The organism is Mesobacillus subterraneus (assembly GCF_003937825.1).
Taxonomy (GTDB): Bacteria; Bacillota; Bacilli; order Bacillales; family Cytobacillaceae; genus Mesobacillus; species Mesobacillus subterraneus.
Window position 1 is genome coordinate 53,483 of the sequence record NZ_RSFW01000007.1, and the last position, 57,671, is coordinate 111,153.

General features: G+C 40.2%; 57 protein-coding genes and 3 pseudogenes (2 of these 60 running past the window's edge). 35 read left to right on the plus strand and 25 right to left on the minus strand.

Features of this window, described 5'->3' with window-relative positions; all coding sequences use genetic code 11:
- Nucleotides 1-1,042 carry the 5' portion of a YibE/F family protein gene (locus EJA10_RS05015; RefSeq protein WP_125478998.1) on the minus strand. 68 nt of this gene lie to the left of the window's left edge, so 1,042 of the gene's 1,110 nt are visible here — the first part of the coding sequence; it begins with the start codon at nucleotides 1,040-1,042; its stop codon lies off the left edge, out of view.
- A 494-nt stretch (nucleotides 1,043-1,536) separates the two neighbouring features.
- Between EJA10_RS05015 and EJA10_RS05020 the strand changes: the two genes are divergently transcribed.
- Together EJA10_RS05020 and EJA10_RS05025 are read left to right on the plus strand one after the other, a co-directional pair.
- Complete coding sequence (locus tag EJA10_RS05020; protein ID WP_246017691.1) at nucleotides 1,537-1,929, plus strand: hypothetical protein; 393 nt, start codon at nucleotides 1,537-1,539, stop codon at nucleotides 1,927-1,929.
- 172 nt (nucleotides 1,930-2,101) lie between these two features.
- Nucleotides 2,102-2,320 (plus strand): hypothetical protein, encoded by a 219-nt coding sequence (locus EJA10_RS05025; RefSeq protein WP_125478922.1) that lies wholly within the window; start codon nucleotides 2,102-2,104, stop codon nucleotides 2,318-2,320.
- A 67-nt stretch (nucleotides 2,321-2,387) separates the two neighbouring features.
- On the opposite strand, the gene EJA10_RS05030 is transcribed toward EJA10_RS05025, so the two are convergent.
- The 5 genes from EJA10_RS05030 to EJA10_RS05050 all read right to left on the minus strand — a co-directional run bounded on the left by EJA10_RS05030 (nucleotide 2,388) and on the right by EJA10_RS05050 (nucleotide 7,095).
- Nucleotides 2,388-3,122, minus strand: a complete 735-nt coding sequence (locus tag EJA10_RS05030) for a TspO/MBR family protein (RefSeq protein ID WP_125478923.1) — start codon at nucleotides 3,120-3,122, stop codon at nucleotides 2,388-2,390.
- A 292-nt stretch (nucleotides 3,123-3,414) separates the two neighbouring features.
- On the minus strand, nucleotides 3,415-3,717 hold the full coding sequence (locus tag EJA10_RS05035; RefSeq protein ID WP_125478924.1) for an ArsR/SmtB family transcription factor: 303 nt from the start codon (nucleotides 3,715-3,717) through the stop codon (nucleotides 3,415-3,417).
- A gap of 45 nt (nucleotides 3,718-3,762) precedes the next feature.
- Nucleotides 3,763-4,530 (minus strand): SDR family NAD(P)-dependent oxidoreductase, encoded by a 768-nt coding sequence (locus EJA10_RS05040; protein WP_125478925.1) that lies wholly within the window; start codon nucleotides 4,528-4,530, stop codon nucleotides 3,763-3,765.
- A 270-nt stretch (nucleotides 4,531-4,800) separates the two neighbouring features.
- Entirely contained in the window at nucleotides 4,801-5,739 is a 939-nt protein-coding gene (locus tag EJA10_RS05045; protein WP_125478926.1) for a 3-oxoacyl-ACP synthase III family protein, read from the minus strand.
- A gap of 330 nt (nucleotides 5,740-6,069) precedes the next feature.
- Nucleotides 6,070-7,095, minus strand: coding sequence for a serine hydrolase domain-containing protein (locus EJA10_RS05050; protein ID WP_125478927.1), 1,026 nt, complete (start codon nucleotides 7,093-7,095; stop codon nucleotides 6,070-6,072).
- Between the two features lie 214 nt (nucleotides 7,096-7,309).
- On the opposite strand from EJA10_RS05050, the gene EJA10_RS05055 reads away from it, so the two are divergent.
- The 3 genes from EJA10_RS05055 to EJA10_RS05065 are packed head-to-tail and all read left to right on the plus strand — an operon-like array spanning nucleotide 7,310 to nucleotide 9,721.
- Nucleotides 7,310-8,164, plus strand: coding sequence for a DUF2262 domain-containing protein (locus EJA10_RS05055; RefSeq protein ID WP_125478928.1), 855 nt, complete (start codon nucleotides 7,310-7,312; stop codon nucleotides 8,162-8,164).
- A gap of 55 nt (nucleotides 8,165-8,219) precedes the next feature.
- The gene (locus EJA10_RS05060) at nucleotides 8,220-8,789 is read left to right on the plus strand and encodes a DMP19 family protein (protein WP_125478929.1); all 570 of its coding nucleotides are present in this window, start codon (nucleotides 8,220-8,222) and stop codon (nucleotides 8,787-8,789) included.
- A gap of 56 nt (nucleotides 8,790-8,845) precedes the next feature.
- Complete coding sequence (locus tag EJA10_RS05065) at nucleotides 8,846-9,721, plus strand: hypothetical protein (protein WP_125478930.1); 876 nt, start codon at nucleotides 8,846-8,848, stop codon at nucleotides 9,719-9,721.
- Between the two features lie 87 nt (nucleotides 9,722-9,808).
- On the opposite strand, the gene EJA10_RS05070 is transcribed toward EJA10_RS05065, so the two are convergent.
- From EJA10_RS05070 to EJA10_RS05085, 4 genes are all read right to left on the minus strand, one after another.
- Nucleotides 9,809-11,113 carry a chloride channel protein gene (locus tag EJA10_RS05070; RefSeq protein ID WP_125478931.1) on the minus strand — a complete coding sequence of 435 codons (1,305 nt, stop codon included), beginning with the start codon at nucleotides 11,111-11,113 and terminating at the stop codon, nucleotides 9,809-9,811.
- Between the two features lie 12 nt (nucleotides 11,114-11,125).
- A complete protein-coding gene (locus tag EJA10_RS05075) occupies nucleotides 11,126-11,737 on the minus strand; it encodes a DUF421 domain-containing protein (protein ID WP_125478932.1) in 612 nt (203 codons plus the stop codon).
- Between the two features lie 231 nt (nucleotides 11,738-11,968).
- Nucleotides 11,969-12,220: a hypothetical protein gene (locus tag EJA10_RS05080; protein ID WP_125478933.1), complete on the minus strand. Its 252-nt coding sequence runs from the start codon at nucleotides 12,218-12,220 to the stop codon at nucleotides 11,969-11,971.
- A complete protein-coding gene (locus EJA10_RS05085) occupies nucleotides 12,217-12,387 on the minus strand; it encodes an NUDIX hydrolase (RefSeq protein WP_125478934.1) in 171 nt (56 codons plus the stop codon). Before EJA10_RS05085 ends, EJA10_RS05080 begins: the two co-directional genes overlap by 4 nt.
- Before the next feature lie 280 nt (nucleotides 12,388-12,667).
- On the opposite strand from EJA10_RS05085, the gene EJA10_RS05090 reads away from it, so the two are divergent.
- Nucleotides 12,668-13,366 (plus strand): SurA N-terminal domain-containing protein, encoded by a 699-nt coding sequence (locus EJA10_RS05090; protein ID WP_125478935.1) that lies wholly within the window; start codon nucleotides 12,668-12,670, stop codon nucleotides 13,364-13,366.
- 62 nt (nucleotides 13,367-13,428) lie between these two features.
- On the opposite strand, the gene EJA10_RS05095 is transcribed toward EJA10_RS05090, so the two are convergent.
- The 3 genes from EJA10_RS05095 to EJA10_RS05105 all read right to left on the minus strand — a co-directional run bounded on the left by EJA10_RS05095 (nucleotide 13,429) and on the right by EJA10_RS05105 (nucleotide 15,330).
- Entirely contained in the window at nucleotides 13,429-14,208 is a 780-nt protein-coding gene (locus EJA10_RS05095; RefSeq protein ID WP_125478936.1) for a GTP pyrophosphokinase, read from the minus strand.
- A 66-nt stretch (nucleotides 14,209-14,274) separates the two neighbouring features.
- Nucleotides 14,275-14,685, minus strand: coding sequence for a Spx/MgsR family RNA polymerase-binding regulatory protein (locus tag EJA10_RS05100; protein WP_125478937.1), 411 nt, complete (start codon nucleotides 14,683-14,685; stop codon nucleotides 14,275-14,277).
- Between the two features lie 18 nt (nucleotides 14,686-14,703).
- On the minus strand, nucleotides 14,704-15,330 hold the full coding sequence (locus EJA10_RS05105) for a TetR/AcrR family transcriptional regulator (protein ID WP_125478938.1): 627 nt from the start codon (nucleotides 15,328-15,330) through the stop codon (nucleotides 14,704-14,706).
- A 773-nt stretch (nucleotides 15,331-16,103) separates the two neighbouring features.
- Between EJA10_RS05105 and EJA10_RS05110 the strand changes: the two genes are divergently transcribed.
- A complete protein-coding gene (locus EJA10_RS05110; protein WP_125478939.1) occupies nucleotides 16,104-17,024 on the plus strand; it encodes an AraC family transcriptional regulator in 921 nt (306 codons plus the stop codon).
- Here EJA10_RS05110 and EJA10_RS05115 read toward each other — a convergent pair.
- A complete protein-coding gene (locus EJA10_RS05115; RefSeq protein WP_170169073.1) occupies nucleotides 17,005-18,237 on the minus strand; it encodes an MFS transporter in 1,233 nt (410 codons plus the stop codon). The two genes, EJA10_RS05110 and EJA10_RS05115, sit on opposite strands and share 20 nt — an antisense overlap.
- 123 nt (nucleotides 18,238-18,360) lie before the next feature.
- The gene (locus EJA10_RS05120; RefSeq protein ID WP_170169074.1) at nucleotides 18,361-19,257 is read right to left on the minus strand and encodes a carbohydrate kinase family protein; all 897 of its coding nucleotides are present in this window, start codon (nucleotides 19,255-19,257) and stop codon (nucleotides 18,361-18,363) included.
- 280 nt (nucleotides 19,258-19,537) lie between these two features.
- Between EJA10_RS05120 and EJA10_RS05125 the strand changes: the two genes are divergently transcribed.
- A complete protein-coding gene (locus EJA10_RS05125) occupies nucleotides 19,538-22,753 on the plus strand; it encodes a M36 family metallopeptidase (protein WP_125478942.1) in 3,216 nt (1,071 codons plus the stop codon).
- A 153-nt stretch (nucleotides 22,754-22,906) separates the two neighbouring features.
- On the opposite strand, the gene EJA10_RS05130 is transcribed toward EJA10_RS05125, so the two are convergent.
- The gene (locus tag EJA10_RS05130) at nucleotides 22,907-24,181 is read right to left on the minus strand and encodes an MFS transporter (RefSeq protein ID WP_125478943.1); all 1,275 of its coding nucleotides are present in this window, start codon (nucleotides 24,179-24,181) and stop codon (nucleotides 22,907-22,909) included.
- Nucleotides 24,182-24,295: 114 nt separating this feature from the next.
- On the opposite strand from EJA10_RS05130, the pseudogene EJA10_RS05135 reads away from it, so the two are divergent.
- The 8 genes and pseudogenes from EJA10_RS05135 to EJA10_RS05170 form a co-directional block, all read left to right on the plus strand.
- Nucleotides 24,296-24,442, plus strand: a pseudogene (locus tag EJA10_RS05135) (family 1 glycosylhydrolase); the annotation flags it as partial.
- 233 nt (nucleotides 24,443-24,675) lie between these two features.
- The gene (locus tag EJA10_RS05140) at nucleotides 24,676-25,233 is read left to right on the plus strand and encodes a thioredoxin family protein (RefSeq protein WP_125478944.1); all 558 of its coding nucleotides are present in this window, start codon (nucleotides 24,676-24,678) and stop codon (nucleotides 25,231-25,233) included.
- A gap of 220 nt (nucleotides 25,234-25,453) precedes the next feature.
- The gene (locus EJA10_RS05145; protein ID WP_125478945.1) at nucleotides 25,454-25,696 is read left to right on the plus strand and encodes a DUF896 domain-containing protein; all 243 of its coding nucleotides are present in this window, start codon (nucleotides 25,454-25,456) and stop codon (nucleotides 25,694-25,696) included.
- 143 nt (nucleotides 25,697-25,839) lie between these two features.
- The gene (locus tag EJA10_RS05150; RefSeq protein ID WP_125478946.1) at nucleotides 25,840-26,238 is read left to right on the plus strand and encodes a DoxX family protein; all 399 of its coding nucleotides are present in this window, start codon (nucleotides 25,840-25,842) and stop codon (nucleotides 26,236-26,238) included.
- Between the two features lie 39 nt (nucleotides 26,239-26,277).
- Nucleotides 26,278-27,216 (plus strand): ring-cleaving dioxygenase, encoded by a 939-nt coding sequence (locus tag EJA10_RS05155; protein WP_125478947.1) that lies wholly within the window; start codon nucleotides 26,278-26,280, stop codon nucleotides 27,214-27,216.
- Between the two features lie 23 nt (nucleotides 27,217-27,239).
- Nucleotides 27,240-27,848, plus strand: coding sequence for a flavin reductase family protein (locus EJA10_RS05160; protein WP_125478999.1), 609 nt, complete (start codon nucleotides 27,240-27,242; stop codon nucleotides 27,846-27,848).
- Between the two features lie 27 nt (nucleotides 27,849-27,875).
- A complete protein-coding gene (locus tag EJA10_RS05165; RefSeq protein WP_125478948.1) occupies nucleotides 27,876-28,823 on the plus strand; it encodes a ring-cleaving dioxygenase in 948 nt (315 codons plus the stop codon).
- The gene (locus tag EJA10_RS05170) at nucleotides 28,820-29,428 is read left to right on the plus strand and encodes an alpha/beta hydrolase (protein WP_125478949.1); all 609 of its coding nucleotides are present in this window, start codon (nucleotides 28,820-28,822) and stop codon (nucleotides 29,426-29,428) included. Before EJA10_RS05165 ends, EJA10_RS05170 begins: the two co-directional genes overlap by 4 nt.
- A 51-nt stretch (nucleotides 29,429-29,479) precedes the next feature.
- Here the strand turns inward: EJA10_RS05170 and EJA10_RS05175 are convergent, their stop codons facing one another.
- From EJA10_RS05175 to EJA10_RS23265, 3 genes are all read right to left on the minus strand, one after another.
- Nucleotides 29,480-29,944, minus strand: a complete 465-nt coding sequence (locus EJA10_RS05175) for a DUF2383 domain-containing protein (protein ID WP_125478950.1) — start codon at nucleotides 29,942-29,944, stop codon at nucleotides 29,480-29,482.
- A gap of 314 nt (nucleotides 29,945-30,258) precedes the next feature.
- The gene (locus EJA10_RS05180; RefSeq protein WP_125478951.1) at nucleotides 30,259-31,080 is read right to left on the minus strand and encodes an STAS domain-containing protein; all 822 of its coding nucleotides are present in this window, start codon (nucleotides 31,078-31,080) and stop codon (nucleotides 30,259-30,261) included.
- A 226-nt stretch (nucleotides 31,081-31,306) separates the two neighbouring features.
- Nucleotides 31,307-31,450: a hypothetical protein gene (locus EJA10_RS23265; protein ID WP_170169075.1), complete on the minus strand. Its 144-nt coding sequence runs from the start codon at nucleotides 31,448-31,450 to the stop codon at nucleotides 31,307-31,309.
- 310 nt (nucleotides 31,451-31,760) lie between these two features.
- On the opposite strand from EJA10_RS23265, the gene EJA10_RS05185 reads away from it, so the two are divergent.
- The 4 genes from EJA10_RS05185 (at nucleotide 31,761) to EJA10_RS05200 (ending at nucleotide 34,303) form a co-directional block, all read left to right on the plus strand.
- Nucleotides 31,761-32,591: an MBL fold metallo-hydrolase gene (locus tag EJA10_RS05185; protein ID WP_125478952.1), complete on the plus strand. Its 831-nt coding sequence runs from the start codon at nucleotides 31,761-31,763 to the stop codon at nucleotides 32,589-32,591.
- A 238-nt stretch (nucleotides 32,592-32,829) separates the two neighbouring features.
- Nucleotides 32,830-33,030, plus strand: a complete 201-nt coding sequence (locus EJA10_RS05190; RefSeq protein ID WP_026694123.1) for a cold-shock protein — start codon at nucleotides 32,830-32,832, stop codon at nucleotides 33,028-33,030.
- Between the two features lie 226 nt (nucleotides 33,031-33,256).
- On the plus strand, nucleotides 33,257-33,580 hold the full coding sequence (locus EJA10_RS05195) for a ribonuclease E inhibitor RraB (protein ID WP_246017692.1): 324 nt from the start codon (nucleotides 33,257-33,259) through the stop codon (nucleotides 33,578-33,580).
- 15 nt (nucleotides 33,581-33,595) lie between these two features.
- A complete protein-coding gene (locus EJA10_RS05200; protein WP_125478953.1) occupies nucleotides 33,596-34,303 on the plus strand; it encodes a M48 family metallopeptidase in 708 nt (235 codons plus the stop codon).
- A gap of 259 nt (nucleotides 34,304-34,562) precedes the next feature.
- Here the strand turns inward: EJA10_RS05200 and EJA10_RS05205 are convergent, their stop codons facing one another.
- On the minus strand, nucleotides 34,563-35,075 hold the full coding sequence (locus EJA10_RS05205) for a GNAT family N-acetyltransferase (RefSeq protein ID WP_125478954.1): 513 nt from the start codon (nucleotides 35,073-35,075) through the stop codon (nucleotides 34,563-34,565).
- Nucleotides 35,076-35,419: 344 nt separating this feature from the next.
- Between EJA10_RS05205 and EJA10_RS05210 the strand changes: the two genes are divergently transcribed.
- Nucleotides 35,420-35,896: a CarD family transcriptional regulator gene (locus tag EJA10_RS05210; RefSeq protein ID WP_125478955.1), complete on the plus strand. Its 477-nt coding sequence runs from the start codon at nucleotides 35,420-35,422 to the stop codon at nucleotides 35,894-35,896.
- A gap of 565 nt (nucleotides 35,897-36,461) precedes the next feature.
- On the opposite strand, the gene EJA10_RS05215 is transcribed toward EJA10_RS05210, so the two are convergent.
- The gene (locus tag EJA10_RS05215) at nucleotides 36,462-36,950 is read right to left on the minus strand and encodes a helix-turn-helix domain-containing protein (protein ID WP_125478956.1); all 489 of its coding nucleotides are present in this window, start codon (nucleotides 36,948-36,950) and stop codon (nucleotides 36,462-36,464) included.
- Between the two features lie 133 nt (nucleotides 36,951-37,083).
- Here EJA10_RS05215 and EJA10_RS05220 point away from each other — a divergent pair, with 133 nt between their 5' ends.
- From EJA10_RS05220 to EJA10_RS05245, 6 genes and pseudogenes are all read left to right on the plus strand, one after another.
- Entirely contained in the window at nucleotides 37,084-38,394 is a 1,311-nt protein-coding gene (locus tag EJA10_RS05220) for an MFS transporter (protein ID WP_425462067.1), read from the plus strand.
- A gap of 264 nt (nucleotides 38,395-38,658) precedes the next feature.
- The gene (locus EJA10_RS05225; RefSeq protein WP_125478957.1) at nucleotides 38,659-39,633 is read left to right on the plus strand and encodes an ornithine cyclodeaminase family protein; all 975 of its coding nucleotides are present in this window, start codon (nucleotides 38,659-38,661) and stop codon (nucleotides 39,631-39,633) included.
- Nucleotides 39,634-40,002: 369 nt separating this feature from the next.
- Nucleotides 40,003-42,183, plus strand: coding sequence for an ATP-dependent nuclease (locus tag EJA10_RS05230; protein ID WP_125478958.1), 2,181 nt, complete (start codon nucleotides 40,003-40,005; stop codon nucleotides 42,181-42,183).
- Nucleotides 42,168-44,117: a UvrD-helicase domain-containing protein gene (locus EJA10_RS05235; RefSeq protein WP_125478959.1), complete on the plus strand. Its 1,950-nt coding sequence runs from the start codon at nucleotides 42,168-42,170 to the stop codon at nucleotides 44,115-44,117. Before EJA10_RS05230 ends, EJA10_RS05235 begins: the two co-directional genes overlap by 16 nt.
- A gap of 208 nt (nucleotides 44,118-44,325) precedes the next feature.
- Nucleotides 44,326-44,628: pseudogene (locus EJA10_RS05240) on the plus strand (nucleotide pyrophosphohydrolase); the annotation flags it as partial.
- Nucleotides 44,629-44,767: 139 nt separating this feature from the next.
- A complete protein-coding gene (locus EJA10_RS05245) occupies nucleotides 44,768-45,214 on the plus strand; it encodes a DUF3908 family protein (protein ID WP_125478960.1) in 447 nt (148 codons plus the stop codon).
- Between the two features lie 244 nt (nucleotides 45,215-45,458).
- Here EJA10_RS05245 and EJA10_RS05250 read toward each other — a convergent pair whose 3' ends face one another.
- Entirely contained in the window at nucleotides 45,459-45,704 is a 246-nt protein-coding gene (locus tag EJA10_RS05250) for a hypothetical protein (RefSeq protein WP_125478961.1), read from the minus strand.
- Between the two features lie 12 nt (nucleotides 45,705-45,716).
- A complete protein-coding gene (locus EJA10_RS05255) occupies nucleotides 45,717-45,950 on the minus strand; it encodes a helix-turn-helix domain-containing protein (RefSeq protein ID WP_125478962.1) in 234 nt (77 codons plus the stop codon).
- A 449-nt stretch (nucleotides 45,951-46,399) separates the two neighbouring features.
- Between EJA10_RS05255 and EJA10_RS05260 the strand changes: the two genes are divergently transcribed.
- From EJA10_RS05260 to imm47, 7 genes and pseudogenes are all read left to right on the plus strand, one after another.
- A complete protein-coding gene (locus EJA10_RS05260) occupies nucleotides 46,400-47,227 on the plus strand; it encodes a histone-like transcription factor family protein (RefSeq protein ID WP_125478963.1) in 828 nt (275 codons plus the stop codon).
- 256 nt (nucleotides 47,228-47,483) lie between these two features.
- A complete protein-coding gene (locus EJA10_RS05265) occupies nucleotides 47,484-49,283 on the plus strand; it encodes a DUF262 domain-containing protein (RefSeq protein WP_125478964.1) in 1,800 nt (599 codons plus the stop codon).
- Nucleotides 49,284-49,595: 312 nt separating this feature from the next.
- Nucleotides 49,596-50,423 (plus strand): hypothetical protein, encoded by an 828-nt coding sequence (locus EJA10_RS05270; protein ID WP_125478965.1) that lies wholly within the window; start codon nucleotides 49,596-49,598, stop codon nucleotides 50,421-50,423.
- A gap of 107 nt (nucleotides 50,424-50,530) precedes the next feature.
- The gene (locus tag EJA10_RS05275; RefSeq protein WP_170169076.1) at nucleotides 50,531-51,268 is read left to right on the plus strand and encodes an enhanced serine sensitivity protein SseB C-terminal domain-containing protein; all 738 of its coding nucleotides are present in this window, start codon (nucleotides 50,531-50,533) and stop codon (nucleotides 51,266-51,268) included.
- 11 nt (nucleotides 51,269-51,279) lie between these two features.
- On the plus strand, nucleotides 51,280-52,524 hold the full coding sequence (locus EJA10_RS23650) for a hypothetical protein (RefSeq protein WP_211340533.1): 1,245 nt from the start codon (nucleotides 51,280-51,282) through the stop codon (nucleotides 52,522-52,524).
- Nucleotides 52,525-52,541: 17 nt separating this feature from the next.
- Complete coding sequence (locus tag EJA10_RS05285; protein ID WP_125478967.1) at nucleotides 52,542-52,943, plus strand: hypothetical protein; 402 nt, start codon at nucleotides 52,542-52,544, stop codon at nucleotides 52,941-52,943.
- A gap of 167 nt (nucleotides 52,944-53,110) precedes the next feature.
- Nucleotides 53,111-53,447: pseudogene (gene imm47, locus EJA10_RS05290) on the plus strand (Imm47 family immunity protein); the annotation flags it as partial.
- Between the two features lie 75 nt (nucleotides 53,448-53,522).
- Here the strand turns inward: imm47 and EJA10_RS05295 are convergent.
- Together EJA10_RS05295 and EJA10_RS05300 are read right to left on the minus strand one after the other, a co-directional pair.
- Entirely contained in the window at nucleotides 53,523-53,906 is a 384-nt protein-coding gene (locus EJA10_RS05295; RefSeq protein WP_125478968.1) for a DUF805 domain-containing protein, read from the minus strand.
- Between the two features lie 941 nt (nucleotides 53,907-54,847).
- Nucleotides 54,848-56,854, minus strand: coding sequence for a methyl-accepting chemotaxis protein (locus tag EJA10_RS05300; protein ID WP_125478969.1), 2,007 nt, complete (start codon nucleotides 56,852-56,854; stop codon nucleotides 54,848-54,850).
- A gap of 266 nt (nucleotides 56,855-57,120) precedes the next feature.
- On the opposite strand from EJA10_RS05300, the gene EJA10_RS05305 reads away from it, so the two are divergent.
- Nucleotides 57,121-57,671 carry the 5' portion of a YczE/YyaS/YitT family protein gene (locus EJA10_RS05305; protein WP_125478970.1) on the plus strand. It continues 85 nt past the right edge of the window, so the window shows 551 of its 636 coding nt (coding positions 1-551); the start codon lies at nucleotides 57,121-57,123; its stop codon lies off the right edge, out of view.

Below are 57,671 nucleotides of genomic sequence, written 5' to 3' on the forward strand. Positions count from 1 at the left end.
CAATTCCGATCCCGCCCGCCAACGCCCGCGCCAGTTCGAGAGACAGGTTCATGGATAGAGCAAAGCCTAATGGAGATCCATTTTTAAAATAAAGAATCAGGATGGGAATCGAACCGCTGATATAGACAAAGAACAGGATGTTCGTCATCGTCCCCATGATGTCCTTCCCGATTTCCATGCCGGATTTGATCAGTGCTTTAACTGGTATTTTGGGATTTTTTTCAATCATATTGAAAATTGAAGAAGACATGGTGATGGCAATGTCCATGACAGCTCCGAGCGATCCGAGAAACAGGCCGGTGAGGAACACCACCTGGTATGGCCGGGTGATAAACTGCAGCTCCTCGTAACGGAGCCCTTTTTCCGTAGTCAGCCAGAGCACCAGCCAGGCGATGAACAACGAAGCGAAAGTGCCCAGGAGCGTCGCGATAATCGCAGCATACGTTTTTTCATTCAGCCCATTCACGAGCAATAAGGAAATGACCGTAAAAAGGACAACGGCAAAGCTGCTGATCAGCAGCAGGCTCCAATGAGGGTTGCTCAGATAAATATCGAGAGCATAGGAAAGCAAAATAGCGTTGATTACCAGGCTTATGATTGAGAACAGCCCCTGTTTCCTGCCGACAATCAATAAGACAAGCACAAACACCCAGGCAACGTACAACAGGTATGTATCGCGTTTGACATCCTGAATCGATCCATGTATATCCCCATTTTCAGCATTTTCCGAGTCAATGGAAACGAACAGTTCATCGCCAGCCTCGAATTCATGATCGTAGGCTTTAGAAACCGAAAATTCGTTAACAAGATGAATGAGCCGGCCCTTCTCTTCACCATTTTTTATCTCTGCAATCAACCGCTGAGTAAAAAGAGCATCCTTATGGCCGAATGGATTCTCGGTGGCTGTTTTGTCCACCAATTCAGTTTCCAAAACCTTCGCAATCGGACGTTCATACAGGAAATGATTGTGCTGAACAAACACAATGGACGCCACGATAAAAAGGACAAACAGGGATAAAGAAATAATTCGCTTATAAGACATATTTTTAAAAAGATTAATGAAAGAATTCAAGATTAACCTCCAGTGGAACTAAGGTAAAATCAGGCTGCAGTTGGGACAAGGAACGAAGTGTATTCATCAGTATAGTCCTATCCAGGTAAAAGCAGAGCCAAATCCCGCGTTGTCCTCATTTTCTTCTAAAACAAGGTACTAAGATTCTTAAAAATAAAAAAACACCTTCTATGAGTGAAGATGTACATACCAATACCCCGTGAAATCCCTCCAGTCGTCAAATTCGACCAAAAGGAGAATAATCAAAGCAATCGTAACAGTTATGATTTTGGTAAGTCAAATAACAGAGGGAAGGTTCTTGTAACAGAGGGACGGTTCTCCTGTTTTTGGAAAAACAGAGGGAAATACAGAGGGACGGTTCTTGTGTTTTTTCTTTAGTTTCCTGAAAATTGAAACTATTCAAATGGTCCTTCGTATAATTAAGAAACGCATTCAGCAAGGGGGCGTGTGAGCTGAAGAGGTTTTTGTTTTATTTCGTTTCTACTGTTGTGATTGGATTTGTTTTTTATCTTGGATTGAATTATCAAGTTCGGTTACAGGAAGAATCGGCTGCGAATTTTAATATGAAGCTTTTTATCCTATTTACGACTGCATTTCCTATATTTATTGGAGGACTCCTCCGGCTGCCGAAATTAATAATGGAGATAGGAGAGGAAAAGCATTGGACTTTTGATTGGATTAAGGCAGGTGCAATTGGAATACCTGCGCTTTATGTAGCGCTGGTTCCGATGATATCGATCGCCTTTGGGGTCAATCTTTTGTTTGCAAAAGAGTTATGGTTACTCGGGGATTCTACATTATCAACTAGTGCTGGAATCGTGTTCGGTTATATATTATTAGACAGTGTTAAAAAGTAAACCCGTGCTGGGGTGCGAAACAGGTGGACCCTGAGGAAGAGAGGGTAGGAACAACCGTCCATATTACGATTTTCCAAAATCAGGAGAACCGTCCCCCTGTTTCCCCCTGTTTCAACAGCTTGTCATGATTCTTTCACAAGCTTCATACACTCTACCAAAAGGGGGTGTAGTGGTGAGCCAGGCTTCTAACAGAGTCGATTTTTATTTGAAGGAGAAATGCCTCTTGAGTGCCAACATAAAAAATTGGGAGCATTATATTTCTGCTTTGCGGGCGAGTAATACGGTGACGATTTACCGGAAAGAGTATGTGGTGGACAAGATCAATATGGTTCATGATCCTGCGAACATTGTCTTAAAAGTCAACATCGAACCACTTCGGGTTTATACATGAGTATCCTTCGGGGTACTTTTAATTTTTTCTCTGTAAAAAATTAAAACAGGAGAATCGTCCCCGTGTTTCAGGAAACACGAGAACCGTCCCTCTGTTTCAAGAAAACCATCATTATTAGGATTAGTGCGGAGAGTACATAGGAAGCTGTGCTGACTGTCGGGTGGGACGCAGCGTTTTTGATACCGATTCCGATGAAGGCCCAGATGAAGACAAGGGGATAAATACGGTCTTCATTTTTATTGGTAAAATAAATAGCCAGGAGTGTGGCGATCGAGAGCATGATGAGAGTCCAGGCGACGTCTGATAGGTCGAATCCATTCCAGCGGATATACTTCAAGTAATAGCTGATATTGGCAATGGTAGCGACACTGATCCACCCGAGATACACGGAAAAGGGCAGGAGATCCCAAAAAGTATGCTCCTCATTTTTAATGAGATGATAAAGTCGAATTAAAGTCAGCAGCAAACCAATCATCACAACCACCGTCAGCAGGAAAAACTCGTAATGCCATAAAAGAATCCAGGTGGTATTCAGGACTGAGCTCAGCACATACAGCGGCGTAGCCTTCTGGTAGACCGTCAAATTCCTTCTTGAAGCAGGAAACTGCCGTAACGTCCAAATGAACAATAAAAAATAAATCAATCCCCAGATCCCAAAAACATAACCAGCCGGAGTAAACAACACATCCAGCCTGTTAGAAATTTCCCCAGTGTTCTGCCCGTTGATCGGCAGAATATTCGCAAGCGCATTGACCAGCACCACAAGCACCGTCGCAACCAGATTCAAAATAAAATGTCCCATCCCCATCCCCGCTTTCCTATCAGCACTCTGTTCATACTATTCCACCTCAGACAAGTACATAACCTCAGATAGCACATCGAAAACAGAGGGACGGTTCTACTGTTTTAATCCAGCGATGCAGATTTGTTAAAACAGTAGAACCGTCCCCGTGTTTCAAAAAAAAATCCCCATTTACTAGAAGTTGTCTAGGAATGGGGATTTTTTATATAGATGGCATTTCTTTTACGGTTGTGGTGGCCGTTGTATAGGAAAATGTGTATTTGCTGACAGGAGATCTGTCTCTCTTCCCGGGTTATAGGCATTCATTCTCCACGGTGTTGATGAGCTTTTTTAATAGTTCAACCGAATGATCCAGGGTGAGCGAATAATACCGCTGTGTTCCCTTTTGGTCAATTTCGACTAAGTTGTGCTCACGGAGTATTTTTAAATGATGGGAAATGGCTGGCCGTGACAGGGTTGCGTGCTCTGTGATTTCATTCACGCTTAAGCGTTCATGCTCAGCTAGCAATAAGATGATATCTTGCCTTGCAGGGTCACTTAAAGCTGTAAAAAGCGGGATACATGATCGGAAAACTTCAATTGCTTTTTCCACCACTGAATGCTCTCCTTTGTTGAGTCGTTACCTTTTATTAAATCGCAGTTATGCTTCTTTCGCAACATATTTAGCTATTTTGGCTGCAAGGGACCTTGGAAGGAATTTGGCTGCGTATGCACCTGCTTTATTCCCACTCCCAGTTATAACTACGCGTTTGCCAGCCATTGCTGCTTGATAGCCTTGTTTCGCCACTTCGTGTGATGACATGGCACCACTGAACATCTTTGATTTTTCAACCTTCGCTACAGAAGCAAAGTTGGTCTTTGTCGCTCCGGGGCATAGGGTGGTGACTGTAACATTCGTGCCAGCCAGTTCTTCAGCCAGCGCTTCTGAAAAGGATAACACATATGCTTTCGTGGCATAGTAAACGGCCATCATAGGCCCTGGCTGGAAGGCCGCTGTACTGGCAACATTAAGGATCCTCGAATCAGTAGTGTTTCCTTTCATATCCGGCAAAAAGTAATGAGTTAATTCAGTCAGTGCAGTGATATTCAATTGGATCATTTCAGATTGCTTATGGAGATCGAGATCGTCAAAATTGCCCATCAAGCCAAAACCTGCATTGTTCACCAATGTATTGATAGTGATACCTGCTGCTTTTACTTCCTCGTATACCTCTTTTGCAGCGTTTGGCTTGCTTAGATCCTTGGTGATCACGGTAACGTTCAAGTGAGGATATTGACTCCTGATATCCTCCAATTTTGCCTGGTTTCGTGCCACAACAACTAAATCAAAACCATCTTGTGCAAACATGTTTACAAACTCATATCCTAAACCGCTAGTTGCTCCAGTAATTAGTGCTGTACCTTTCATTGAGTAGTCCTCCTAGATAAGTTTAAATGTTTAAACGTTTAAACATATAATAATATCTTTTCACCTAAACTTCAAGTGTTTTATTACATCCTGTGATAGTTGAACAGTGGTCTATTCAAGAAAAGTCAGCAAAGAACAAATGTAAGCTGTCCGGTGTAACGGTTTGGAAAAAGGAAGAAAAACAGAGGGACGGTTCTTGTGTTTTAATCCAGCGGTGCAGAATTGTTAAAACAGTAGAACCGTCCCCGTGTTTTCATTCTATCCTAGCACTCACACTCCCCAGCGAAGTGCAATGGCTCCCCAGCCTAGGCCTGCACCATAGCCTACAAGCACAACTAAATCTCCGTCTTTGATCTTGCCTGCTTTCACTTCCTCATGTAGGCCGATTGCTACTGTTGGTGCTGAGGAGTTTCCGTAGTATTGTATGGTTTTTGTGTGTACTTTTTCCATTGGAAATCCCAGATTCTCGGCCCCTTTTTCAATAATTCGCAGATTGGATTGGTGCGGGACGATAAAATCGACATCCGACAGATTCAGGCTCGATACTTCCAGCACTTTATGTACTGCTTTCGGGAATTTGTCGACAGCGAATTCAAAAACGGCCCTTCCGTCCATTTTGATATTCTTGTTTTCGTCTAGGTGAAGGTATTTTCCTCCGCTTCCGTCCATTTGCATAATGATACCAAGAATTCCTTTGTCTTCTCCGACCCTTCCTACCACAACAGCTGCAGCTCCGTCAGAAAAAAGCAAGGCGGTCTTTTTGTCCATCGGATTCAAGAGGGAAGAACATTTGTCGACAGCAATGACCAACACATTTTTGTATAATCCGGTTTGGACAAACTGTGCCCCTGTCGCCAAAGCCGTAATGAAGCTCGAACATCCAGAGTGAAGGTCCAGTCCTGCACATTGGGTGGCCCCCATTCTGTCTTGGACTAGCGCAGCCGTGATGTGGGTGTCATGGGTGTTTGTCCCGATAATGACCATATCGATTTCGTTTGAATCCAGACCGGCGTCTTCAATTGCCCGCTTACCGGCGATTACACACATGTCGGCAAGTGACGCATCGGTAAATTCATATCGTCTCTCTATAATGCCTGTCTTTCTATGAATCTCTTCTTCCGTAATGCCGAACCGTTCTGCGATTACTTTATTTGTAATGACTGTTTCTGGAATGTTTACTCCAGTACCTAGTATGCCTGAATTGAACATTTTCACATCTCCCAACAAGTTAATATCTTCCATTACATTTTATCTCAAAATTAGATATTTTTTGCAATTTTAATATTAACTTAGTATAGAGGCTTTATAGAGATGCTCATAAGGGTAGAGGCTAAGTGTCTTCAGTTGGGAAGTTAATGAGGAGGGGAACGATAGAAGTTTTGTTTATTTAAATCGCTATTTGTCGACTATAACGAAAATTTTATATGCTGAAAAATTAATGACTTTGCTAAATAAGAAAGAAGCAAAGGATAATCCCTTGCTCCTAACAACCCTGTTCAAAGGAATTCAATTAGAAAACAGCAGAACCGTCCCTGTGTTTCACAAAATAGCAGAACCGTCCCTGTGTTCTATTGCTTGCATAATGTCGTAGGCGCCTTCGGATTTGTTGGAGCAGACTACGGCGATGGTTTGGGTGCCTGGGTAGTAGGCGGAGTGGAAGCTGACTCCTGGGTCGTAGCCCATCACGTGGTATTTGGATACTTGCGCGGCTTCTTTTTTGATCCACACGCCGTAGCCGTAATAGCCTGTTTCATTAACTTGTGCATGGGGTGTGAGTAGTATAGCCAATGTATCCTCTTTTAGTAAAAGCTGTCCAAACAGTGCTTTCCACAGCATGGCCATGTCGTTGACGGTGATGTATGCTCCGCCGTCGGAACCGCCTTTTACCGGCAGGGAGTAAATATTGGTCTTCCATGTTCCGTCGGGCAAATCGATATAGCCGGTCGCTGTATTGGTGGGCAATTGATCGAATGAAAAATAACCCGAATTCGTCATCCCCGCTCTTTTAAAAATATGCTCCTCAACATAATCAGTGAATTCCATCCTGGATGCTTGCTCGACGATCAGCCCCAGTAAAATATAGCCGGCGTTATTGTAATGGAAGTTTTCACCCGGAGATGCTTTCATCTGTTCGTTCTGGAACATCGGCAAAAAATCGCGAAGACTCCTAATGTGGTACATCGGCCTCTCCATCCACAGCTCCTCGAAATCATCCATAACCTCCTCATCAAAATAATCAGGAATCCCCGATGTATGCGTCAGCAGATGGTGAATCGTAATCTCTTCGCTGAAACTTGGAAACTCCACATCAAGACAGTCTCTCAATCTCGTGTCAAACGTCAGCTTACTATCCTCCACAAGCTGGCAAATGGCAATCGCCGTGAACAGTTTGCAGCCAGAAGCAATTCCAAACCGTGTCTCAGCATTGTTTTTAACCTGATCAACCCGATTGGAAAAACCAAAGCTGGCAGTTGATGCCGGACTATTTCCATCCTGAACCAACACTGCTCCTGAAAAATTGATGGCAGTTTGAACATCCGAAATAACCTGACTCAAATTCTTCATTTCTATTCTCCTAATCTATATTGTGACTTGCTTTCATGTTACCATAAATATACAAAATACAGATTTTATGGGTATAGGAATGCACAGCTGAGTAACGTCAATTTGTAGATAGCAGCATAAGGAAATGGAAAGGGAATCCTTGGTTGAGATCCTATTTAGCTTGCCGATAGAAGAAGTGATTCATATAAATAGTTATATAGAAGGGTGAGTTAATATGAATAATAAGATAAGTATATTAGCAAAAGAATTACTTGCTAAGTTGAATAAATCTAGTGAGAAAAATAGATTTGAGAATGCTTTTCCCAAAAACGTTGTTGAAATTGCGGCTGTTACAGGGGCTTCAGGGGTTGCTGCCAGTAAAATAGGTGAGGAAACTATGTGGACAGCTTCGATTGATTTGATTGCCTGGAAAAACCTAAAAAATGATTCGGTTGTTAAAGAGCATGTCCGACTCCAATGGCTGGTCGACGATAATAACTTAGAAGAATCTAGTGAGCGACTAGCAGAAAATTCAATTGTCAAACTGCAGGTACGTAAGGCAGAAGAGTCAATGATGCTTCTTAGGGTTCTGGATACCGATTATAAAGACCGTGATTTAGATAATATTTTACAAGATTCCCTAAAACCAGTTTACTTCAATGATAATCAATTGGGTCAGTTTGAATTAGATAAAAGCATTAAAGTCTTTGAAAAGAAAACGACCTGGGCTGGTGAAGAATGCAGTTTGTATTTTGACTGGGATGTGAATGAGGAGGTTATAGCATCCGCATTGGGAACAGCGCATGTACTATTTCGGGATCAGGAAGAATGGAATGAAAAAATCAGAAAATTTGCTGCCGACAAACTCTTAGATACGGCGAATGATTGGCTACAGGATAATGATGAGGCGGAGCTTAAAGAGATTACTAAGGAAATGTTTATTGATTTTATGAGTGTAGACAGCATAAGTGTGTACCCAGGAGGGGAGTTCGAAATTTTCTTTTTCGACGGTGATATGTTTTGGGGACATTCAATTATTGTAAGTGGAAAGAACAACGGGGAACTCACATCGGCTGAGATTGCTGGATAGGCAGGATAACACTAATCTATCTTATTGGTTAAATAAATGTTGTAGGGAGGATGTAATGGAGGATTTACTTAAAACCATAGAAAGGCTAATCCCATTAAATGATCTTAAAACAAAATCTCCCGAAGAAATAGTGGAGATAATCGCAATAAATTTATATAACAAAGAGAACGTAAATATCACAGATACGGATACATTCTACAAACTACCTGAAATCATCAGGGATATTATCCTCATCATTAACTTTGACACGGAAGTTTCGATGCAGGGGATATTAGGTTATTTAGAAAATACCACGGGTTTATACTTTAAGGATACAATTCACACCTTTGAAAAAGTGCAGGCAGTTGAGGATTATCAAATCCTAGCCAACATAGAAGCTGTACTTGAGAAATATAGGATAACAACATCTGCCTTAAGAAAAAACGTAAATAATCAGGCACTGCATCAGATTACTGATTTTGCTAAACTTCATGGACACGAATACCTAAAATTGGCTGAAGAAATATCAGTTCTTGCAGATAATCTATACGTTTACCATACAGAAAGAAATGTTTTTGATTTTCTTAACGGCTATATCAGCCGAAAAAGGGATTCATTTATAGATGAGTTAAAATTCAAATTCTGAGGCGGCAGCGGATTTAAACCAAAACAATGTTACTAAAAAAGCAAGGAAGGAACTCAATGAACACAAAAAGAGCATTATGGTTTTTAGCTAGCGTGGACTTGTTGCTGCTGGTCATGCATATGGCGGGGTACTTCATTCTGTTCTTGAAGCCGACGGGTTATCTGATTCCCTTGGCGGTGAATTTGATGGTTTTGGCAGTCGTCGCGTACCGTTCCACTCGGTATAGGAAGTGGAGTACGATTGTCGGTATGCTGGTAATCCTGCCGATTATGCTGATTCACGGCTTCATGCTTTTGCTAATGGATTATCACTTCACGAAAATTGAATCACCCTTGTCCAAACATTCCGTCGTCATTGAATACCGCTACTTTTCACTAGGCGAGACGACGTACGAATACCATTTTTACAAAACAAGGTTTGGTTTAATAGGGAAGCGCCTGGACGACCAATCGATCAATATGGTGATTCGAGGGACGGAGCATCCGGGGCTGGATGCAGAAGGAATCCTTGGTGTGGGCAGAGCTGAATGGATTACGGAAAGCACGATTCGCTTTCCTGCGTGGAAAGGGACGAAAGAGGTGCATCTTAGTGCTGATCAATCGGATCCATCAAGGAGCCAAGAGGAGAATTCTGGTTCCTCGGAACCGTCTAGGAGCAAAAATGAGACCATCGCTGAGATTGAGGCTTTCATTGAAAAAGCAAAGCAGAATGAGAACGGCTACACGATTGAGGTAAACGGAACGCAATTGACATCGCGCTTTGACGAAACAGCCGATGAAAGCTGGATTGACGTCATAAGCGAAGGCGACAGCGGGTCGATTCCAAGACAGCAGTGCTCGCGCATCGTGGCCAATGAAGAACACGGGTATTATCTGCTGGAAGAGTGTACCCACAGGTGGGAATATCCTTTGTTTCCGTTGGGTGGAGAGTGAATGATGGTAAAACCGCTTGGAGATCAACCAAGCGGTTTCGTATCCATACCTGGTTTAATAGATTTTCTAAAAAATCTGGTGGAGAATCTACTGCTTTTTCTTCTTTTCAATATTCTTAATGGTTTCGCCGTTATAGAGACCATATAGTTTGCTTTTGGGTTCATATATTTGCTGGGATGGCCACAGTCCATGATGTCCTGAGAAAATATAACTGACCATACAGGCGACAAAAAAGAATTCCACTCCATTTCCATCAAAAAATTCCAAAGCCAGCAGGAACGCTGCGATTGGGGTGTTAGCGGCACCGCAAAAAGTAGCGATTAGTCCTAAAGCGGCCACGAAGGACATCGGCAAATCGATGTATGAGTGCAAGGCGTTCCCTAATGTCGCTCCCATGAAAAATAAAGGGATGGCTTCTCCGCCCACAAAGCCTGTCCCAATGGTGATTGCAGTAAAAATCAGCTTGGCTAGAAACGCAAACGGAGGAACATCTTCTGTAAAAGCGTGTTCTAACATGGTTAAGCTCCGGCCGTTATAATCTTGTGTACCTACAACTAGCGTTAGTATGACAATGATTATTCCTCCGAAAAAAGCTCTTTTCATATGGTTCTTCTTAAATATTCTATCGGTCGTATTTTCAATCCAATGCCTTAACTGACTGTAAGAAACGCTTAGAAGACTAAAAATGATGCCCAATAGGATGACTTTTACAAACAGGATGATCGAAATTTCAGGGACATTTTTTATAACGAAATGTTCATGTGTGTGTCCCCAAACTGCCGTTGTGGTGTAGTGGCCAACAAAGCTGGCGACAAGGCAAGGAACCAGTGCCTCAAATTTCAACCTCCCTAACACAGCCATTTCCATACCAAATACAGCTCCTGTTATAGGTGCTCCGAATGCGGAGCCAAAACCGGCACTTATACCACTCATGATAATGATTTTTTTATCTAATATAGGTATGTTGAAAAATTTATTTACAGCTTCAGCGACACTTGCTCCCATTTGTACAGCTGCTCCTTCTCTGCCCGTTGAACCGCCAAAAATGACTGTAATAAAGGTTCCCAAGTAAACGATGGGACCCATTCTTCGCAGAACCTGCTTTTCCCCATGAACAGCGTCAATCACCAAATTATTTAGTTTAGCCGCATCGTTCAGCGTGTTATTTTTAACTACCTTGCCGTAGTTCATGTATATATAGCCAATGATGATGCCGCCGATTGGCAAAAGGGCGATAAGCCAGCCGTTTTTTTCACGTGCGTTTCCTAAATAATCATTAGTTTCCAGAAGGAGAGTCGTTGCCGAGCCCACGATGAAACCAATGAGCAAGCCAAAAAATACCCATTGACCAAGAATCCAGAAAAATCTTCTGTATTTTTGTATTAAATCCATACCATGAATCCCTCATTTCAACCTTTCAGGATGGTCTTTTATATGCCTTTGACTTTTTACTTCATAGAAAATATTATCTGAGCTGCTTGTTGTCAGGGGTGGGGGTTCAGGGCCCTGCCTGGATTGGCTACCCTCGATCAGGGATCTAAGTATTTGAATATCCTCTTTTGTCGCATATTGTTTTTCGGGCTTTAGCATATATCCTAATTGCCCGTTCGATTCGATCGTTGCCCATTGTAAATCACTAATCCTTTGGATATTTTGCTGCCTAAGCCTGACCTCAAGCATATCGACTGTTAGGCGCATTTTTTTCAAATTCTCTTCATTTAGCTGGCCGTTCTCTACTACCAAGCGAGATTTCCCATAGATAAAAGTCTCTGCAAAATCAAATTTCAAAGTGATATATTCTATAAAAATAAGAGTAAGGACCATCAAAAAAGTAATGATCAAGGTAACCCATATGTTTCTCTCGCTGACAGGCTGAATAATTAAAGAGCCAACCGCCACCATCATGACAGTCTGCGCAACCGTCAGCTGTGAAATGGTTTTTCTACCAGCCAGCCGCAGAATAAGAACTCCACCAATAACAATGACAACAGCTTTCCAAATAAAATGTAAATCCAAAATGAATCCCCCTTATCAACAGTCAGTATGTATGTTGCTAAAAAATGTAAAAATCTATACACCTAACTAATTCTGGGGAAAGGATCATTTGGCAGGAAGAGGGTGATGTTGTTTGAAAGGGATTTGAGTATGGATCCCGTAACTCTTATTTTGTGGTATGGACACAAGGGGATGGATTGAAGTGATAATTTCCACTGGATGGAGAGTGAATAATAATAAAACCGCTTGGCATCAACCAAGCGGTTTCGCTTCCATATTAATCTTTAATAGGTTCTCTAAGAACTCCACGTCCTCAGGATAAACGTGTTCAATCAGTTCTAGATCCGAAAGCGACTTCCAACCAACGTCCTCGATGATCTGATGCGGGTCATTGATGCCCAGACTTTCGCCAACTATCTCTACTTTAAAATAATGGATCTTAACTTTTATACCCTTTAATGGTCGTTTCCTTGACCAAGAGGGGCTCGGTAATGACCTCTTCATACCCGGTCTCTTCCATCAACTTCTCGCACACAACATTCTTTCGGCGTTTCATACTCTTCGATGCCGCCAGACGGAACCGTCCAGGCGTTAGAGTTTTGACCTTTTACCATTAGGACTTTGTTGTTTTCGTCGATACATACTGCAGCTGCTCCATGCCATTCTTTCATAAAAAATATCCCCCGGTCATAGGATTTTGTTATTAACATTCTCCATCTATGTAAAAATCAACTTCACTCCTATAAAAACACGGGGACGGTTCTAGTGTTTTAATCCAGCGATTCAGATTTGTTAAAACAGTAGAACCGTCCCTCTGTTTTACCTCTGTTTTAGATGTTCAATTTTTCACTCAATATATTACATTCTGATAACAATTTTCTTAAAACTCTCCTATTCACTCGTGGAATATGATAGTATGACGGACATGTTGGGTGAAAGGGGAGTTTGTTTATGATGAAGCGTATTTTTACAGGAGTTCTTTTATTGAGCATTGCTGTGCTTGTGCTTGGCGCATGCAGCAAGGATAGCTCGAAGGGGAATGCTGAGAAAGCTAATAAAGAAGATTTGGTTGCCACAGTTGATGGTGAAGGCATTACGAAACAGGAATATAACAAAGAGCTGGATGCCATGAAGGCAAATTACGAGCAGCAGGGCATGCCGGCAGATGAGATGGACAGCGAAATGAAGGAACAGCTTGAGAAGTCTGTTTTGGATCAAATGATCAACGCGGAGCTGCTTCTCCAGACAGCTGACAAAGACGGTATTTCCGTTGAACAAAAAGAAGTCGATGCAGAGCTGGAAAACATCAAATCCAACTTCGAAGATGAAAAACAGTTCGAAGAAGCCTTGAAAAAGAACGAGTTGACCGAGGATGATCTAAAAGCCCAGCTGAAAAAGCAAATGACGGTCACAAAATATCTGGACAGCAAGATTGGCAAGGTAGAAGCAAGCGACGAGGAAGTTCAGGCCTTGTATGATCAATACAAGCAGCATGCTGCAAGCCAGGAGCAAGAGCCGGAAGAACTTGAAAAAATCAAGCCACAGCTTGAGCAGCAAATTCTTTCTCAAAAGAAAGATGAACAAATCAGCAAGTTCGTGGAAGATATCCGTAAAAAGAATGAAGATAAAATTAAAATCCACGGAGCATAAAGCTTGGGATTTTTCCATGGAGGATAGACAGCTGTCTATCCTCTTTTTCATGTCCTAAAGGATCAATCCGTTCCGATGTCATTCCTTTTCACCTTGGGAACATCGACAAAAAAACGCTGAAGGATCGACTGGAAATTTGTCTTTTGTAAATTTAGTAATTCATTGAAAAGAAGTAGGTCTTCATCCGGATCATCTTGCCCTTTTAAATGGGCTACTTCATTATTAATACGTTCCATTTTTGAATCCAGCTCAGCAGCGGAAATCGCTGCATCCTTGAGATCTTTTTTAATCCTCTCTGGTATTTCTTTATCATATTTATAGTATATTTTATGTTCCAGACTGGCCCAGAAATCCATGGCGATTGTTCGTAGCTGCAATTCCACAAATACCATTTCTACTCGGTCGGACATGAAAACCGGGATTTTAATGATAAGATGAAGGCTTTGATAACCGTTGGGTTTTGGATTCTTGATATAATCCTTTCTTTCAACCAACTCGATATCCTGTTGTTTCTCAATCATCTGACTGATTTTATAAACATCCGTGATAAATGGACAAATGATTCGGATCCCGGCAATGTCTTTGATGTTCTCCCTGATCGATTCAATGGAAAAATCAAGATTCTTCCTGTGCAGCTTTTTCATGATACTCTCTGGCGACTTTATCCTTGAATTACAATGTTCAATTGGATTGTATTCATGAATATGAATGAATTCTTCTTTTAAAATATTGATCTTTGTATTCATTTCATCCAGTGCAAATTTATAAATCAAAGAAAACCTCTTTAGTTCGTTCTTCATTTTCTTTGGATTGATCGTATACTGCTGCGTCAATTCTTCCATTTGTAGGCTTCTCCCATTGGTTAAAGTACATCCTTCCCCTGAAATGGAGGGAAATGATGGAGTCGATTAATACTCTAGAGGCTGTAAATGCTCTATCTTCCATTGCAGCCACTGAAACTTGCGAACCTTTCTCGGAAGAAATTGCCGGATTTCCTCCTCGTTATACCCAACTTGGAGCTTCTTGTTTTCTACGATAAGAGGGCTTTTAAGTAACCGGGGATGTCTATGGACAATCTCCAATAATTCATGTAAAGAAAGGGTATCAAGATCTAGATTCATGGTTCGATAAGGAAGGGACCTCTTAGAGATAATGTCATCAGTACCATCGGTTGTCAGTTTTAATAGTTCCTGGAGTTCAAGAACGGTTAAAGGATCCTCCACCAAATTCCTCTCTACGAAAGGGATTTGGTTGTTTACCATCCATTGCCTTGCTTTCTTTGTTGATCTGCATCCTAATCCATATATCGTTACAGTCATTTCCCCTGCACCTCTGTATCAGTCTTTATTGGTTTGCTTGTATATACCTTGTTTTAATAAACTCATACTAAGTCTAAAGGAGTCCATTGCCTCTTCATCTGACAGACCCTTTACCGTTTTTTCGATCAGGTTGTTAAAGGCCAGTGCAGAGACTATTTTGAAGACATGTAACAACTCCTTTTCAGCTGCTATATTCAGGTATTCCCTATTGATTAATTCCCCGACCTTCTTGAATTCCTGGTGATCCAGATAGGTATCCCAAACGCTTGTAAATGAGCTTTCTACCCGATGCGTAGTATAGAGCAGGGCGTTTTTTAAAAATTGCTTCTCTTCCTCATCTGATAAAGCATGCAAAAAGTAATGTTGAAGTTCGATAAGAGCTTCAATTAAATCCCCTTGATGTTTTTCCAGGAATCCGCTGAAATATATTTTGGCCTTTTTTAATTTAACTTCTAATAAATAGAAATATAAATCATCCTTGTCCTGGAAATATTGATAAAAGCTCCCCCTCGATATACCAGCTGTTTTAACAATATTCGCTATGGAAGCCTCAAAAAAGGGAACCCTTGTGAACTCGATCTCCGCGGATTCAATGAGCGTTTTCCTTTTCTGCTCTGACAAATTAAAAAATGTTTGCTTTGGCAAAGTAACACCTCAGTTCAGTGTGATGTGACACCGTGTCATAATTTAATTCAATCATAATATGACACGGTGTCACTTGTCAATCTGGAAATGTGACACTGTGTCACATTCGATGAAATAATTTGGGTTGGACTTGAGGAACGTAGCTTCATCGCAGTGTTTTACAAAGGTTCACATCACCCTCTGTGCCTGAAGACCTGCACCATTGAATGTAAGGCGAATAGGATATTGGGCGAATGATTTTTGGGAGGTGCAGAATGGAGAGCTATTATTCCCAAAGTTTAATTGTTCTTGGTACAGGAATTCTGGTAATTGGTGCATTTTTGGTCTTTGTTGGAGAGTATAGAAAACTCGGGGAAATAGCAGCAGGTGACTAGGGCGGTCATTGTGTGCCATCGGAAAATGAAAGGGCATTGCAGGGGGAACTCAAGGATTGATGGGTCAATCTATTTTCTGTCTAATAATAGGAGGGAAACAGGGGCGGCTGTAGTGGCGTGTGAATAGTGACAATATGAATCTGCGGTCACAACACTGGCCCTGTTTCTCTTCTGGAAGGTGGCTGACCAATAGTTTGAGTTTAACCCGTTTCCCTTTACAGTAAATGCCTTCAAGATGTTCCTCGTTCTTGCCCCAAGTTTTTAACCTGCTACTCCCGCGAAACACAAGAACCGTCCCTCTGTATCACAAAAACAGTAGAACCGTCCCCCTGTTTCGTCTAAAATTGTAGGGGAGAAGGCAATGGTTTGTGCCGTAATAATGGTGAAGTGGTGAGGGTGATGGAACGGTTAGTATTTCTTCAGCGTGTGATTGATTATATTGAGGATCATATTAAAGAGGAGCTTAGTGCGGAGGAACTGGCGGGGATGGTTGGGTATTCTCCTTATCATTTTTCGCGGATTTTTTATAAGCAAACGGGTTATACCTTGATGGATTATGTGGTGAAAAGGAAGCTCCAGTTTGCGCTGTATGAACTGGTGAATGGGAAAAAGATCATTGAAATTGCCATGGATTATGGGTTTGAGACACATGCTGGGTTCACCAAAGCGTTCAAGAAGTGTTTTGGAAGTCCGCCGAGTCTTTACAAGGAGCATGGTCCAACGTCATTGCCGCAAAAACTGGATTTAATGAGTCTTCACGAAAAGAACACGGGCGGCATTGTCTTGCAGCCGCAGATTGTCCTTCGGGACGCGTTCAATGTTGCCGGGAAAATTTTCAGTATCGAGAATTTCCCCGCTGACCGAAATGTGCCGGCTTTTTGGGACCAGGAAGGTTTGACAGACGGTTCGATTGAAAGGTACCTGTACAAGGAGTTGTCGCCGAAAAAGCATGGAGAGTATTGCATCAACTTAAGCCGCAGCCTTGATGAAAACATGTGCCGTTATTTATTTGCTGTAAACTATGACGATGAAAAAGTCTTACCGGATGGGATAACTGCTACCCAAATTCCCGAGGCTGTCTATGCGATTTTCCGAACACCTTTGGTTGAGGTTAGTCAATTCGCAACGGCGATCAAAGGAACGTGGAGGTACATACTGGAGGAGTGGTTTCCGCATTCATCCTATGAAGTGGATGAAGAGGGCTTTGACTTCGAGTTTTATGACGAGCATTGCCATTACTGGGATTTTAAAAGAGTCTATATGGAAATTCATATTCCGATCAAAGAAAAATCTCGAGAGATCACCCTCGAGATTTTTTAATAGCCAACTGATACAAATAGATTACCGGCGTTAAAAGAAGGGCACTGGCAATCATCGCGATTTTAATCGAAAAACTGGCGGCAATCAATCCAATGGCCGGTCCTCCGCTGATTTGGCCAATCGCATCAACCTGGCCTTTTACCGAAAAGAAAGTCGCGCGTGTCGAGGAATCAGGAATGATTTTATTCAGCCATGTGTCTTCAAGCGGTGCCATGACAGACCTTGTTCCTTGGATGATCAGGTAAAAGCTAAGCAAACCTATGATGCCAGTAGAAAGGGCAAAACCGGTCAGCGACGTGATAATCAGAACACATCCGATCAACAGGGATACATAGATGGTGTTTAACTGATGATGGAGAGAACTCCGGCTGATAAAATGAAGCCCGACAAATGATAGGAGCATCACGACAAAATTAATGCTTCCAATAAGGATGACCAAATTCCCCTCTGTCATGTTTGCGAGTCCAGTTTCTCCGATAAAATGAGAAAGCCATAGGCGGTCAAAGCCTTCACTGTATAGCCCGAAAAACAAGGCAATAAGGAAAAGAATCCGCATCAGATAACTCGCCTTTGTATAATGCACCATCTCGTTCATATTACTTTTCAACGTCTTCCAAGTGGATGTATTTTCATGTTGTGCAGGTTTGAAATTCTCTTCCTTCATAAAAAAGAGCAGGAAAACAGCCAATCCCACCATGGATAATCCGCCAATGATGATGGGCAGATTGACCATGAAATAGTACCCGATCAGCATACTTAAAGGAATCGCGATGACCTCACCGAGTTTGCCAGCCTTGGCACCATTCACAAACGCTATGGAAGCACGATCTTCTCCAATTTCATCGGCAATCCAAGCTTGATGCGCACCGCTCGTAAACGTGTAGCCAATTCCCCAGAGAACCTGAGATACTAACACCGCCACGAAATACGGAAAACTGCCCTCGATAAGGAACCCGGCCCCAATCAAAAAATACCCGATAATCACAGAAAGCCTGCGACTCTTCAAATCCGCCACAAACCCAGTCGGGATTTCGAACAGGAACACAACTGCCTCAAGAACAGTGCCGACCAGAACCAGCTGCAACGGATCCAGCCCCACGACCTTCACATGGTACAGCAAGTTAACCGTAAAGATAAATGTAAAAAAGAACTGAGACCAAAAACGTGTATAAATATAGACACGATACGAATCCATTTTCTTGATAAATGTCAATTTCATCTCCCCCTAACCAGAATTATAGAGAGGGAGGAAGACGATTTCTTTTCCAAAATTGCGGTTTTTGGGGGCGTGGACCTTGATTATTTGAAATGATAACAACCAAGTCCCTTTTCCTCTTTATAAAGAACCCAATTTAGTGGCAGCCAGTGCTCCGGCTTTATTGGCAAACTCAGTATACTCCCTTAATTCAGCTTCGCTATGAGGATTCCCATTGTCATGGAAACGGGATAGGAGGGCAGCCATAAACGCATCTCCGGCACCTGTTGTGTCAATCGCCTTAACCGGAATTCCAGGGACATGCACGATTCTATTACTATGGATGGCGGATGCTCCGTCCTTTCCTTTCGTGACAAATAGGAAAGGGATCTTCAAATTGGCAATGTACTCTACTCCAGTTTCTAGAGTGTCTGTTTTTGTTAAAAATTGCAATTCATCTTCCGTCATTTTTACGATATCGGCATTCTGCACAAAGGAGAGAATCGTTTCTCTGCACTGGTTCTCACTTTCCCATCGTTTCAGACGGATATTGGTATCGAATGCTATTTTCATATTCTCTTCTCGAGCATATTGGATAGCCTGTTCCGTTGTTTTTCTTGCAATTGGGTGAAAAAGAGTGCCAGATCCAAAGTAAAACATCTTGCTTCTAAGAAACGGGCGACGATCAAGCTCCTCCGCAGTAATCCACTCATCAGGCGCTTCGTTTACATACGAATGGAAATAACGTTCTCCCAGCTCATTTAAGTGGATATAAACCGAGCAGATTTTTTTATTCGAATGATAAGAACAAAAAGAAAGATCAACCTTTTCCTTCGTTAATTGTCCCTCCACAAATTTACTGCTTTCATCCCTTCCCAATTTGCATAAATAATTCGATGGAATGCCATGTCTGCTAACCCCGACTGCCACATTAACAGTGGCTCCCCCCAATAATCGCTGAAACGTGGTATTGGAGAAATCCGTTGCTATAAAATCAACGATTACCTCGCCCAATGATGTAATTCCATGTTTTTTCAATCTGTTACTCCTTCCGTTCATAAAAGACCTCAAAATTTATGTATAGTTTAACAGCTAATTCAGCTGCTTGGAAAGTCTGTGAGACATAGGGACCTGAGACTGTCCCAGTGTCCCGCCGAAAACCGTTTCGCAACCTATCCACAAGTCCTATCCTCCATAGTGTCTTAGTAGTATTTTGATGACCTATAGTATGTATTTTGCACTTGCAGGAGAGGTAAAACGAAGTAGGCTAACGTATTCTTTCCTTGAAATAAGATTTTTCAAGGAGGGTTTTGCGTAGATGAAAAAACGAAAGCTCGTGACGGCTGTATGTTCGACGCTGCTGGCTGGTCAGGTTTTGTTAACAAGCGGAATCAGTGCTAACAAGGTAACAGGCCCTGTGACTGCAGAGGGAATCCATGATGATCATGAGTCTCATCTGTATGATGTCCGAAATGTTGTAACCAGTGTTCTGCCGACCCAGAAACAGCTTGATGCCGCTAACACACTGGTACAATCTGTGGGAGCGGGAACGAAGATAAAATGGAACACCTTGTTTGGTACCCCATCGACGATTATCAAGGAACAGGGATATTTAACAGCTCCTTCTAAGGAAAGCGCTGAAACGATTGCTCGCAACTGGTTAAAGCAAAATGCGGCGCTTTATGGACTCCAGGCCTCAGACATCGACTCATTTGTCGTAAGCAAAAATTTCGAAATGCCGGGAACAGGGCTGCGTCCTGTAACCCTTCAGCAGACATTTGATGGCATCGAGTCTGTTTACGGAGGACGGGTGATTATTGCCGTGAACAAAGATGGCCAAATCCTGTCTGCGGCAGGAAATCTAAGCCGCGCAAAAGGCCTGGTTGCTGACTTTCAGCTATCGGAGGCAGATGCTCTGAACAAAGCTGTTGCGCTTGAATTGCCGGACGTAAGCTATATTCCAAAGCTGCTAACCGGTGAAAAAGGCTGGACGGTTTTTGACAGAGGAAAAGTGCTGCCGACTAAGCAGCGGGTGAAAAAAGCAACATTTATAACGGAAAATGGTGTCCGGCCTGCGTACCGTGTTCTTTTTATAAAGGAGCTGAATGAGGGCTTTGAAATGGTGATCGATGCAGCGAATGGCGAGCTTTTATACAAACGTTCTCTCGTTGATTATTTACTAGAAACAGAGGGTCTTATTTTTGAGAACTACCCTGGTGCGCCAGCTGGGGGAACACAGGTGGTAAAGTCATTTAAAGGAGATCCAAAGGCGTCACCAAAGGGCTGGCTCATTCAGGGCACAAGCCTGGGATTGACGACATTTGGAAACAACGCCAACTCGTATGCGAACTGGAGCAACTTTTTAGTGCCGGCTGATCAGGCCACTCGTCCAATTTCGTTAGATGGCGATTTCAGCTTCTTATTTAAGAACGCGTGGCAAAAAACAAACGGTCAAACAACACCTCCATCATATGCTGAGGATCTAAACAGTGCTGCGACGAACTTGTTTTACCATCATAACCTATCCCATGACTATTTCTACAATCTGGGATGGACAGAAGCAGCAGGGAACCTTCAGCTTTCAAACTTTGGAAAAGGCGGGATGGACGGCGATGCCATCTTAGGTCTTGTTCAGGCAGGAGCGCTGTCAGGCGGGGCGCCGACGTATACGGGACGTGACAATGCTTACATGTTGACGCTTCCAGACGGGATTCCGGCGTGGAGCGGAATGTTCCTTTGGGAACCAATACCGGGGGCATTTGAGGGACAGTATGCAGATGGCGATTTCGATGCTGGTATTATATATCATGAATATGCCCATGCGCTGACGAATCGTTTTGTAGCAGGGGGAGAAGCTCTCGGAAGCCACCAGTCAGGTTCTATGGGCGAAGGCTGGGGTGACTTCTTCGGAATGCACTACTTAGCAAAAAAGGGTCTGCAGGATAAGCCAGTAGTCGGTGCCTATGTGACAGGAAACGCCGAACGAGGCATCCGCAGCTATTCGCTTGATGAGGCACCATATAATTATGGAGATATTGGCTATGATGTTGGCGGCCCTGAGGTTCACTCAGACGGCGACATTTGGGCAGCTATTTTATGGCATGTAAGAGATACATTGATTGATAGACTTGGAAAAACGGAAGCAGAATCAGTCATCGAGCATCTTGTCATGGATGCCATGCCAATCTCCGTTCCAAATCCGTCGATGGAAGACATGAGAACGGCCATAATTGCCGCAGATTTTGAACGCTACGACGGAAAGCACTTTGATGCTCTATGGACGGCATTCGCCCAGCGTGGCTTAGGGGCCAATGCATTATCTAAGGGCGGTGACGATACAGATCCAGTCCCAGGGTTCAACCATCCAGAAGGACAGCGAAATGGGCAGTTGATTGGAAAGGTGGTTAACGCTGCTACCAAGAAACCGATCCAGGATGCACGAATCATCATTGGTGAATTCGAAGCGAGAACAAGTCCAATCGCTGTATCCGGCCAAAAGGGCGACTTCGGGGCATATATGGCAGAAGGAACCTATGACATTACCATCCAGGCAAAAGGTTTTGGATCAAGGACAATTCGTGATGTAGCCATCAAGGCCGGGGAAAAGAATCATTTAACGTTTACAATTGGACCAAACGTTGCATCATCCTTTAACGGAGCAGAGATTTCAAGCGTATCCGGATCATCGGAAAGCAACCCGGTTAAGTTTGCGATAGACGATACAGAAGCAAGTGTATTTGCCTCAAATACGCAAGAAAATGGATTCCTTGGCGCGAATTTTACCATTGACCTGGCAGGAGATGAACCAGTGGAAATTTCCCACTTGCAAGTGAGTGCAATGAAGGACATTTCGGGTTCACGGTTTGCCACACTGAAAAATTTCAGTCTGCAGACTTCAATTGACGGAGAAAACTTCACAACAGTCTGGAAAGGCAAGTTTGACGCCGGAAAGCCAAGGCCAACGGTGGCTGATCTTCATTATCAGGGAATTGACCTTCCACAACCAGTAGAGGCAAAATACCTTAAATTCATCGCCCATGATACACAGGACAACAGCAAAGGCTTCGTCCAGGTGGCTGAGGTTCAAGCCTTCTCTGAGCAAAAGTCAAAAATTGAACCGCTTGTGCTAGAACCTGAAGCACCATTTACAGCAGAAGGCACCGTGCAGGCAGGAAACGCAGGAACAGGAATTGGAAGTTTGGCAGGTGTACCAGCGACCCTAGCCGTCACAGAGAATGAATTCGTGACTACGCAAAATCCAGAGCCAGCATCCCAGGGTGCAGATGGATATGTTGTGACCCTTCCAGAGCAATATGGAGATGGTATCCATAACTTTACATTGCAGGGAAGCAATGACGGATCGTATGACTATGATGTGTATTTCTATAACAAAAACTTTGAGCTGATTGGAAGTGTCGCAACCTCTGGCGCAAACGAAGCAGGAGTCATTCCAGGGGGCACACGATATGTGTATGTAGGATTATATTCAGGAGCAAATGTACCGTTTACGTTTACAGCTGCGAGTCCTTATTAGGGCTATAGGAAAGACTTAAATCGGGATTGGGGACGGGTCCTTTTGTTTATCAAAACAGAAGAACCGTCCCCCTGTTTCGATTTATTTGGGTTTCTCATAACAATTCCGGTTGTCTCTATAAATTCATCCTGAAAAAGGATGTATCTCCTTATTTTAGCGCGAGGATTCTAATTCTGCCGATTCAGGCTGACGGATCTCCTTAATACTACTCACTCCAAACAAACCAATCAGGGAAAAGGTGACTGGAATGATGAAACCATAAAAATAGCCTTCCGTCATGCTGCCTGAAACAGACTGAAAATGATCTAATACTTTTCCGAAGAATCCGGGCAGTAAAACAGCACTAAGAAATCCACCTGTATTAGCAAAACCAGATACCAAGCCAGATTCCCTCATAGGAAAGGATTGACGAACGACAGCAAACGTTAAGGCACTTGCTCCAAATCCAAAGCCGATGATAAAGAAAAGGATGATTAGCATGAAAAGTGGCGGATTCCCTTTAAATAAAAGGAAAGCAGACCAGCTAGTTAAAATAATAAAATGAACAATGACATAAGGACGCTTAATGGTTTCAAGGCGACTTGAAATCCAACTGGTCAGCGGAGCCCCTATAAGTGCCCCTACAAGGCCAACCATTATGAGTTGACTGGCATCTGATCGAGTCAGATCATACATATTCATCCCATAGGGCACTGCCCATGAACTAATAAAGCCCACATAGCCGCCAACAACCCCAAAATGACAGAAGAATAAAGCCCATGCCTGCCGATTCATAACGATTCTTTTAAGTAACACCGAAATGTTTTGACGTTGAATTTCATCTTTAACAGTTACCGATTCATTGGGAAAAAGTTGTCTTGGTTTCTTTACCAGTACAATATAAAGAAGAATTCCGGTTAGACATAACGCTATGCCCGCAGAAAAAAATGCTGCTCTCCAACCAAGTAAATCAATCCAAGCGGAGAAAGGGACAGTCGCCAGAAGGAATCCGAGACTTCCCGTCATTCCCGCGATCCCAATTAATCGAACAAATTCCTTTACTTTAAACCATTGGCTTAAAATCGATACCAAATTGACCCAAATAGTCGCATCTCCAATTCCCGTAAGTATTCTGGCAAAAAACAAGACAAACTCATGGGTCCCAAGACTATAAATGACCGTGCCTAACCCGGTAACGATTGCCCCGATAATGAGAAAAAAATTGGGGCCAAATCGATCAGCCAAAATCCCCATTGGAATTTGCAAACTAGTATAAACAAAGAATTGCATACTCGTTAGCAACCCAATCGTTGTTGCTGTTACATGAAAATCCTTCATCACCTGCTCTGTAATCAATCCCGGTGCCGTTCGCTGGCTCGACATTAATAAGTAAGTTAACAATACGGAAACAAATACAACCCACCGAAACCTGCTATTTTGTAGGTCCAATGATTTCTACTCCCGTTGGCTTTTACACTATATATATGGATATGCTGCGGAGGTAATGATCATTTACTGATTTCGAAGTATGCTATAGCTAAAGTAAGTGACAAAAAAAGGTGCAGTGCGTCCACTGGCGAAATGAAGAAGCGTTACGGGTATATTTATGTCGATCGGGATAACGAAGGGAATGGAACGTTGGAAAGAAGCAGGAAGAAGTCATTCTATTGGTATAAGGATGTTATCAGCAGCAATGGAGGAAACCTGTAGGAGATACATTTTCTACTGTCGGAATAAAGGGGAGGAGCGTGAAGCGGGAATGCTTTGCGCTTCTTTTTTTGAGAAAATAGACCCTTCTTATTCTTAAAACTGCAACAATATTTTTTAAAATGATATGATTTGTTATAAAAAGAGGAATACTGCTTCGACTAACTATCATTAGCTATTCAGGAGTTACCGGCCTGCATTACCTTACCAGACGGAGTAACATAGGAGGATTTTAGATGAAAACAGAACAACAGTATTTTGAAGAGGGAAAGTCGATTCAAACTTATATGGATGAAATGAGCACATTAAAAGAGGAAAGTTTTGCTGTTTATGAACAATTTCATCTCCCTGCAGATGGATTGGCTGAAAAGGTAAAACCCTATCAACTTCATTTCCTGACGATTACCGAAGATTGGTGTGGAGATGCCATGATGATCAACCCTGTTATTCGCAAATTAGCTGAAGCGGCAGATATTGAAATGCGCGTCGCATTACGAGATGCAGATACAGAGTTGATTGATCGTCACTTAACAAACGGTGGACGTGCCATTCCAATGATCTTAATCTTTAATAATAAAGGGGATTTACTTGGAAAGTGGGGACCTCGTGCACCCAAAGCTCAGCAAATCGTTGATGATGTTCGTGCTGCATTGCCGCCAAAAGAGGATCCTTCCTTTGCGGAGAAGCAAAAAGAAGCCTTTGGTTCACTGAGAAAAAGGTATACAGAGGAACCGGCTCTTTGGTCAGATGTTTATGATCGTTTTAAGGAGACATTATTAGCTATTTTGAAGTAGGAGCTACATTGCTACCCAAGGGAAATTATCCGAAAGCAATGGTTCACATTGAATCTTATTTGAAGTCACGATGAAGAAGGCCGTATGTAGTGTGTGCATACGGTTTTTGCGTGTTATTCGCGATTCCTCTTTTAGACTATTGACAAAAAGAATAAAATGAATTATCCTTAATTCAAGATATTTAATTTCAAGATAATTTCTCACTCAGAGGAGGGATAGAATGAAGGATATTTTAAAGAGGATCAATGAACTTGCTCAAAAGAAAAAGAATGTGGGATTAGCAGAGAGCGAAATCGATGAACTGAACACATTGCGGCAAAAGTATCTGAATATATTCCGCGGATCGATGCAGGAGCTGCTATTGAACACAACGGTTGTTGACCCTACTGGAGCAGATGTAACTCCCAAAAAATTACGATTCGAACAAGCGAGCAATAGAAAGAAAGCAATCTGGTCATCTTGAAATTATTTATTGACACAAAATCAATTCAATATAAAAATTTTTTAAACTAATATCTCGAATTCGAGATAAAAAAGAAGGAAAACTGTTATAATATTTTTTAACTAAATATCTCGAATTCGAGATAAAAACAGGAGGATTTTAAAATGATGGATTTAGGTTTGTTAATCATAAGATTGGTGATTGGTATTTTGTTTATTGGACATGGTGCACAAAAGCTGTTTGGCTGGTTCGGAGGGTATGGATTGAAAGGAACCGGAGGCTGGTTTGAATCGATCGGCATGAAGCCGGGTGTGACGATGGCGCTTTTCGCGGGATTAGCTGAACTGATCGGGGGAATATTACTAGCGGCAGGACTGTTAACTCCACTTGCAGCTCTGATGATTGCAGGAACAATGCTTATGGCGATTGTTAAGGTGCATGCACCAAACGGTTTGTGGTCCACTGCGAATGGATATGAATATAACTTAACGTTGATTGCTGTGACTGTCGGACTTGCGCTAATTGGTCCTGGTAAATACGCAATAGATGCAATTTTATTCTAAATTATCTTGAAATCAAGATTTTGGATAGGAGTGAAGAAAATGAGCAAAAAGACAATGGGAATTCACCATATTACCGCAATTGTTGGCCATCCTCAGGAAAACGTCGATTTCTACGCTGGTGTATTGGGTTTGCGTATGGTCAAGCAAACGGTCAATTTTGATGATCCACAAACGTATCACCTTTATTTCGGGAACGAAGGCGGAAAGCCGGGGACCATCGTCACGTTCTTTCCATGGGCAGGAGCAAGCCAGGGAGTCGTTGGTGATGGCCAGGTAGGAGTGACATCCTATGTAGTGCCAAAGGGTGCGATGGATTTTTGGAAAAAACGGCTGGAAAAATTCAATGTGTCCTATACAACCATGGAACGTTTTGGCGAACAATATCTGGAATTTGATGATCCACATGGTCTTCATCTGGAGATCGTTGAGCGAGAAGAAGGAGAACTCAATGATTGGAGCTTTGGTGGGGTTACACCTGAAGTGGCGATTAAAGGGTTCGGCGGAGCCACTCTATTATCCACCAGGCCGGAACAAACCGCTGAACTTTTGGAAAAAGTAATGGGCCTTGAGCTTGTAAGCAAAGAAGGAGATTTCATCCGCTTCCGTTCTTCGGCAGATATCGGAAATGTCATCGATCTGAAGTTGACACCGATTGGCCGCGGTGTGATGGGTGTTGGAACAGTTCATCATATTGCCTGGAGGGCTGTCGATGACGATGACCAGCTGGAATGGCAGAAATACGTGGCAGACAATGGCTATGGTGTCACTCCAGTAAAGGATCGAAACTACTTCAATGCGATTTATTTCAGAGAGCATGGGGAAATCCTGTTTGAAATTGCAACGGACCCTCCAGGATTTGCGCATGATGAAACACAGGAAACATTGGGAGAAAAGTTGATGCTGCCGGAGCAATATGAGCAGTATCGCGGCCAAATCGAGAGAGGCCTGATTCCGATTGAGGTCAGAGTGCTGGATTGAACAAACCAGAAAGGATGATGGCTATGCTTTCGATTGACCCTGCCAGTCTTTCCGAGAGGGACAATTATAAATTCCTGATTGGAAGTATCATTCCCAGGCCGATTGCCTTCGTCACGACCATTTCGAAGGATGGGGTTGTGAATGGAGCTCCATTCAGCTACTTCAATATTGTTTCATCCAATCCGCCGATGATCTCCTTATCCATTCAGCGGTCAGGCGGGAACCAGAAGGATACAGCAAGAAACATCCTTGAATCCGGAGAGTTTGTACTCCATATTGTTGACGAGGATAATGTTGAAAAAATAAACCAGACTGCCGCGAACCTGCCTCCAGACCAGAGTGAGGTACAGTTGGCCAGGTTAACTCCGGTTGCCAGCGTGAAGGTTACGGTGCCTGGTGTAAGGGAAGCGAAAATCAGGATGGAATGCGTGCTGGAACATGCGCTGGAATTAGGTGGCGGAGAGATGCCCGGCTGTGATTTCATCATCGGTAAAATCGTTCAGTTTCATATTGGGGAAGGCATTTATGAAAATGGAAGAATCGATGCCGAGGGGCTGGCTGCTGTCAGCCGGCTGGCGGGTAACCATTATGCGAAAATCGGAGAGATTTTTGAAATCGAAAGGCCGAAGTAGATTCCATAGAGAAAGGGTGAAAGAGGAATGCAGAAAACATCAGGAATCCACCATATTACCGCGATGGTGAACGATGCGCAAAGGAATATCGACTTTTATGCCGGGGTTCTTGGCTTGAGGCTGGTGAAAAAAACGATCAACTTTGACCGTCCGGAAGTGTACCATCTTTATTTTGGCAATGAATCAGGGGATCCGGGAACTGCCATCACCTTTTTTCCATGGGCTAACCAGCTGAAAGGACGAATTGGCACCGGCCAGGTTGGAGTGACCAGCTATGTTATTTCACCAGGTTCTCTTTCTTTTTGGAAGGACCGATTGAAACAGTTTGGTGTCAGATTCATCCAGAATGAACGGTATGGCGAACACTATTTGCAGTTCCAGGATCCAGACGGACTTGAACTTGAACTGGTCGAACGACATGATGGTCCCGTAAATACCTGGAGCTTCGGAGGTGTTACATCCGATGTTGCGATCAAAGGATTTGGCGGAGCCACGCTGATTTCGGCACAGCCTCATAAAACAGCAGAGGTCCTGGAGGAGATCCTCGGCCTCGAGAACATTGGCCAGGAAGAAAGCTTCCTAAGGTTCAAATCAGCTTCTGGGATTGGCAACACCATCGATATCAAGCTCACTCCATCCGTCCGGGGTTTGATGGGAGCAGGAACGGTTCACCATATTGCCTGGAGAGCGAAGGATGAAGAGGAGCATAAAAGGTGGAGAGCGCTGCTCGTAGAGAAAGGCTACTATCCAACAGAGATTCTTGACCGGAATTACTTCAAAGCACTTTATTTCCATGAAGGAGGAGGGATTCTGTTTGAAATAGCAACCGATTCACCAGGTTTTGCAGTCGATGAACCAATGGATGCACTGGGTGAAAAACTGATGCTGCCATCATGGCTGGAGCCTAGACGAGAAGAATTTGAGGGCATGCTGCCAAAGGTAGAAGCTCGCATTTTGGAGGGAGATCGCGAATGAAACATATATTCAATAAAGGAAAAGTCCCCACAAAACCAACGTTGTTATTGCTGCACGGCACAGGAGGAAATGAACTAGACCTACTGCCTCTTGCCGGAATGATCGATGATGAAGCATCTGTATTAAGCGTCCGCGGGAACGTATTGGAGAATGGAATGCCACGGTTTTTCCGCAGATTGGCAGAAGGAGTCTTTGACGAGCAGGACCTGATTTTCCGAACAAAGGAATTGAATGAATTCCTGGATGAAGCAGCAGAACAGTACGGCTTTGACCGCGACAATGTGATTGCCGTCGGCTACTCAAATGGAGCGAATATCGCAGCAAGCCTGTTTTTCCACTATCAAAATGCATTGAAAGGCGCGATTCTCCATCATCCAATGGTTCCAAGAAGAGGCATTGACCTGCCAGAACTGATAGGAACATCGGTATTCATTGGGGCTGGAACAAACGATCCAATCTGCTCGCCACAGGAATCCGAAGAGCTAAAAACTCTACTGGAAAAAGCCGGCGCGGATGTAGAACTTCATTGGGAGAATAGAGGGCATCAGTTGACCCGTGAGGAAGTCGAAGCAGCGGCTAGGTGGTATCAGGGGAGATTTCTATAAGAAGCAGGATGGGGACGGTTCATAATGGAACCGTCCCTGTTTTTTCATGGATCAGTGCAATTCGGATTTTAAATAATCGACATGCTCTCTTTGTTGATCCAAGATAGTATGGACAAGGTTCAAACTTTGCTCATCAAGCTTTTCACGAACTAATTCTTCAGTCATTTTTATTCCGTAGAGATTTTCTCCTTTAATTGCATGCTTTAGAATTTCCTTTTCACTATTTGCTTGATCAAATAGTTGGCTAATGAAAAGCTCAATCTTACCAATAAGTCCTTCACTTGTAGCGGGTGTTCCGTGGAGCTCTTGAATTCGTTCCGAAAGCAAGTCTGCATGGTGTTTTAAATCCTTTTGGATCGAAATGAATCTATGACGCAGCGGGGAAGAGTCATCCAGATTTTTAATGAATTCCTCATAATAATGGATTCCCATATATTGACCTTGCAGTAATTCGTTTAAGGTTTTTACAACATTCTGTTTCTCCGTTGGAATCAGCCCTTTCAATAGGATAAACATTGCGTTAATAGTCTTAACGAAAGAGATGAATTCATACAAAAGTGGAAGGGCATTGGTTCCGGTGTCTCGCTAACGGTTAAGGAAATGAACCTTTCATTTCTAGTACATATGAATTGAGGTGTTTTTTTATTTTTCCATTCTTACATTTGAGTGAAGCCTTTAACCACATCTTTTATGTATTGTCTGACATGGACTTCAACAAGAATGGTGGCTCATCTCTTAACTATTTCGGTCCTGGGTGAGACAGGAGATCGTCCAATGAGTCGCATTAATGTCAAAATAAAAAGACCATCGAAATGGCCTTTACCCTTCAATTAAAGGAAATCTTTTAATGTCTCTTTAAGAGTCCCTCTTGTTTCTGTATCTTTTTCAAATAGAATTCCGCCATGTACCATTTTTCTCACAAGGTCAGGTCGGAGTCCGGTCAGAATGGCTTTGCAGCCCATCATGGCCACACCAGTCAAGAGCTTTTGAAAGTAGTCTATGACATCCCTATCCATCATGGCTACACCTGATAAGTCGATCACTAAATTTTGGAACCTTGTATTGGCTATTTCGTTTAGAACTTTCTCTTCAATTATTTCAATCCTGAAGGAGTCAATTGTGCCAATGAGAGGTAAAACAGAAACAGTCTCACTTACTGGAATAATTGGTACGGATAAATGTTCAACCATTTCCCTCTGCTTATGGAGCATTTGATCTTTATATTTTGAGTAGCTGAGAAAGAAGCTGTTGAGAAATTGGTCAATCTGTTCGTTTATGAATTCTTCCAGCTCATAGAAAGCCTTTTTTCCGTCGGTTAGGTTCTTTTCTTCATCAATTTCACCAATTATCTGCCAAAAAGCTCTTCTGATTGCTTGAACCCATTCTAATTTTAATGACAGAGTTAAAGAGTGTCCTGCCCAAGCAATTCCCTCTTCCTCTGCAAAAGCGATTAAATCTTTATCATTTTGATTAATGATGAAGAATACCAATTTCCTTGCATTTTTTAATAAATCAATGTTTCCTTTTTCTAAAATCTCAGTGATTCTCCCCGAAACATTAACAGCTTGAGAGAGTAAATTCTCCTCAAATATTTCACCATTATTTTTAAAGTAGTTTGTGACCTCTTCTCTTAAAACATTTATGTTATTCAATTTATTTACCCCCGAAATAATAACTGCAAAACAAATATCCTATACCCCTTTTGACGGCTTATAAACCGAATTACCTAAAATTTCGAATAAGACGGTCCTTCGTTCCCAGTGCTTATTCATTAATCCCGGTTAAAAGAGCAAATAAGGTAGGGGTTTCCATTCCAAACTGCACAGCAGATGATACATAGCTTATTAGACGAATAACACATTTCTACAGGGATGTGAATCATTTGCGCGGTTCTAATTCTGACTGGTGTACCAGTTCAATATTCCTGTTAGCTGGATTTCTGATTTCAACATAGCCAGACTCATATTGATGCACAATAATATGCTCTTTCCCTTGATAAATGACTTTTTCCTCATTCGCCAAATAAGTCGCCTCCGGTGAAAAAAGTTTTAGTTATTTATACCTAAAAACAGCGTGGTATAAACTTAAACGAGATTTAGGGGCGGTTCTTTTATCTCATTCGGGTTTCGAAATAGAAGACTGTAGAAGTTTATAATTGTTAGCTTAATAAAGGGTGATTATCTCTTTTAAATTTGATAAGAGCAAAAAATCGATAAAGAAAAAATAAAAATCTCAGCCAAAAGTTGCAGATAGGTTACACCATTCTTCCGAAGAGATCGCTTAATGGTTTTCTTATAATAAAGATAAGAAAAATCAGAGGAAGGTGTTCTAAATGAACCATTATATATGCAATACTTGCGGTGTCCAATATCCTAATTCTGCTCATGCTCCTGAAACCTGCTTGATTTGCGCTGACGAAAGACAGTACATCCATCCAGATGGGCAGTCATGGACAACACTTCAACAGCTTGTAGATTCAGGAAAATATAAAGATACTATTGTCCAAGAAGAGGAAGGACTGTACAGCCTTACCACCACTCCTTCATTTGCTATTGGACAGACAGCCTATTTGGTTCGGAATGAAGGGTTCAACTTGTTATGGGACTGCATCACCTACCTGGACGAAAAAACAGTAAGAGAAATACATTCCCTTGGAGGAATCGATGCCATCGCATTATCCCATCCGCACTATTATTCGACACAGGTTGAATGGGCTGAACGATTCGGAGCAAGCATTTATATCCATGAAGCTGATCGCCATTGGGTCACTAGGCCGAGTGACAGGATCATATTCTGGTCAGGTGATTTCCTCGAGCTTGATGCGGGTGTAACATTGTATCGTTTGGGTGGCCATTTTCATGGGGGAAGTGTTTTACACTGGGAAAATGATGTGAACAAGCAAGGGGTACTTCTTACTGGTGATATTATTCAAATAGTGGCCGATCGACAATGGGTAAGTTTCATGTATAGTTATCCTAACCTTATCCCATTGCCAGCTAACAAGGTTCAGGAAATGGCAGCTAAAGTCAGCGTGCTGAATTTCGACAGACTATATAATGCCTTTCATCGTGTCATTAAAGAGAATGCCCATCAGTCTGTTCAAAAATCCGCTAAGAGGTATATTGAGGCTTTGGAGGGAAAGTTCGTTAATATGTACAATTAAAGTGATCGTCTGAAATGACGCCTGGTCGATAAAACCAGGCGTTTAACTATTTTTTGGGAGCAAAAGGTACGTCCCTCTGCTTCTCACATCCAACTAAAGTCCCTTGTAATTTTTCCTAAATCTTGTTATTCTTAGATAGAATTATTTTTGTTCGGTGTAAAGTTCGACTCTTCGTTCTAATGATCACTTTGGGCAAGGATAGTAATACAATGTGCATTAGCACTAGGAGGCAACAAACATGGAACAAGGTACAGTTAAATGGTTTAACGCAGAAAAAGGTTTCGGATTCATCGAGCGCGAAGGTGGAGAAGATGTATTCGTTCATTTCTCTGCAATCCAATCTGAAGGCTTCAAATCATTAGACGAAGGTCAAAAAGTTACTTTCGACGTTGAGCAAGGTGCACGTGGACCTCAAGCTGCTAACGTTCAAAAAGCTTAATTTTGATATAGTATACCGAAACAGACTCCAAAAGGGTCTGTTTTTTTATTTTCCAAAACTAACAGCAATAAAAAACCCTACTCAACGAACGAGTAGGGGCATGGAACCGGTAAAATAAAAAATTCAAAGCAAAAGGTTATTTACATTATAACACAACAATCTCATAATCAAATGATTAGCAGAAATTTAGCAAGTGCATGATAATGGCACACAAATGGAGGAATGGATGATGAAATTTCCAAACGACGCGGATGGAGAAGCATTGCGCAGTTTGTTTAATGAAGGAATAAGTTTTAAAAAGCCGCAGCCAGTCGAGTTTTTTATTGCTGTGCCGGATAAGGCAACTGGCGAGAAGCTTCTGCCAGTATTGAATGAAGAAGGCTTTCATGGCTTACTCGAGCAGGATGATGAGACAGATGAGTGGGCTTGCAGCTGCTCGAAAAGGATGCTCCTTAACCATAGCGAATTAATAAAAGTGCAGGAAAAGCTGGATAAAATAAGCAAGCCATACGGCGGCCATTCTGATGGATGGGGCGTATTTGTAGAATAAAATGCAGGTGATGACATGCTTCATACTTTTTTGGGTGAAACAATCGGGTACGATGTGATTTATAAAAATCGGAAAACAATCGGCATTTATATGGATTTGTACGGCCATGTCGAAGTCCACGCTCCTAAGGGGATCTCAGATGCAAGTGTGCTTCAAATCCTAGAAGGCCAATGGGACTTGATCCTGCAAAGGGCGAAGGAAATGAAAGAGCGGGCCTCAGCCGGTAGGGAAAAAGAGTACGGACCAGGCGGACAATTTCTATATTTGGGGAGGCTCTATCACATTCTGATTTCCCAGGATGCAGATATCGAAAAAGACAATGCCGTGTTCGGGGCAGACAAGCTCCATGTATACGTGAAAGAGCAAAATGAAGAGAGCATCAAACAGGCTTTGAAGCGATTTTACTATCAGCAGTGCAAGGCATTAGTCGAAAAACGGGTTAAATTTTATCAAAGCGAATTCAAAATAAAGCCGCGCTCGATTCGAATCACGGACAGTAAGGCGAACTGGGGAACGTGTGATTCCATGAGGAATTTGACATTCAATTGGAAGCTGTCCATGGCACCAATGGAAGTGATTGATTATGTTGTCGTCCATGAAATGTGCCATATGGTCCATATGAATCACGACCGTTCATTTTGGCGGCTTGTCGGAAAAATCATGCCTGAATATGAACAGTATGAGCGCTGGCTCGCTGTGTCGGGGTGGAGGATGGAGGTTTAGTGTAGCGGGGGTGACAGATCCTCTCAGCGGAGCAAAAAACTTCAAAGATATTATCCTTATCCTAGTCCACGAAGGCTACTGGCAAGTGAGGGGATATGATACCGATGCATGGGTAGGATCAAAAGAGACAACTTGAGCCTAATCTTGTACAGAAAGATGGAGCAAACGCAGCAAACAGGGAGCAAAGGGTGACGGACCTTTTGCTTCTTTTTTTTGTGATAGTTTTTGGAAGAGAAAGGTCTCCCTGCTTCTGAATCCATTATTTTGCTATCTCAATAGCATAAAGCTTAAGCTCCTCATCGTCTTGAGGAAGAGTCACGTATCCTTCAAAACTCATACCAAGCTTTTCAAGGAGTTTTGAGGAGGAAGCATTGTCTTTGGTTGTAATGGCAACAATCCGATCCAAACCTAGTTTACGGGCATATTCCAAGTTTCCTTTTGCTGATTCAAAGGCAAATCCTTTTGATTGATGTTCCGCAAGAAAGGCGTATCCAATATCGACATCCTCCAGCCCATCCCGTTTAATCAAACCGCATAAACCAACCGGCTGTTGGCTCTCTTTGAGTTCAACCATAAAAAGCCCGAACCCAACTCGTTCGTACATTTTTCTTGGCCCGGTCAAAATATAGTTCTTAGCATCCTCCAGTGACCGAATGCCTTTATCTCCAATATAATTTATCCATCCTGGTTCATTCAGTAATTTAAAAATAAACTCTTGATCACTAACTTCCAGCCAGCGGATTTTTAAACGTTCGGTTTCGAATACTAGCAAATGGCATACCTCATTTCAAAAAAAATAGTCCAGTATAGCAACATCTTATCATTATGCGACAAGGGGACGGTTCCGGCGTCTCGTGAATTGTAAGAATTTAACCATGTAATCTTCGACATTTATCTTTGGATGGCAAGTCTTAACCAAGATTCATAAGGGTTTTTCTTAACTATTTTGGTTCCTGAATGATGCTTGAGAACCGTCCCGGTGTCTCGCGATTTCTATTGTTTTTATTTTTTTAAAATTAATAAGAAAAAGTAGTTGACACTAAAAATAAATTTATGATATTATTAAAAATTTGATAAAAAATAATATGTGTGTTAAGGTTAAGAAGGTTACCATATATGGAGGTGGATTATTTGTTTCAAATTGACGATACGATTGTTTATCCAATGCACGGAGTAGGTATTATTAAAGCTATAGAAGAAAAGGAAATCTCAGGGGAAAAACAACAGTATTTTGTCATAAAGATGTTAATCGGTAATATGCAAGTCATGATTCCTGCGAGTAAAATATTGAATTCAAATATACGACCTGTTACTGACATAAGTGCAATAAAACACATCATTAACATTTTTCAACATGGCGAATCTGATCGATTACTGCCGTGGAAACAAAGGTATAAACAGAACGCGGACAAAATGAAAACAGGTAACATACAAGAATGTACGGAAGTTGTACGTGATTTACTGCGTATACAGAAAGAAAAAGTGCTTAATACAAGCGAAAAGCAAATGTTAGATAACGCACATAAATTTTTGATTAGTGAACTGGGATTAATTAAAGGGATTACTGATCATCAAATAAAAAGTTTCTGTTAAGGTTTCTTTCATACATTTCCCGAAAATAGTCTTTTCCAAGACATTCAACTTCTCCAACTCACCTGTAGAGCATGAACCTCTTTTGTTTTTTTCTACAATCTAATCCATTTTTATTACTTGTAATTCCTTTACGAACGTTTGAAGTTTCATCAAAAACTCGATAAAATAGTCACTTGATTTTTGCAATCCTGATTCACACTGGCACGGACTAGGAGCCGTAAGGATGAAAGAGAGGTAGGGCTTTCATTGTTTTAGGGATATTATTTAAGTCATTATTTCAAAAAAAACCTCTGTCTTTAAGGATTTTTTGCATCCAAGGAGACAGTGAATTGTAATTGTTTAGCTTCCTTACGTAAAAGAGAAAAACGAATTGATATCACCATATGGTTTACTACAAAATGGTTTACAGACGAGGAAACCATTTTTTATTTAAATACCAATAGTAAAGATTCTGTTGATGATATTTTAATCCTTTGTGTGGGACGGTGATCATGTCCCGAAAACTGCAAGAATGATTCCTGACAACGCTTTTTTATTAACTACTGAGTGAGAACCGTCCGTATGTTTATTTGGATGAGACGACGAGAAAACTGATCGTCTGATCTGTACGGTTATACCAATAATGCGTTTCACTGGCCGAGAAAAACCATGATTCTCCCTGTTGGAGTTCGATTATTTTTGTATCTATTTGGAGTGTCAAAGTTCCTTCTATTACATAGACAAATTCATGTCCGCTATGGGAGAAGGGCTGTCCGTCGCTTTGGTTTGCTGGGAGTGTGACGAGTATGGGATGAAAGTCTGGGTTTGGGACTTGTTGTGTCAGGTCTTGATAATGAAATGATGGTTCACTCACAGGTTCAGTATTATTTGAAAAAAAGGTACTTGGATTGACGCCGAGCACTTCGGAGATTTTTCGCAGTGACTCTAGTGTGACGCTGGACTTTCCGCGTTCGACTTGGGATAGAAAGCTTATGGACACACCGGCCCCTTCTGCTAGTTCTTTCAACGTCATTTTCTTCTTTTTCCGGATTTCTTTTAGTCGTATACCAATCATGGAACTCCCACCTTCTTTTTTTACCAATTGTTAATTGAGATTGTGTCAAACTGAACAAAGTTGACAGAATATTAACCATTATCTAATATTTAATTGAAGTGTCACTTCAATTTTAAAAGGGGAGGAAGAGAAAATGCAACAACAATTGGATAAAAAGACCACCAGGCGTGTGTTGATTGCCAGCCTTGTTGGAAGTTCTATTGAATGGTTTGACTATTTCTTGTATGGAACGATGGCTGCACTTGTATTTAACCAATTATTCTTTGTCAACGAAGATCCAACAGTAGGCTTGCTTTTAGCGTATGCATCGTTTGCCCTTTCGTTTTTCATCCGGCCATTTGGAGGAATCATTTTTAGTCATATCGGAGATCGTATCGGCCGGAAAAAGACACTCGTTTTAACATTGAGCTTGATGGGTGCTGCGACATTCGCAATGGGGATTTTGCCTACATATCAAGCAATTGGTGTCGCTGCACCGATCATTTTGATTACACTTCGTCTGATCCAGGGACTTGGAATCGGCGGGGAATGGGGAGGAGCGCTGTTGCTTGCGACTGAGTATGCTCCGCCAGAACGCAGAGGATTCTTCGGTTCTATTCCGCAAATGGGTGTCACGATCGGAATGGTAATGGGTACACTCGCTCTTTGGATCATGAGCTTACTACCGGATCAGCAATTCATGACATGGGGCTGGCGTGTGCCGTTCATCTTTAGTGCATTGCTCGTGGTCTTTGGTTTATGGATCCGAAAAGGAATCGATGAGACACCAGAATTCAAGGAAGTTCAGAAAAGCGGCGAGATTCCAAAACTGCCAATCGTCGATACACTTCGTTATTACTGGAAAGAAGTGCTGATCACCATCGGAGCAAAAGTGGTTGAGACAGCTCCGTTCTATATTTTCAGTACGTTCATTGTTTCCTATGCCACAAGTTCACTGGGATTCAGCCGCTCTGCGGTGCTGGGTGCCGTCATGATTTCAACCGTTATTACAACCATCCTGATTCCAATCATGGGAAGTCTATCAGACCGCGTTGGCCGTAAGAAGATGTATACCGTCGGCACGTTGGCGATGATGGCTTTCGCTTTCCCGTATTTCTGGATGATTCATCAAGGCAGTGTGTTCATGCTGGTTCTGGCAACGATCATCGGCCTTGGGGTTATCTGGGCTCCGATTACCGCGGTACTTGGAACGATGTTCTCTGAAATCTTTGATGCGAAGGTTCGTTATACTGGCGTGTCACTAGGTTACCAAATCGGTGCCGCAGTCGCTGGCGGAACAGCACCGCTCGTTGCCACTGCGCTGCTCGCATCATTCGATAATTCCTACGTCCCAGTTGCCCTCTACATCATGTTTACTGCTCTGGTATCACTGGTTGCCATTTGGGCAGTGAAGAGCCGCGTTGAACCAACTGTGATCACTGGTAAAATGAGCTCGGCCAAATAATTTGGCCGAGTTTTTTCAAGAGATAAGAAAGTATAAATTTCACTTCGAGAAATGTCCAGCTCCAGCGCCTAGCCCCTCGAGTCGCTTCGGTCCGCCCAATGAAGTCAAAGAACGACTTCACCGGTCGGCCCTCCAGCGCCTAGCCCCTCGAGTCGCTTCGGTCCGCCCAATGAAGTCAAAGAACGACTTCACCGGTCGGCCCTCCAGCGCTTGTCGGGGCTGACCAAGGCGCTTGCGCTTTTCTGATAAAAGGAGAGATTCTATATGCTTATATTGAACGAACAACTAATCCAATCCATCTATAAAATCGAAGATGCCATTCGCGATGTCGAAAACATGTTGGTAGCCATTCATGAAGGACGTGTTGAAAATCCTCATCGGACGGTACTGAATGTCCCGGAACGCAACGGATCGGTTCTCTATATGCCAAGTTCGGATGGAACATCAATGGCAGCTACCAAAATTGTCTCGATTTTTCCTGATAACAGCTCAGCTAATCTTCCAACCACACAAGGAGCCATTTTACTCACAGAACTAAAAACAGGAAAACATATAAGCCTACTGTCCGCTTCCTACCTGACACGATTAAGAACCGGCGCATTAAGTGCCATCTCAGCCCGCCATCTCGCCAGGCCCGACAGCCAAGTGCTGACCGTTATTGGCACAGGAGGAATGGCATTTGAGCAAGTACTTGGGATCGTGAACGTGCTACCGATTCAAGAAATCTATTTAATTAACCGTACGGTTGAAAAGACATATGCATTCAGCGAAAAGCTCAAAGAGGCGGGGATTACTGCTAAAATACATACCGGCGTCGACCGGAACGAAGCCGTCGCCCAGTCCGACGTCATCTGCTGCGCAACACGGTCAACAGAAGAAGTATTTGATGCACATTATGTAAAAGCAGGGACCCATATCATCGGTGTAGGCAGTTATTTACCCGAAATGCGTGAGATTCCGCTAGGCGCCATTGAGAAGGCAGCATTGATTTATGCGGATGATTATGAGGGATTCAAAACGGAAGCTGGGGAATTTATTGATGCAGTGGACCGAGGGAAATGGTTATTTGATCAGCTTTCTGGGACATTGGCTGAACTTCATGTTGAGCCGGTTGAACGTGGGGGTGAGGATATTACTATTTTTAAATCGGTCGGGGCTGCTCATTTTGATTTGGCTGTGGCGAAGGGGGTTTTTGGGAAGGCTAGTCAAATCAATGAAGGGGAGGAGATTGTTTTGTAGGGTTCGTGGGACTGATTTTATGGAAAAAGCAAAGGGGGCAACTCTTTGCTTTTTGTTTTGCAAACATTGTTCTTAGGGTTTGGTATTTGATACTTTGCAATCAAAGATTCATTCTCTTCCAATGCTATCAAAAATTGTATATTTAAAATGAGCTTCATACTATTTTATTATCTTGTACATCATGAACTTAAACGCGAATAATTAGGGCTCTTCTCTATAAATATAACCTTATTCCTAATGATTGTAGAATAGGGTTTTTTGTTCAATAATCACTTTTACGGTAGATATACTTTTTCAAAACACTTTGTTAGAAAATTACAATATCTGTTATTATTTTAGTATGAGAAATAGATTTTGGGGGGATTCAAGATGATTGGGATAGAAAAATTAATAGTAAAAAATTATAGGAAATATAAAGAAGAGAAAATAACTCTAGATGATCAAATTACAGCCATCGCTGGTGCGAATAACGCAGGTAAAACTTCTTTAGTTGAACTAATGTCTACCATATTTACAAAAGAGAAAAGAGATTCATTGAAAATTGATGACATGCATATAAGGTCCCGATTAGAAGATGAAGCAAAATTAGAAAACCTTATAAAGGATGAATGTAAATCCAATGACGAAAAATTTAAAGACTTAAAAACAGTAAGTAAGAATCTAAATAAAATATCAATTGGTATTGTGATTAAATATGATGATGGAGACCAACTTGAAAAGTTTTCGTGTTATTTGGCAGATGTGGATATAACTAAGCGGAATTTTTATTTTTTAATTGAATATGAATATGCGTTAATAAAAGATAATGACATTATGGAAATAATAAAAGGAGAAGTTGATTATAGGGAAGTTTTCTCTAATTTGGTATCCAAAATTTATTATAGTGATGAGAATTTTGAGAATAAGGTGGAAATTAAAGATAAAAATGAATTTTATGGGTTATTTAACTACCATTGTGTTTACGCCATTAGAAAGTTAGCTGATAGGTCAGAGGAAAAACAAAACTTTTTAAGTAAACATCTACTTCAAACTGTGCAAAACAATAATAGTTGGAAAGACAATTTGAAAAGTCTTATTAAAAATATAAATAAGCTTTTAAATACTCAAGAGTTATCAAAAGAAATTGATACTATTACACTTCAACAAGTAAAGTCTACACTTGAAAGTTTTTCAAAAACAAATGGTGGAAATACAGGGAAATTAGGAATTGATTTTAGATTAGAAAACAAAGATATTGAAAAGGTTTTAATGGATTTTATTCACATATACTTTGAGCAAGATGAGGGTGTAAAGATAAAAGAGCAAAAACAGGGGCTTGGTTATAGTAATCTAATTTATCTATTATTAGAAGCGCAAATATTTAATGAAAAAATGGATGCTAAAAAAGTTAATTTACTAATATTTGAGGAACCAGAAGCTCACCTTCATCCTCAAATGGAAAATATTTTCATAAGATATATTAGTAAATTTAATATGATGGAAGTAGAAACATCAGATGTTGAAATGAAAGAAGTAGAAGTAGAAGAAGTAGAAGTAGAAGAAGTAGAAGTAGAAGTAGAAGTAGAAGAAGTAGTTGAGGAAACTGATATTAAAACAGCTGAAGCAGAAATAGCTAAAGCAACTGCAGAAGTTGCTATAGCTACAGCAGAAATTCTCGACAAGCCTAAATTAGAAATGAAGAAAGTCCCTTTTCAAATGTTGATTACTACTCATTCAAGCGAGATGACTAAAACTGTTGGTTTAAATAACATACGTGTTTTAAGATCTAATGGCCATACAGAATCTAAAGTATATGATCTTAATAATTTTATTAATTTACCTGATGTAGACAAAAAGTTTTACGATAAATTTTTCCAATTTAGTATGGTTGATATGGTCTTTGCTGATAAATTAATTTTATTTGAAGGTGACGCAGAAAGGTTATTATTTAAATACCTAATTTCGAGTCTCAAGAAATATGAAAATCTCTCCTCACAATATATATCATATATCCAGGTCGGAGGAGCTTATGCTCATAAGTACATAGACATAATTAATTTTCTAGAAATAAAAACGTTAATATTTACAGATATAGATTATGAATATAAAAAAGATGATATTGAGAAAGATGCGAGTTTAATATTGAAAGAAATTGAAGGTCGAAAGACAACTAATGAAACTATCAAAAAAATATTAGAGGAATCTGTTATTTCTAAAATCTTTAAAAAATCAAAGGAGAAGCAAGGTATATTCTTAAGTAATAATAAAATATGTCTAAAATTCCAAACGGATATAGATGGATACGCACGGACTTTAGAAGATGCACTCTTATATAAACTTTTGAATTTTGAAACAGTTTTTTCGAAAATCAGCAAAACTGACTTCGAAAAAATAATAACGGAAAAGCAATTGTTATTGGCTAATACAAGTAAGAGTGAGACTTCATTAAGAGACAGAATAGATAAATTAAAAAATAAAACTGACTCTATGTACGCCTTGATTGAATCTGGAAATATTAACTACGCTATTCCTAATTATATTGAGGAGGGGTTAGATTGGCTGAAGGATTAATAATTTCTGAGCAGTATACCATTGTTAATGCCCCTGCTGGTAGCGGGAAAACTACTGCTTTATCTAAAAGCATAAATGATCTCATGCTAACTGCTAATAACAGTATATTGTGTATTACATATACTAATAGAGCTGCAGAACAGTTAAAAGAAAAAATAATTAATGAATCAGTACAAATAGGAACAATTCACTCGTTCATTGGGAGTTTCATGAGGGCCTTTTTTAAATTAAGGCCTATAGTTAATTACTTTTATGAGTTTTTTGATGAAAATATAACGAAAATTCTTGATAGTAAAAGTGAAGGGGAAATAGCGAAACTGAATAAGTATAAAGAAAGGTATGGCTTAAAAGAGGATTATATATTAACAAAACAAACGCTTATAGAGAATACAGTATGTCTGGAATATGGAGAAACTCAATTTACTTCTTTTCTTTATGGGAGTTTATCCCACGATGATCTATTAATATTCTCAAAGGCTGTATTGGAAAAGTTCCCTAAATTAAATAAAACAATTTCACAAAGATTTTCACATATTTTTATTGATGAATATCAAGATACGAATTCGGAAATATTGGAGTTGTTTTATAATGCATGCTTAAATTCTGATACAAAGTTAGTTTTATTAGGAGATGAAATGCAACAAATATATAAAGATCGTGTTGAAGATTTTCAAGAAGTGATTAATCGCCATTTCGTTAGAGATAACTCATTAAATAATAATTGGCGTTCCCAAGGCAATATAGTTAAACTGTTAAACAATTTATACTGCGATCCCTCATATAAACAACATCCTCAAATATCTGCGGAAGAGAAGCCTAGACTTCTTATTGTAGATGACTTTAGTGAAATGGAGATATCCAGTGAGGTGTTGCAGCTAGTCTTGTACAATAGCGACTTATTTAAAGCATTAAAAGCATATAATTTGTTTAATGCTTATAACGAAAAATATAAAGTTTTTGATAAATATAATACTAAAGAAATTTTGCTAAACTTAACAGTAGATAGTCCAGATGATTTAATAACACTACTGGTTTTTATTGTAGAAATCAGTGATTTATTTGATAATAAACAATTCGCACAATTAATACAGAAAGTAACGAGTTTTAAATTTGCTAATAAGGAAATATGGAATATAAAAAGTCACTCGGACAAAACAAAAGTAGCATTTTATATAAATGAAATAAGTCAACAAGTAAAAAAAGATATTACAATTGAGGAATTATTAAATTTCTTAAGAGACAATGAAATAGTTGATACTTATTATATAGATATGGTTATTGGGCATATCGAAGAAGAAAGTAACTTTAAAAATAAAATTTATGAAGTAAAATTAAATGAATTTATAAATTGTTACAGGGAAATGAAAAATCCTAAATTCTCTACTCAACACGCAGTCAAGGGTGAAGGCTATGACCATGTTGCGTTAAAGGTTTCTGATGGTAATTCTAGTCCCAATGTTAAAATGTATCTATATTTAGAATTGCTTTCAAAAGGGTTATTTAACTATGAAGATTTTTCAAACATGAATAAAGAAATAAGAACTTCTAATAAGAGCTTTAATAAATCTATAGGTAAAAAGATTTCACAATTTAAAGCTTCTGATTATAAACAATATGAAGATGAATGTACAGATTTCATAGATAATATAAAAAGGAATATTATAGTTAATAAGCGATTTTATGAAGAGTTTTTTGCTGGTGAATTTTCAAAGTTTGAAGATAAGCCTAATGTAACAAATTTTAAAAATTGTATAAAGGCTGCTAATAGAATCGATGGAATGTTACTAGCATATAAATTACTTTATGTAGGTTGTTCTCGAGCCAAAAAAAATCTAGATGTTTATGTTAAAAGTAGTAGCATAATTCACTTTAGAAGAGAATTTATTTCTTCTATGGAAGAGCACAATTTTGAAGTAGTATGTTCCGTAGGTTAACTTTAGTGTGGAAGCACAGGGCTAAAACCCTGTGCTCTTTTCATTTATAAAACTAAAAAATAGAGAGGAGTAGATTTAGCTAAAACAATTTTAGAGTAAAATTCTAAGAATTTTTTTCCTTTAACTCAAAGTGTCTATAATACTAACCAAATCTAAAAAATGCTAAAATCTAAATATAAATACTGTAAACTATTGGGGTAAGCAACAAATGGACAAAATCCGTCAAACAATAATAAACTTCCTCGACGAACGAAACTGGAAACCATACCACAATGAAAAAGACTTGGCTATATCCATTTCTCTCGAAGCCAATGAACTACTATAAAACTTTCAATGGAAATCCAGTGAGGAATCGGTAAGGGATTCTAAGCAGAACATAAAAGAGGAAATGGCTGATATATTAATTTACCTTGTTCAGTTAGCGGACAAAATGGATATAGATCTAGAAGAGGAAGTTTTGGAGAAGATGAAGAAGAATGCGCTTAAGTATCCCGTCAGAAAGAAACGTGGGGACGGTTCTTCTGTTTCAGTAAATTGCTTATTTTTACATTTTATGAAACGCCTGTTTTTCCTGTCGAAAATTAATAGTTTCAATTTCCTTCCAATAGAACAATTGTTTGTGCTACGATTGTCTTAGGGAGGTGATAACTATGAATGGACAATTGACATACCAAGACTACAAAGAATTTTTTACTAAAATGAAGTATGCTAATCATTTCAGTGACTACCATGAACAAGTAAGGATGATGAAGAATTTCGATAGATTAGTTGACTCTATGGAAATTGTTGAATTTTATCCTAAGAATAGCTTTATAAGAGAAGCTTTAACCAGTCTTTATGTTTTTACTGAAAAGAAATTAGTAAAGATTAGCGAGTATGACAAAAGGGTTAAGTTTGATGTATTTAATTATAATGACATACAAACTCTAAACCTTGAAACTCAAGATTACTATGGTAGTGGTAGGAGTGCTTTGAATATCCAGTTTTCAAACGGTGAACAAGTGTATCTTAATAGTAATGAGGATACAGATGACGATTGGGAAGATACGTTTGAAGACAAGATAGTGAAGATATTCAATTTCTTGTTAACAAAATAAGTTGTAATTGGGGCATCTATTAATATAGGTGTCTTTTTTATTTAAGGGAGAGATGGAAATGAAAGTATTAGATGATGAAACGAGGGGACGGTTCTTCTGTTTCAGTAAATTGCATATTTTAACAATTTATAAACGGTCGGAACCTTCCCTGTGATTTCTTAGGGGACATTTAACAGGTTTTCATATCACATTCTGGAATTTGAGTATTTTAAGATAGGATGTTATTTTGTCTGCTTAGTTCTTTTTAGCGGTTAAATTCTTCTGGGTATGCTTGTTTGTAAAGTAGGATCATCGCCTTTTTGGCTGCATGCTTTTTGCTTCTTGGGTGTGTGCCTGTGGCGGTGATGTCTCTGTATGGTGGTTGTTCGTCGCAAATATTTACGGTGATTAGATATTCGTTTGGATATTGGATTATTTCCATTTCTATTTCATCGCCATATTCATTTTTAAATTGGGTCACATCCCAGGAGAGGTAGTAGTCTACTTTCATAATATTAACCTTTTATTCCTTCTCATCTTCTATGGTTTCAATCTCTATGATTTTGCGGATGTCTGTGATGTTAAGTGCTTCGCTTATTCGTTTGATGTGATCAAAGTGAATGCTTTTTCTTTTATTGTTAGCCAGTTCGCTTAGTGTAGCATGACGAATGTCTGCTAATCGGGATAGCTCTCGTAATGAGATGCCATAATCATTTAGCAGTTTTTTTATATTGATATTCACCTGTTTCTCTGCCATAGCTTACACCTATTCCTATTAACTATAAGGCAAAGCTATCATCTTTAGGTGCGCGAAGTGGTACGTTGTTAAGTACCATTTTGTTTGTTTTTAAAAGAAATTTTGCGGTTAGGGAATAGATGCTGTTTTAATTTTATTTGGAGATGCTGTCTTTCTGATTGAGAGGGAAATACGGGACATTGGTTGGGTCTCAAGTGATAAAAATTGATGTATCCAATATGCAAGGTAATAGAACGTTTCTCATGTCCCGGAAATTGCTACAAGCCTATAAGCTCAAATGGTTGAAACCCAAAGATAACGATAAGCAGTTCAAGCTGCTTATCGTTTTTTTTTTTTGCTCTAAAGTCTTCTATCTAACTGTTCACAAAACTGCCACAATCGACCGCTTCCCACCCTGTCCTTTCCACCCTCTCATCCATATATAAAGGGTGAAAGGGTGGTGCATTAGCATGACAATTAAATCGGCGGTTATTGAAAGTTTTGCGGAGTATTCACAGTTTGGTTCGTTGAAGGAGTTTAACAATCATTTTGAGATGTGGATGGCGGATAAGAAGCGTTATTTCAGTAAGGGTGAGTTGATTGGTTTGAAGCGGCTGGCTCGTTTTGCTGCGAAGGTTCCTGGGGTGGCCAATGCCAAGATTGGGACGGTCCTGAAGGCGATTTATGAGGAGTATGGGGAGATGGGGGTTTCCCGTTCTACTTTTAAGAGGATGATTCTGAAGGCTAGTGAAATTGGTATTTTTACTGTATATGAAACGGCGCGCAAGAACGGCTCACAGTCTAGCAACCTGTATGTATTCAATCGTTTCCCGATGAATGAACTACCGGATGGCGATCAATTGAGCCACCAATATAAAACTATCATTCCTTCTGAAACTAACAATAAAAAGAATAATAAACGTGAAGAAAAGGCTGCTGAAGAACAATCATCCGAAATCACAGAGGTAAAACCCGTTGCTGAACAAGCGCCGGAAGATCATCTTTTTGTCAGCGACCGGGTTCCAAGTGATTTCGTTAATCTAGTAAAATACTTCTACCCAACCGCAAAATCGATCGAGGAATTCTGGCGGATGAGCATGGTCGCTGCGTACCGTAACAACTATGAAAAAGACAAGGATCTCCTGTTATCTGTGTCCCTTGACTCGTTCAAGCAACTCGTCCGGAAGCTGAAGTCGAAGGTGGAAGTGAAGAACCCCATTGCTTATTTTACCGGGATCTTGAATAAGAAGTTCCAGGAGCGTTATTTTGAGGAGCTTTATGATATGCAGGATTGTTGAATTAAGCCAAAAAGTTTTTTCGAGAGGCATAGGAGTTTCCAATGTGTCGTGAATTGTGAAAATATGTAACTAATTAAGACAGTGGAATCGTCCCTCGATCTCAAACTTAGGAACAAAACTCCACTTTTACTCTTATACTACAAAATTTTGAAAATATTTACTTTTATCATTGAATGAAGTAGTCTAAATGTAACTTATGATAGAATTAATAAATTTTATTTTAAGTGTTATATGTAAATAAGAAAGGGAAGAAAAAATGAAATTTGAAGCAATGAGTGACAACATACGTGGTTTATTTACAGCTACTAGAACATATAAGATTCCAAGATTTCAACGTGATTTTTCTTGGGATCAAAATAATTATAACGAATTTTTAAATGATATCTTATCTCAAATATCATTTAATCCTGAATCTGCTAAATTTGAAACATCACAATATTTTTTAGGTAATATGTTATTTTTAGGAGAGAAAGAAAAAGACGTAGTTGAAGTTGTAGATGGTCAACAAAGATTAACTACAGCTACAATATTGTTGGCAGCATTAAGGAATTCATTGTATGACGTCAAGGACACGGAAGTGTATAGTACTGGGCAAATAGCGGCAGCGCGTGACTACGCTGATACTATACAAAATGAGTATTTAATAAAAAAAATTGATGGCACTCCACAAAGGAAAGTACAAACTACTTCTAGTTATCCTTATTTTACGCAAACTATACAAGATTATCATACTAAAAATGGTGATGTTGAGCCTGCTACAGAAGAAGAAGAGTTACTAAAAAAGACATTTGATTTCTTTTTAAAAGAATTAAAAGAAGACGCTTTGTTAAAAAAGTTTTCGACTATGTATAAATATCAGTTTAAATCTGTAAATTATGTTGAAGCTTTAAAAGCGCTAAGAGATCAATTATTAAAATCCGAAATAATTGATGTGTTTGTTTCAGAAAAGGAACAAGCTAATAAAATATTTGAAAATATAAATTCTAAGGGTAAGCCTCTTTCACAAGTGGATTTAATAAAAAACTCTATTTTTAGCAGAATTAGTATTTCTAATGGTGGAGTCGATGAAATATCAATTACTTGGAATGATTTTAAGAAACAAATTGTAGATTTAGATACTACTTTCAATGAATTTTTCCTACATTATTGGAAGGCTGTATATCCACAAGATAGTGCCAATGGAAATAATTTATATAAAAAGTTTCTTAAAAGATTTGGTGCAAGTACAGATAATGAACTTGAAGATTTTGTAAAAGAGCTGAAACAGGGGCTTGAGTTTTATAAAACAATAGTATCACCAGATAGAAATCAATTTACTAGAAAAGAGTTAAAAGCAGAGTTAGAATATCTCGTAGCGATTAATAGATTTAAAGGCGTACAGGTACGCCCAGTTTTACTGTCTTTATATATCACTAATGCAAAACTAGGTAAAAAGAAATTACCTCAAAAGGAAAAAACCTTATTCTTACAATTTTTAAGTAATTTCCATTTTGCAGCATTTGGAACAGACTTAAAAGTAAGATCTAATAAAGCGACAATTCCGTATAAAAACTTTTCTCAAAGGGTTTCTAATGCTAAGACAAAAAGTGAAATTAAAGTAGCTATTTTGGAATTGAGAAAAGAGTTATTAAAGCTTATTACAAAAGAAAATTTCATTAAAGTTTTTGAATGTTTAGAGTTCTCTAAAGAAAAAGCAAGAAGCGGTTTAGAAGCCTTTCCTGCTTCCTATGCTATTAAGCAAATAGCTAATTTTACGGATAATAGAACATTTGATGATGATGAATATTCTATAGAGCATATATTGGATGAATCGTTAGGTAATACTAAAAATATTGGTAATCTAATAGTACTTGAAGAAAAATATAATACAGCAGTAAATGAAGAAAAAAAACGAAACAAAGATATTTCATTTGAACAAAAGAAATTTATATATTTACAGAGTAGCTATACTATGGTTCAGACATTATGTGAAAAATATACAACGTTTACTAGAGAAGATATATCTAAGAGAGCTAATGTATTAGCATATTCATTTTGGGATGCATTCTTTAAGTAGAGGATTTCATGATAGACATAGGGAAGGTCCAGCATTTCATACCTAAGTCAAATGGATTTGCTAAGTTGTCAATTTAAACTGAGATTGAACTAATAATGGCAAATATAAGTTAGCAATTAAACACGTTGTATGGTTAAATACTCAAAATTCCAAAGAGAACGATAAGCAGTCACGCTGCTTATCGTATTTTTTTGCCCAAACTCTAAAAGTTCCTATCCGATTGTTCACAAAACCGTCACAATCCCTCCTATCCCACCCTGGCCTTTCCACCCTGTCATCCATATATAAAAGGTGAAAGGGTGGTGCATTAGCATGACAATTAAATCGGCAGTTGTTGAGAGTTTTGCGGAGTATTCACAGTTTAGTTCGTTGAAGGAGTTTAACAATCATTTTGAAATGTGGATGGCGGATAAGAAGCGTTTTTTTAGTAAGGGTGAGTTGATTGGGTTGAAGCGGCTGGCTCGTTTTGCTGCGAAGGTTCCTGGGGTGGCGAATGCCAAGATCGGGACGGTCCTGAAGGCTATTTATGGGGAGTATGGGGAGATGGGGATATCCCGTTCTACTTTTAAAAGAATGATCTTGAAGGCGAGTGATATTGGTATTTTCACTGTATATGAAACTGCACGCAAGAACGGCTCACAGTCTAGCAACCTGTATGTATTCAATCGTTTCCCGATGAATGAACTACCGGATGGCGATCAATTGAGCCACCAATATAAAACTATCATTCCTTCTGAAACAAACATAAAAAAGAAGAATAAACGTGAAGAAAAGGCTGTTGAAGAACAATCATCCGAAATCACTGGGGTAAAGCCCCTTGCTGAACAAGCACCGGAACAGCATCTTTTTGTCAGTGACCGGGTTCCGAGCGATTTCGTCAATCTTGTAAAATACTTTTTCCCAGCCGCAAAAACGATCGAAGAATTTTGGCGGATGAACAAGGTCGCTGCCTACAGTAACAACTATGAACAAGAAACAGATCTCGTGTTATCTGTATCCCTGGACTCCTTCAAGCAGCTCGTCCGGAAGCTGAAATCGAAGGTGGAAGTAAAGAATCCAGTGGCATATTTTACAGGAATCCTGAACAAGAAGTTTCAGGAGCGCTATTTTGAGGAGCTTTATGATTTGGTGGTTTATTGAACCCACCTAGTTTTTTGATTCTTTTTACCCATATAAATCCAAAAGGAATATTTGGATATTTGTGGAATTAAGGTATAACAGTTATGTCTAATTTTATGGGAGTGGTTATGAGTAGTTTGATGAGTGCTAGTTTTGATGATTTGCTTTCTGCGGCGATTGAGGAGACGTCTGGGCGTTTTCACTTTTATAAGGCGCTGTTGGAGCTTGAGCTAGTGGTGATTGGGACGGTTGGAGATGATGAAACGCTGAACTTGAAGTATATCGAGGAGAATGGGGAGCTTGTGCTGCCTGCTTTTACGAGCTGGGAGAAGTTCGATTCGATCATCAAGTCAGGGTATCCATATATAAAGATTTCAACGGATTTGCTTCTGGAGATGGCGGGAACGGAGATTCCATGGGTTTTGAATCCTTTTACCGGAATGAGTAAGAAGATCATTCGTGAAGAGCTTGAGACGATGAAGGATGGCAGGATTCTGCACTATTTTTTCGAACAGTTGAACGACGAAGAGAAGGAACGGATTCTGATTGAGCAGATGGAGGAACTTCCAGAAGAGGTTCTGCGGTCATGTCTCAAGGAGTTCCCGGTTGTAAAGAAAGCTTACCTGGTAAACGTGTATGATCCTTCGGCTGCTGGACCGCCTTTCCCGTTGATGGCAGTGGATGCGGATGCAGTGGAAGAGGGGCTGGTCCGAGAGCTGTTTGACGGGATAAACCAGCAGACAGAACGCCAGGTCGAAGTAATGATTCTTGATGAGACGTTCCCGCTGGCGAACGCCATTGTCGAACATGCGAGGCCGTTCTATTTTCGTGATTCAGTGGATGAATTAAGAAAGATGTTTGAGTAGGAGGTCGCCGAGTGTCGAAGATTGATGTGAAGGTAAAGAAGGTGAAGGCGGCAAACAAGGACCTGATCAGTCTGTCCTCCCGGGTGGAGGGTGTGGAGAACCGGATTTCGTCCATAAAGGGTCAGATCGATAGCCGGATCGCCAGCCGCAAGAACATAGGACGGAACTTGAATGAAGCAGCAGCCAAAGCGAGAGAAGCCGAAAAGAAACTGGGAAAACTGCATCAGTTCGTTGATGTATCGATGGATTTGTATGTGAAAGCCGATCAGAAGACGGATCGGTTGAAGGAACCAGGGAAGAAGTCGATCTGGGACAGCCTGAAATCTGCGTTCGGAACGGCAGCCGACGTTGTTGGCGGGTTCCGCAAAGGGTTGACCGAAGCCGTTATTTCAACCGTTGATGGGATTTGGAACGCTGTCACCCACCCGATTGAGACTGCGAAGGGAGTTGTCTATGCAGTAAGTCATCCAATGGAAACTGCCAAAAGCATCTGGAAGTCGATCTCCGACTCCTGGAAGAACGACGTCATAAACGGCGACGCCAAAAGCCGATCGCAGTGGTTTGGCCGTGCAGTAGGAGAAGTCGCCCTGGCGATCATCGGAACCAAAGGCGTCGACAAGGCCGTGAAGATGGCCAAAGGGGCTAAGGTTGTGAAGGAAGATGGGGGAATTAGGGTAGTTAAGCCGGAGACTTTGGAGAAAAAGGGCGGCGGAGTTTCCGTAGAGAAACGTGTGACTCCTGAGACGAGAGGCAGCGGAGTAGGGGTTGGAAAACGGGAGGTTCCTCAGAGGATAGACAGTAAAGAGGTAATTGGAGATAATGTTGTTAAGGAAACTGGTAAAAGTGAAAACATTAGTCCTTCAGAAATTGCTAGAAGTTGGCAAGGGCAGGGTGCCTATCCTGGTATTGATAAATATAGGGATATAACATTGAAAAAAGGAACCATAATCTACAGGGGAGAACCATATGGATCTGAATATTTCACTACAGGCCGTTCTATACAAAGGGCTAGGAATGATGCAACAGTCTTGTTTGAAGGGTTGCAAGTGCAAAGGCATCCCCAATTTGGTTATAGGCCCGGAATGACAGCATATGTTGTAGATGATGATATAGCTGCAGCATTTGGAATTACTAAGGCAAATCCGCAATACGGTCCTGGAAATTTGCCACAAATGTTTGTTCCGGATGCAAACGTATTAATCGAGCAGGGGATTCTTAAACCAATCCACTCACAACGTCTAACAAATTTTAAGTAATAATGGAGAGAAAAAGAATGATTGAGAAAATAACAGGTTCAATAATATTAGATAATGAAAATATAGTTTTAAGCTCAGGAATGTCTTATGAGACTTTTTTGAATACTCCTTTGTACAAGGGAGGAATTGTGGATAAAAATTACTCATTAAAAGATACACAAGAAATTAGTGGGAAAGGATTTCTGGTAACATTATTTTTTAATGAAGGAAAACTCAAGGAGGTACATTTATCAGAAGTAATTAATGGACTCTCTTGGGATAATTGGTCAGAAGATGTTGAGATGACAAAGAAAGAAAGTCATGACCAATGGTTGTCAACTATATTAGGAGAAGAACCTTATATTTATTCTTGGGGGCAAGTTGAGTCTGTCTTTGATAAGAAAGGTTGTGTTAGTTCGATTATTATTAGGTATTATTAATACTATTCTCTTAAAGCACTGGGACGGTTCTCGCGTATTAGTAGCACTAGCTACTTAAAACAGGAGAACTGTCCCTCTGTTTATTCACCTATAAAATAGGTGGTGAAATTGATAGATATGGCCTTCTGGTGGAAGATACACTTCTCCCGTTATTGATGGTAGGTAGGATTATTAAAGATTCTATCGACTTTTTCCTTAACTTTGAAGAGAAGATGTGATCAAAATGATCCGAACAGCTATTATTTCCAACAAAATCTAGCGTTTCCCGGGGATCTGGCTAAAAAGTTAATTCAGAGAGTTATGATTGCTGCAAATAATGGGGAGTTGTTGAAAATGGAGTTGGTTCCTTCGTTATTATCTATTTGGACGGGGGAAAAAGTGCCTGGAGATTATCATACAACCATTAATGCAAGCAATTATAAGGATTTTATTGATTTTATAGATGGACTTTCCCTTAAAAAATGGGAAAGAGGACAAAAATACTTTTACGGACATAGGCTTTAAATAATTTTTGTTTTTACAAGATTTTCGACTGGAGAAATAAAACAAAGGGTGGAACTATTGTTCCACCCTTATTACTTAACTATTTAGTTGCAAATCTCCATCTTTATCGTCAATTGCCTGCTTAGGATTAGGTCCATATTTATTTTCACCATTGACGCTATCAAAACATAGGAACACCAATAAAACGATTCCTCCGGCAATCGGGATTAAACTGATCAATTGCCACCATCCACTTCTCCCAGTATCATGAAGTCGTCTTGCAGTAACAGCTAAGGATGGAACGATAACAGCTAAATTATAGATGACAAGTAGATAACCAAATAATTCTACAAATTCACCCAAAAAACTTAAAGCAAACAAGATTATAGTATTAAACAATGCAAATATCCAGTACTCTTTTCTTCTAGCTCTGCCTGTAAAATCCGCATACTGCTTGAATGGTTTTAGATACCAATACATACAATTCCTCCTCAATTCAATTCCTATATGGTTATTATCGTAATTATTAAACATTTGTTTAATTTTGTAAAATAATTAGACTTGCTAAATTATGAATGATTTATTAAATCTTGTGATTGATATATGGACTTACACAACAAATGGATAACCTAAAAGGGAAAGCCTCTAGCGAAAGCCGATCATGTAGACCGATTTCTTTACTGGAGTCATATCAATTTTTTACATTCATAGAATCTTACCAATATAATTGGTATCATGGTAAAAAAAGCATGTAGAGGTATATAAATGTGTTAGTATTCTTAATTCATATTTTAATAAGTTTCATGGTGTTAGCAATAACATTGGTTCCAGCACAAATAGTAGAAATGAAGAGTAGTACCCTGAAAAACATCGTTGGCATATCTGGATTATTAGGGATTATTTTAGTAGGTACAGGTATTTTCATTGGAGTAGGGGAAGCCCTACATGCATATCTTTATATAACATTTACAATACAATTGATTGTTCTATGTCTTTTCTTTTTAATCTACCGTCTTTTCAAAAAGGTGGGGCATTCAAAATTTATTAATATCTGTTCAATTTGCTTAGTCATATTTAGTCATTTAACTTATGTTTACTACATTATCGCGAGTTTTTTGTATTAATACAAACATCTTTAGATTTTAAAAAATCCTGATGTGGAATCGTGTTAATGGCGGAATTTATCGTTCGTAAAATTACGACATTTATAGTTCAAATTTTTGTCCAAAAGGGGGAAGCCAAGGACACCAAGGGGACGGTTCTCGCGTTTTAATAGCCCTCGCTACTTAAAACAGTAGAACCGTCCCTCTGTTTTTGCTGCCCATTGACCTAATCAAGAGAAGCCACACTTCTTTGCGAAGTATGGCTTCCTTTCGTGAATTTTTTTATTAATGGCTTTCAAAGAACAATGAAAGCTGTTATCAAATTTTAAACTGTTTTATCAATGCAGCTAACTTGGTGCTGGATTCATTTAGCTCTATTGCAGATTGGGTGACTGAGCCTAACGCTCGTACCTGTTCATCAGTAGATGCACTTACCTGTTCAGATGAGGCTGCGGATTGTTCTGCAACGGATGCGATGCTTTGAATGGATGCCAGGACATCATCTTTTAGTTCATTGATATTGGCTACATCCGACTTTATTGTATCAATGGAATGTACAATATTATGAATGGTCTGTGAGATTTCATTAAAGGCAACTTCTGTATGGCTGACTGCTTCGTTTTGTAAATGAGAAATTTTTAGGGTTTGCTCCATTTCCTTCACGACAGTTTTGGTTTCGTTTTCAATAGAGGATATCGTGATCTTAACCTGCTGTGCCGCTTTTGCCGACTGCTCCGCCAGTTTTCGGACTTCCTCTGCCACAACGGCAAAACCTCTTCCACTGTCTCCAGCCCTTGCTGCCTCAATACTTGCATTTAAAGCAAGAAGATTGGTCTGTTCGGAAATTTCCGTTATGGAATGGATAACCTGTTCTATTTCTTGAACTTTTGAAGCCAGCTTGTTAATGACATTGCCTACATTCTTAATGACTCCATCACTTTCTCCGGTACTATGCCTAAGGGACTTCATTTGTTCAAGTCCTTGTTGATTTGTTCGCTCCGCTTGTCTCGATAGTCCTGTCATCTGATCCATGCTTTCCTGAACTTTTTCAATTTGAAGAGACAGGCTTACAGTACGATTATTTGCTTCATCAGAATCCTGAGCTTGCTGTGTAGCTCCTGCAGCCACCTCACCAATCGCTTTGGCAACTTCCTCGCTAGCAGCGATGGTTTCTTCAGCTACTGCCGTTAAATTCGAAGCAGAATCATTGACGCTTTCAACAGAATTATCTACAGATGAAATGAGTGTACGCATATTCTCAACCATCACATTGAAGTGTTCGGTAAGCTGGCCGGTTTCATCCTTAGAATTTGCCACTACATTAACGGTCAGGTCACCTTGAGCAACCTTCTGGACTTGGCTATTCAACAAAGTAATCGGATTGGCTATACTTCTTGCCAGGAAATAGGTAATGGCAAGACTAGCGAAAACTGTCAATGAAGCTATGATTAGAATCAAATTCCTTAGCTTTTGTGCACTTGCCAATAATTCGTTGGTTTCATACACCATTCCAATTTTCCAATTTGTCTGGTTCAGGGTTTGGTAAAATAGCTGTTTTTCTGTTTTACTTTCCTCGAATATAGTAAAACCAGCACCCTTTTCTGCCAAAACTGAGAAATATGGTTTCTCACTTAAATCCTTGCCCTGTTCTTTCGGATGGACCATGGCCATTCCATTACTGTCCAAAAGCAATGAGTATCCTTTATATCCTACTGCGGTCTTATTAATCATTTCTGACAAACCTGATAAGCTTAAATCTAATCCTACAACTCCCAGCACTTTCTTCGTTGCTGGATCAAAAACGGTTTTAACGACAGTAACCACGTATTCACCCGAACTGGCATCCAGGTATGGCTCTGTCCAAAGGGTTTTATCTGGTGATGTAAGAGCAGCTGTATACCATGGCCTTCCAGTAGGATCAAAGTCTGGCGGTAAATCAATAACCGGAGTCGTTTTGAATTGTTTTGTTTCAGCCCCGACGTAAATAACAGCTACGTTTTGATTGAGTCCCATGAAGTTCTCGAAATCACTACTTACAATAGGCCAGTATGATTCAATGCCTGTTTGTTCGTTTTGCTTCACTTCTTTTAAATATTCAACTATACGGTTATCTTTGCTGTATCGGTCGACTGTACTGCCGTAAAAGTTAAGATAAAGGTCAATGTTGCTCTTTAGATTGTCAATTTGAGATGTTGAGCTGGTATTTACATTAGATAGAATTTCTCTTTTCGTTTGAAAATACGTTAGTGCCGAGATTCCCATTAGCGTGATTGCAATTAGCACGCTCATTGTAAGCATAATCTTGGTTTGAATTTTCTTAAACATCCTTTTGCCCCCAGTCCCTTTTTCAAAAACAATTTCTTGTTTATTTATCGGTACAAAAGGAAGAGAATTTATAATTTAAATACTTGTAAAATAATACAGTACTTTCTAACTTATACTCTAATTAGGAATTTTCTAATTTTAAGTGTTTAATTGGATGTGAGATCTTTAATCTCTTTTTCTGACTCATGGAAACTTCTCCTTTAAATGTTTTCCTTGTTGATTTAAACTAATTTCATTAACCAAGTTGTAAGAAATGAAGTGATAAAATGAAACTTAAAATTCGGATTCCCTTTTTTATTGTAGGACTTATCGTTTTTAGTTACGGTATCGCTGTGGCGATCAAGGTTAAGTACTTAGGGGTCCATCCGTGGGATGTATTGAATATTGCACTTTATGATAAGTTTGGTTTATCAATCGGAACATGGAACGTGATTTTTGGTATCATGTTGGTTCTTGTAACGCTTTTAATTGATCGTACTTATGTTAATATTGGGACCTTTATTAATGCACTGATGGTTGGCACAATGGTTGACTTTTTTCTCTGGCTGGATTTTTTGCCCCAGGCTTTCACCCTCATGTTTGATGTTTTGGTACTGCTGCTTGGTATTGTGATCATGGGGATTGGAGGAGGAATGTATAATGCTGCTCGAATCGGATCAGGGCCAAGAGATGGATTTATGCTTGCGATTTCAGTTAAGCTTGGGTATTCAATCAGCAGAGTGCGAATGATCGTGGAGAGTATTGTGCTGGTGGTTGCCCTATTACTGGGCGGGCCGGTCTTTATTTTTACATTTATATATACATTCATCCAGAGTCC

Bases quoted from the DNA above. Each gene is read 5' to 3' on its own strand.
- EJA10_RS05030 (WP_125478923.1), bottom strand. From the start codon at position 3,122: ATGGGACATTTTATTTTGAATCTGGTTGCGACGGTGCTTGTGGTGCTG.
- EJA10_RS05040 (WP_125478925.1), bottom strand. From the start codon at position 4,530: ATGAAAGGTACAGCACTAATTACTGGAGCAACTAGCGGTTTAGGATAT.
- EJA10_RS05045 (WP_125478926.1), bottom strand. From the start codon at position 5,739: ATGTTCAATTCAGGCATACTAGGTACTGGAGTAAACATTCCAGAAACA.
- EJA10_RS05050 (WP_125478927.1), bottom strand. From the start codon at position 7,095: ATGAAGAATTTGAGTCAGGTTATTTCGGATGTTCAAACTGCCATCAAT.
- EJA10_RS05055 (WP_125478928.1), top strand. From the start codon at position 7,310: ATGAATAATAAGATAAGTATATTAGCAAAAGAATTACTTGCTAAGTTG.
- EJA10_RS05060 (WP_125478929.1), top strand. From the start codon at position 8,220: ATGGAGGATTTACTTAAAACCATAGAAAGGCTAATCCCATTAAATGAT.
- EJA10_RS05065 (WP_125478930.1), top strand. From the start codon at position 8,846: ATGAACACAAAAAGAGCATTATGGTTTTTAGCTAGCGTGGACTTGTTG.
- EJA10_RS05070 (WP_125478931.1), bottom strand. From the start codon at position 11,113: ATGGATTTAATACAAAAATACAGAAGATTTTTCTGGATTCTTGGTCAA.
- EJA10_RS05080 (WP_125478933.1), bottom strand. From the start codon at position 12,220: ATGAAGAGGTCATTACCGAGCCCCTCTTGGTCAAGGAAACGACCATTA.
- EJA10_RS05085 (WP_125478934.1), bottom strand. From the start codon at position 12,387: ATGAAAGAATGGCATGGAGCAGCTGCAGTATGTATCGACGAAAACAAC.
- EJA10_RS05090 (WP_125478935.1), top strand. From the start codon at position 12,668: ATGATGAAGCGTATTTTTACAGGAGTTCTTTTATTGAGCATTGCTGTG.
- EJA10_RS05095 (WP_125478936.1), bottom strand. From the start codon at position 14,208: ATGGAAGAATTGACGCAGCAGTATACGATCAATCCAAAGAAAATGAAG.
- EJA10_RS05100 (WP_125478937.1), bottom strand. From the start codon at position 14,685: ATGACTGTAACGATATATGGATTAGGATGCAGATCAACAAAGAAAGCA.
- EJA10_RS05110 (WP_125478939.1), top strand. From the start codon at position 16,104: ATGGAACGGTTAGTATTTCTTCAGCGTGTGATTGATTATATTGAGGAT.
- EJA10_RS05125 (WP_125478942.1), top strand. From the start codon at position 19,538: ATGAAAAAACGAAAGCTCGTGACGGCTGTATGTTCGACGCTGCTGGCT.
- EJA10_RS05140 (WP_125478944.1), top strand. From the start codon at position 24,676: ATGAAAACAGAACAACAGTATTTTGAAGAGGGAAAGTCGATTCAAACT.
- EJA10_RS05145 (WP_125478945.1), top strand. From the start codon at position 25,454: ATGAAGGATATTTTAAAGAGGATCAATGAACTTGCTCAAAAGAAAAAG.
- EJA10_RS05150 (WP_125478946.1), top strand. From the start codon at position 25,840: ATGATGGATTTAGGTTTGTTAATCATAAGATTGGTGATTGGTATTTTG.
- EJA10_RS05155 (WP_125478947.1), top strand. From the start codon at position 26,278: ATGAGCAAAAAGACAATGGGAATTCACCATATTACCGCAATTGTTGGC.
- EJA10_RS05160 (WP_125478999.1), top strand. From the start codon at position 27,240: ATGCTTTCGATTGACCCTGCCAGTCTTTCCGAGAGGGACAATTATAAA.
- EJA10_RS05165 (WP_125478948.1), top strand. From the start codon at position 27,876: ATGCAGAAAACATCAGGAATCCACCATATTACCGCGATGGTGAACGAT.
- EJA10_RS05170 (WP_125478949.1), top strand. From the start codon at position 28,820: ATGAAACATATATTCAATAAAGGAAAAGTCCCCACAAAACCAACGTTG.
- EJA10_RS05175 (WP_125478950.1), bottom strand. From the start codon at position 29,944: ATGTTTATCCTATTGAAAGGGCTGATTCCAACGGAGAAACAGAATGTT.
- EJA10_RS05185 (WP_125478952.1), top strand. From the start codon at position 31,761: ATGAACCATTATATATGCAATACTTGCGGTGTCCAATATCCTAATTCT.
- EJA10_RS05190 (WP_026694123.1), top strand. From the start codon at position 32,830: ATGGAACAAGGTACAGTTAAATGGTTTAACGCAGAAAAAGGTTTCGGA.
- EJA10_RS05195 (WP_246017692.1), top strand. From the start codon at position 33,257: ATGATGAAATTTCCAAACGACGCGGATGGAGAAGCATTGCGCAGTTTG.
- EJA10_RS05200 (WP_125478953.1), top strand. From the start codon at position 33,596: ATGCTTCATACTTTTTTGGGTGAAACAATCGGGTACGATGTGATTTAT.
- EJA10_RS05210 (WP_125478955.1), top strand. From the start codon at position 35,420: ATGGAGGTGGATTATTTGTTTCAAATTGACGATACGATTGTTTATCCA.
- EJA10_RS05215 (WP_125478956.1), bottom strand. From the start codon at position 36,950: ATGATTGGTATACGACTAAAAGAAATCCGGAAAAAGAAGAAAATGACG.
- EJA10_RS05220 (WP_425462067.1), top strand. From the start codon at position 37,084: ATGCAACAACAATTGGATAAAAAGACCACCAGGCGTGTGTTGATTGCC.
- EJA10_RS05225 (WP_125478957.1), top strand. From the start codon at position 38,659: ATGCTTATATTGAACGAACAACTAATCCAATCCATCTATAAAATCGAA.
- EJA10_RS05230 (WP_125478958.1), top strand. From the start codon at position 40,003: ATGATTGGGATAGAAAAATTAATAGTAAAAAATTATAGGAAATATAAA.
- EJA10_RS05245 (WP_125478960.1), top strand. From the start codon at position 44,768: ATGAATGGACAATTGACATACCAAGACTACAAAGAATTTTTTACTAAA.
- EJA10_RS05250 (WP_125478961.1), bottom strand. From the start codon at position 45,704: ATGAAAGTAGACTACTACCTCTCCTGGGATGTGACCCAATTTAAAAAT.
- EJA10_RS05255 (WP_125478962.1), bottom strand. From the start codon at position 45,950: ATGGCAGAGAAACAGGTGAATATCAATATAAAAAAACTGCTAAATGAT.
- EJA10_RS05260 (WP_125478963.1), top strand. From the start codon at position 46,400: ATGACAATTAAATCGGCGGTTATTGAAAGTTTTGCGGAGTATTCACAG.
- EJA10_RS05265 (WP_125478964.1), top strand. From the start codon at position 47,484: ATGAAATTTGAAGCAATGAGTGACAACATACGTGGTTTATTTACAGCT.
- EJA10_RS05270 (WP_125478965.1), top strand. From the start codon at position 49,596: ATGACAATTAAATCGGCAGTTGTTGAGAGTTTTGCGGAGTATTCACAG.
- EJA10_RS05275 (WP_170169076.1), top strand. From the start codon at position 50,531: ATGAGTAGTTTGATGAGTGCTAGTTTTGATGATTTGCTTTCTGCGGCG.
- EJA10_RS05285 (WP_125478967.1), top strand. From the start codon at position 52,542: ATGATTGAGAAAATAACAGGTTCAATAATATTAGATAATGAAAATATA.
- EJA10_RS05295 (WP_125478968.1), bottom strand. From the start codon at position 53,906: ATGTATTGGTATCTAAAACCATTCAAGCAGTATGCGGATTTTACAGGC.
- EJA10_RS05300 (WP_125478969.1), bottom strand. From the start codon at position 56,854: ATGTTTAAGAAAATTCAAACCAAGATTATGCTTACAATGAGCGTGCTA.